Genomic DNA, 52,134 nt, shown 5'->3' on the forward strand with positions numbered 1-52,134 from the left:
CTCGAACAGGTCGCGGTCCGTCACACGCAGGGATGAGCGAAGGCCCCCGGCATCACGCTGGGGGCCTTCGTTGTGTCCTACTTGGACTGCGGAACCTGGGTGGGGTGGTTCTGCTGCCACTCCTCCACCACGGTCACCGCGGCGTCGATGCCGTCGAGGTGGCCGGCGGGGCTACCTGCCTCGACACACCGGCGCCGGTGGTCGGACGGTCAGTGTCCCGGCCGCCGTCGGCAGGTGTACCGGGGCGGCGGGATTTGGCATGGATTTGTCCACTGCCGGGCCTTTGTCATCGGACCTATCGGTGTCTGTATCCGGTGCGGATGCAGCGTTTCTCGCGCCCTAGAGGTGAGAAACGCTGCACGCTACGCGGGCGATGGTCGGATCACCCGCCTGCTTTGCCCGGCCGGACGACGGCGAGCTGGGCACGCTCCAGCACCACGCACCGATGGTCAGGGAACTGGGGTTTGATCAGGTCCAACATGAACTCGTGCTCTGCGTCGCTGAGGCTGTGGTCGACGGTGAACACCAGGATGTCCCCGGGTTCGATCTTGAGGACGGCGGCCTCGACGAGCGGGAGCACGACAGGGTGCAGCTCGGCGAACGCCTCGGCGATGGCGTCGGACAGCGGGCTTCGCTCGACGCCGTGGACCCGGAGGTACTTCCGGTACACGTCGACCGGCCGGTCCGGCATGGGCTCGTGTGTCGTCACGCGGTCACCGCCTCCCCGGCTCGGCGGTCGTCCCATCACGTCACGTCCCGACCGTAGGCGTCGAGGTAGGTGCGGATCCGGGCGAACTTCTCGTCGGTGCTGTGCCCGTCGAACGCGAGCGCGTGCGCGGGCATGTGCCACGACACCTGGCCGACGGGGAGTTCGATGTAGACGACCGGCCACTCCGGCTCGGCCGGGTCAATCCGGATCCCGACGGCGTAGCCGCATTGGGCGGCGAGCGGGAGCGCCTGGAGGACGAGGACGTAGCGGGTGGCGTAGTCCCTGTCGTGCCGGACGATCTCGTCGAGGACCTGGCGGAGCACGGCCTCCGGGGTGATGCGGACGGTGAACGCGGTCGGGCTCGGCGGGAGCGGCGACGCCGGGACGGTGAGTTCGGCGATGGCCTTCGCGATCAGCGCGTCACCTGCCTTGTCGTCGCATTCGTCGAGGTAGCCGTCTCCACCGAAGGTGGCCTCGATGAAACCCGCCTTCGCGAGCGGCCTGTACAGGTCGTACTCCCAGCCGGAGTTGCCGAAGGGGCGTTTCCCGTTGAAGCCTTCGCCGTGGCGCCAGACGTCGGCGAGCAGTGCGATGAGGTAGGTCCGGACGGTGTCGGCGCCGGCGTCGTTGCTGGGTTCGAGGGGCAGCGCGAGGATCTGCTCGGCGGTGGGATCGGTCGTGGTCACTTGGCGCGCTCCAGGGTGATGAAGTTGCAGTCGTAGCCGTGGCTGCCGGTCCACTGCCAGATCCGGACGCAGGTGATGGTGAGCCGGTCGCCGGGTTTGAGGCCGGCGGCGCGGGTGTCGAGCACCCCGTATTGCTGGTCGTTCCCGGTGAACTTGACGACGAACTTGTCCTCCATCGTGTTCTCTCCGGCCGCGACGAGGCGGGAGTCCACGGTGTCCACCACCCCGGCGACCGGGATCCAGTGGTGGTATTCGTGCTTCCACGGGTACATGCCCCACCAGGTGAGCGCGACCACGACGGCGACGGCGACCGGGACGGCGTAGGACCAGCGTCTCGCGAGGGTGGCGTCTTCGCGTGCGTATCCATTGAAGACGGGCCGCGCGCCTTCACGATCGACGCCGGCGGCGAACAGACGCAGCAGCACGAACACGGCCGCGAGCAAGAGCAGCGCCAGCGGGATGAGGATCATCGTGGCGATGGTGCCGCCGGTGAGCGTGGGTTCTTCCATGGTCATGTCTCCTTGGGGGCGGTGAGTTCGATGTGGACTGTGGCGCCGAGTGCTTCGGTGTAGCGGGCGAGGGTGGAGATGCGGAAGTCGGCCCGTCCGGCTTCGATCTGCCACACGGCACCGGGGTCGATGCCCATGCGGCGCGCAACCTCGGCCTGTGACAGCTTCGCCTCGACGCGAAGTTCTGCGAGCCATGCCCCGACGCCGGAGTCCTTGCGACGCCGAGGCTTCTTCTCCGGCTGGCCGGTCGCCGGGAGCGTGCCGCGCGGCGGGCCGGTCGACTGCCCGGTTGATCTTGGTGCGGGCATCAGCGACCCCACCGGCGGAGGCGCTGCCAGATCCGGCCGCCGATCGACTGCCGCGGCTCGGCGGTGGCTTCGGCGATGACGACCGCGCGGTGCAGGTCGGGGATCGGCTGGGTGATGCCCATTCGTGGTGCGGCGAACTCGACGAACTTGCCGGGCGTCTTCATCATCTCGACGAGGTCGTCCAGCGTGGACTCCGTCAGCTCACGGTCGAACCTGAGCGGGCCGGGTGTGGCGTGCCGCCACTGATAGAACGTGGATTCCTCGACGGTCTCAACGATCTCGATGGGTATGCCCCAGATTGTCCGTTCCGGTTCCCACGTTTCCCGCGGCGCCGCGTGTGACCGCACGGCGAGCATCTGCTCGACGGTCAGTTTGACCGTCTCCGGCGGCGTGCGTTGGAGGGTGTCGACGAAGTCGTCGAGCGTGAACTTCGGCGGTGTGCCGGTGACCTTGAACGCGACACGGTTCGAAACGAACGGGTTGCCTTCCTGCTCGCAGCTGACCGCGATGCCGTACCCGGGCGGGATCGCGGCGGCGGCCTTCGCGATCTCCGTGTCGAGCGCCCGATAGAACGCGGCCGGATCAGTCGCTGCGAGGTCGTTGAGGTTCACCACCGTGCTGCCGATCAAGTCCTCGTCGGCGGCGGCCTGGATCGCGTCGGCGAGTTCGGGTCGGACACTGTCGTGTGCCGCGGTGAAGTCGGCGTCGTCGAGCTGGGCGCCGAGCCGGACGAAGTCGAGCGGGTCGGGCTCGTCCTCGTACGGCCGCGCGCGGATCGGCGCCGGCGGTTCCTCGGTCGGGCCGGGCATCCAGCCGCCGGCCGGGGTGAGGTAGCGGCCGTGGTAGTCGTTGCTCACTGGTCCTCCTGGTGGCGTTTGCGGGGGCAGATGCAGTCGACGCGGCCGCATTGGCCGCATGCTCTGGTGGGTTTCGGGTCGGTGTTCACGAGGCCTCCAGCGCGGTCGTGATGGCGCGGCGGATGTCGGTGGCCATGCTCTCGGTCCACGTGCGGTCGTGGATCTCGTCGTAGTGGTCGGCGAGGTCGAGGACTTCGCGGAGCGCGGCGAACGTCTTCGGTGCCTGCTCAAGTCGGTTGATGGGGATGGCACCAACCTTCATCGCTACCTCACCGGCGTAGACGTCGAGCAGTTCGCGGGCGTTCATGCTGCCTCGCTTTCGGTGTCCCAGGCGACGCCGCCGAGCGCCGCCGTGTGGTGGGCGCGGGCGGGGACGCCGGGGATCCCGAGGCGTTGCCCGGCCATGGTCGCCATCGTGAGCGCGTCCCATTCGTTGTCGTTGGCGCACTGGCATTCCTCGCCCCACAGCCGGGCCATGCCGACCGAGACGAGGCCCTTCCCTGCGTTGCCCTTGCCAGCGGCGAACTTCTTCACCACGGTCGGCGGCGCGACCGCGACATCGTGGTGGTCGAGGAGCAGGGTGTCCACGATGGACCACCACAGCCCCGCGCGGTCCCACACGCTGCCGGTGCTCGATGCGTACGCCGGGCCTTCGATGACGATCAGGTCGGCGTTCAGGGCGAGCTGGGTGACGCGGTCGACGATGCGGCGGATCCGGTCGTTGCGGGCACGGAGGCTGTCGCCCTTGTGCCCGACGGACTTGATGGTCTGCACCTTGTAGAGCGGGCCGCCGTTGTCGAGGTAGGTGGTGTCGAGGGCGGCGACGCCGGTGCCGGTGAGTGAGGGGTCGATGCCGAGCGCGCGCATCAGCCCTCCACATCCCAGATCACGACCGGGAAGTAGCCGTGACGCCCGCGGTTGCCTTTCGGGTTACCGTCCGATGTGGACCAGGTCAGCCAGAAGCCGTCTGGCTGTTCGAGGAACCGCACCATCTGGCAGTCGCCGCACTCCTCGACGTCCTCGGTGTGGGCCAGGCACTTGGTCATGTACCGCGCGTAGGTGTAGTTCAGCTCTTCTCGGTCGACCGGTTCGCCCCGGTCGATGTCGTACGCGCGGACGATGTGCTCAAGCGCGGCGATCACGTCGCGGTGGTACGGGTGGCCAAGGAACACGTACTGCTCGGCGTCCTCGCCGAGGGTGATGAAGCGCATGCCGCCAGCCATTTTGGTGGCGGCGACGAGATCGGCGGGGTACTCGGCGGACGGGCCGAGCCCGGCGAACGGGATGGTCATCGTGGCTCCAGGTCTTTCCGGCAGGCGAGGATGAGGGCGGACATGGCGAGCGCGAGCGCGCTGGTCCAGCCGACGGTGATGAGGGTGAGGGCGAGGACGAGGAGCGCGGCGCCGCCGAAGAAGAAGACATCGACGTGTTCGAGGTCGACGGCTTTGGTGGGCTGGCCGGGGTCAAGGGTCATGCGGCACCTGCCACGCGTTCGAGCGCCGCGGCGAGGTCCCGCGCTTCGGCCGGTGTCATCCACCTGTTGCGTGGCTGGCTGACGCGGCCGACGACGCACACCTGCCCTTTGGCGAGGACGACGAGGTGCTGGGTGGTGACGTCGATCGCGGCGGGTTGGTCGTCGCCGGGGATCGTGGTGGTGACGTGGATGTGGTCGGTCACGAGCCGCCTGACTTTCCGCCGGCGGTCCCGGCTTTCGCGCCGGTGCCGCCGGATGTTCCAGCCTTGACCCCGAACCCGCCGCGCTGCACCGCGGACACCTGCCCGCCGGTCTTCGGGACACCCTTCGCGATCGGGGTTCCGGCCGGGACCGTGCGCACCGCAGGGCTGCCGGGCGGCATGCGCTGCCCGACGGGCGGGATGTAGGCGTTGCCGGAGGACATGGGCATCCACAGGAAGTAGCTGCCGACACCGGAGCCGTGGCCTTCGTCGTCGTAGTCGCCGCACGCGTCGTCGTCGAGCCGCTGCTGTGTCTGCTCGTTGACGCAGACGGCGGCGTATTGGGCGTCGGGGTCGGCGAAGGCGTCGCATCCGGAGGCGAGGAACAGGGCACCGGCGATGCCCGCGTAGCCGAGGACGCTTCCCCTGCCCTGCTTGCGGTCAGCCACGACCGCCCTCCAATTCGGACGGTGCGGTGGCCTCGACGTAGACGCGGACCAGCTGGGAGTCGCCGCGGTTCGGTCGAGGGCTGGACACTTCGAGGATGTTGAAGGCGAGGCGCAGGACCTTGACGGCGTCGTCGCATTCGCGCGGTGTGCCCATGATGCGGATCTTCACGGCTGCTCCTCGGGGAAGGCGTCGGCGGCGGGCACGAACGGCGCGGGCGGGCGGGACTCGTCGATGGCGCCGTCCTCGGTAGCGCAGTAGCTGCACCGTCCGACGGGGTGGCCGTGCTCCTCGCACCAGGACTCCGACTTCGCCATGTCTTCGTCACTGTCCACAGCGGACGGCGATGTCGGCGCGGGCACGTACCTGTCGTTGGTCTCGTCGTAGGCGACGCGCTCGCCGTTCGGGCCGAAGTAGATGCTCACGGCGCCGAGGTTGTCCCGCCTTAGTCGCGGCTCGGGCTCGGTGGGCTGGTCGCCTTGCAGCGCCTCCCGGATCGGCCACTGCGTGTCCCAATGCCGGAGCGCGTGCGGCTCGGTGAGCGCGAGCGCCTTGTCGATACGGGCCTGCAACTCGCCGTTGATCCGCGCCAGATGCACCGTGAGCGTTTCGAACCCGGCCACGCGCCAGGCGGCTTCCGCGTGCAGCCACAGCAACAGGTCCCGCTCGGCGGCGGGAACCATCGGCCCCTTGTACGCCGGGGCGGGCGGCCACTGCTCAGGCGGCAGGGTCGCGCAGGTCTGGAGCCATTCGGTGGAGCGCTGCTTCCCGGCCTGCGCGGTGAGTTCGGCGAGGCGCCGCAGGATCGCGGCACGGTCGGCGAGCTGGCCTTGCCGGGCGAGGGCGCGCGCCGCGGCGAACTCTACGACCGCGGGTTCGCCGCCGGGCGTGTGCCCGAACTCGATCGAGATGGCGTCGTGGATGGTGCGGGCGGCGAGGTCGATCACGGCTTCGGCGCCGGCGGTTTCGGTCATGGTTTGTCGCCCTTCACGGAGGCGTCGAGAGCTGGCAGGTAGGCGTGCTTTTTGGCGTCCTTGGGCAGGAAGTTCCATGCGATGCGGCGGAGGCCCCGATCGTTCTGGTTGCAGGCGCTCCAGCCGCCGCGCAGGGGCCGGTACTGCTCGTAGCGGCCTGTCGGTGTGCGGCGGTAGGGCGGGGCACCGGAGTGGTGGCGGTAGAACGTGTAGGCGGTTTCGGTTTGGTCGGTCATGTCATTCCTCCCCGCACACGCACTGGTCGAGGTCGACGCGGCAGTCGCGGCAGATCCCGGCGGTGACGTGGTAGGGCTCGCGCTCGGTCCAGTTCCCCAGCGGGCACGGGATCGCGATGGACGCCTTGCAGCCGCCGTCGGGATCGGTGTCGACGCAGCCACGCGGGCACGTCCTCTGGTCAGCCACGGCGCACCGCCTTGCGCTGCCATTGGCGGCGCCACTGCGCGCGGGTGCATCGGAGGCACGCCCGGCGGCCGTCGCGGTATCGGTACACGTTCGCGCGCTCGTTCGGCCCGGGGGTGGTGGCGCAGTCGCCGATGCGGTGTCCGCGGCCGCAAGCTGTCTCAGCCACGGCTCTTCTCCCGTCCGGCGGCGTCCGGTGTGGACTGTTCGCGTTCGGCGCGGGCCCGGTCGACGACGGCCTGCCACTCGGCGTCGGTCAGCACCGGGATCTCGACCGCTGGCCCGTCCCAACCGGCCGCCTCGTCCAGGGGCCAGCTGGTGGTGGTCGAGCGATACACGTCTCCCGCGTCCCCTTGGACGGCCATACCGCCGGGCACGGTGTCGCCGGGGAAGAACACCCGCCGCGCGGACTGTGGCGCGCGTTCGCGGCCGTGGCCGAGCAGCTCGACGCCGATCATGCGTCCGTCAGCGGTCCAGTCGATCAGGGACGGGGCTTCCTCGGTGGTGCGATGTACCGGCTCGTTCAGGATCTGGACGTACCACGGGTCGTTGTCGCTCCCGACTCCGACCTTCCCGGTCAGGTGGCGTCGACCAACGAGGTCGGTGTCCGGCACCGGCGGCCGCCAGCCGTCCGCGATGAGCGCCTGCTCGACCTGCTCGGCGACGTACGCCGCGAACTCGGTGGATCGCGTCGGTGCGACGTCGTCCGGCCCGACCGGATTGAGCGCTTCGAGGACGGCGAGAGTGGCCGTCCGGAACCCCGGTTCACCTCCTGACGAAACCCGTGACGAAACGAGTGGTTGATCACCTGACACCGGAGAGGCAGTCCCAGGCGCCACAGCAGCCACATGCGCCCCGGGAACGACGCCTTGAGAATGATCGTCCCAGCCCGAAGTCGCCCCACCGTGGTCATGATCATGGTCGAGGTCGAGTTCCGCCGACAGCTTCCGAGCAGCCGCGAGGATCGCCTCACCGGCGCCGGGCTCAGGCAGGGCGAGGGCGTCGAGGTGGGCGAGGACGGCGTGACCGGTGCCAAGGCTGGCAGCGACGATGGCGAGGTTCGTGGCGGTCAAATGTGCTGACGCGACAAGGGATTCGGCATGTGCGATCCAGGTCAAAGCCTTCTCGCGGTGGGTGGGCTGGTTCACGGTTTCTCCTGGTCGGTGGTGCGGGCTGGGTGGTAGCCGCGGAGCGGGACACGACCGCCTCGACCTGCGCGGGTGCAGCGTTGGCGTGGTGCGGCGTGGCATGCGGGGCAGTCGCGGAGGAGGGGGCTGGTGGCGAGTTCGGCGGGGAGGTCTTGGGCGGGGACGTACGGGGCGTCGGGGGTGTCTTGCCAGAGCCCGGTGCGGAGGTTCGCTCTGCCGCGTCGGCGGGTCATGGGATGCCTCGTCGGGTTCGGCGGCCGCCTCGGCAGACGAAGCACGAGCCGTCGGGGTCGAGGTAGGCCTGGCAGGCGTCGCAGATGGGCGGGTCGGCTGCTCGCAACTCGGCGATGAATTTCGGTGGTTCGCCGGTCTGGTCGCGCGCTGTGGATGGTTGCGTTGGGTCGGAACCAAGTTGTTGGTCGTCTTTAGGTGGTTGGTCACTTGGTAGTTGCTCGCCTGGGAGAGCGCTCAATCGCTCAAATCGAGCGCTCATTCCGTCCGTAACGGTGTTTTCCGAGCGGTCATTAGGTTCGGGCGCCTCGGTTTGACCGCTCTTCTGAGCGAGCGGAGTTTCTTCTTTATCCACAGGGGAATCCGAGTTATCCACAGAGGACAGTCCAGTTTGATCGCTCCCCTGGGAGAGCGGAGTTTCCGTTTCCTCATCGGAATGAGCGCTCCCCTGAGGGAGCGGTGAAACCGGGGCGATCGACAGCACCCGCTCGCTCGGAGGCAGCATCGGGATCCGCGTGAACAAGTCCTTCGGCGCCGTCAGCCGGTACTCCGACGACTTCCCCCGACCACCCCGGCCGCCCCCGCGAGTCACCAGCGCGATCAGCCCGTACTCGATCAGCGCGGCCAGATGCTTCCGGACCGTGCTCTCCCCCTGCTTCATCACCACCGCCAGCACAGGCGGTCCTGGCCGCACACGCGAACCGTCCGCGTCCGCGTACGTGGCCAAGGTGAACGCGGTGTACTTCAACCGCATCGGCAGATCCGCGCGCCGGATGATCCGCTCCCAATCGAAGCGGCCACACGGCTGCACCCAGTCGTCGTCTCGCACGGCGGTCATGCCACCCGCCCGTCACGGATCGGGGTGACCTGCGCGGCGAGCTCGGAGGCCTCGGCCGCGGGGACACCGAGCGCCCGGAGGCGGCGGTACTCGTGCGGGTTGCGGTGCCAGCGGAGAAGGTCTTCGGCCGTGCGGTCGTCGGGGACCATGGCGGCGAGGAGGACGGCGAGGGCGCGGGCGCCGGCGAGCGGGTCGCCGTAGAGCTGCTCGGCGTCGGCGAGCATCGCGTCCACGTGCATGGGGTCGTCGCGGCGGACGGCGTGCACGAGCTTCTCCGCTGAGGACACAAGGGTTTCGAGGTACCGGTCGCCGGTGAGTGCGGTACTGGACACGAGGGGCCTCCTCTCGATGTTGTTGGGGTGGCGCTGGCCGGACCGCGGTGAGCAGGCCCGACCAGCGCCGGTTCATGGGTGGACGTCAAGCCCGGCGTTCGACGTCTCTGGCGAGCAGGCCGAGGTCGCCGGGGTCGGGCCACATCGCGTCCTCCCCCGCTTCCTCGATGAGTTCGTCGAGGGTGTTGAGGACGCTCACGACGACGGCTCGGCGGGACGCCTCGTTCATGCCGGGTGCGGCGTCGCGGGCGCCGTTGAGGAGGCGGGTGATGTCGTCGCTCATTCGTCGTCCTCGACGGCGTCCTGCTCGTCGTCGAGCTCCTCGGTCTTCAGTTCCGAGATGACCTTCAGGACGTCGTCGAGCGCTTCCGGTCCGACGAGGACCTCGCGGGCGCGGCCGCCGAAGAACGGGCCCACGATGCCCAGCCGGAACAGGTCCTCGAGGAGCCCGTCCGCGCGCTTGGCGGTGGTGCGAAGGCCTCGGGTCAGCAGCGACGGGAGCGCGTACTGGGAGGTGATGACGAGGTCTGCGGCCTTGCCGAGTTCGCGGGTGTCGCGCGGGAGCGCGGGGAATCCGGTGATGACGCCGGACGACTCCCGCACGCCAGACGGGGTGAACGTCTTCGGCGGCGGCGGGGTGTCCCGCTTCGGGATGGGCGGCAGGTCCGGGGTGTGGATGTCGCCGCCCGGTTCGTGCCCGTTGGACGGGGATTCCTCGAGGTCCCAGCGGATCGGGGCGAGCGCGCCGCGGTAGTGCTCGCCGATCTGGACGAGGAGGTAGCGGTTCTGGTGGGTGCGGAACAGCTGGATGGGTTCGCCGAGTTTGGACGCGACCTTGGTGAAGGGGGCGAGGCGTCCGGCGCCGATGTCGGTGCGGTTGGCGACGGGGACAGTGCCGCCTTCGCTGGAGACGTAGGCGTCGACGTCGACGTGTTCGAGGACGTGCCAGAGGCGGCGCGGGAAGTCGTCGACGCCCTGTTCGTGGAAGGACAGTTGGACGCCGTCCTCGAACAGGTTGGGGTCTTCGGACACGGTGACGTGGCCGAGGTCGACGGAGATGTGGAGCTGGTGGCCTTCGCCGTCTTTGTCCTTGCTGGCCTTGGATTTGAAGGTCGCGATGACCGCTTTGACGTCCTCGATGCCCCACAGGGAGGGGCGGGCGAGCTGGCCGTAGGCGACGACGTTGGTGTGCCCGACGGCGAACCGGTCCGTGCTCGTGCCGACGAGGAGGTCCTGCTTGCCCGGCTCGGCGCCGCGTTCACCGCGGGTGGTGTGGAGCAGGACGCCGGCGGTGACGCCGTCGTTCCGGTCGCTGCTGGCGGTGTGCTGGAGGAGTTTCAGGAGGTCGATCAGGTCGGCTGTTTCGACTTTGATGCTGCTCAACGGCGGTGTCCTTTCTGGACTGTGGGGAGGGGCGGGAACCCGGTGAGGGGTTCGTCTTCGGGGAGTCGCCGTCGGCGTGCGGGTCGGCGGGGCTTGGGGCTGATGTGGGTGTCGCCTTCGTAGATCGCGTTGCACTTCGGGCCGCGCCGTCGCCGCACGCTTTCCGGGTCGGTGAGCGGGCGGTGACAGCGACGGCACTCGGTGCTCATGACGCGGGCACCTCCGCGGGGTACTGGTCCCAGATCTGGCGGTCGAGTTCGCGACCAGAGGCCTTGGTGCCGACGCGGTAGACGCCCATCCAGGCCCCGACTTCTGCTTCGGCGGTGGCTTCGTCAACGACGCGGCCGGTGCGCTCGCAGACGTAGGCGTCGGGTTCGCGGTCGGCCCACCGGTCGGTGTGGCCGGTGCCGTCCGCGTTCGCGAGCCGGACGGTGGATGCCCAATCGCCCCACTGCTTGAAGTGGAACGGGATTGCGGCGTCCTGGCACTGGTTCCGCAGGGTGCGTGCCCACCCGACGGGCATCGGGCGGGCGTCCTTTCCGGACTCGCCGCCGACGACCACCCAGTCCAGACCCGGTTTCGTGATGAGGTCCCGAACTGGGATACCGGCCGGGCTGGTCGGTTCCGGATACTCCGGGCCCCACGTGGGTTCGCCGTACAGCCAGTAGGGCGTAAGGCGGACCGGGCCGAGGAGCGGTTCGGCCGAGATCCAGCGCACGGCGGCCGGAGTGTCAAGCAGGGCAGGGATGCGGATGTTCGCCCACCGCTGGTTTTCGACGGACACGCCGAGCCACAGGTTCGGCAGCGGCCAGACGAGCGGCGTCGGGCAGTCGACGAGCGCGAGGTCCCGCTCCATCTCCCGGAGCCGCGCCTCGATCTCCGACATGACCGCCCGCATCCGGGCGTGCCGCTTCGTCAGCAGCTGGAACTGGTGGCGCGGGTTCCACCAGATCCGGGCGAACACCTCGACGATGAAGTCCAGCGACACCGCGTCGTGGAACAGATCCGACATCGAGTTGACGAACACGCGCCGCGGCTTGCGCCACCGCATCGGGTCGTCGAGCCGCTCGGGAACGGTCTTGACCTTGCCGTTGAACTGGCCGCCGTCGGTGAGGTCGGCGTACAACGGCAGGTGCTTGAGTCGGGTCGCCGCAAGGGTTCCGGCGTAGCAGTGGTCGCACCCGGCGGAGACCGGGGTGCAGCCGACGACGGGGTTCCACGTCTCGTCGGTCCAGGAGATGCCGGTGCTCATGAGTCCTCCTTCGCGCGCCAGCTGTCGACGGCGTCGCAGACGAGCGCGAGACGGCGCGGCCCCATGCCCGGCAGCTGCGCGAGCACCGACGTCTCGCCGTCCGTGCGGTGTTCGTCGACGAGCTGCGCGACCGCCTCGGCGGTGTCGTGGCCCGCGCTCCGGAGCGGACCGGTCTGGTGGTGCGACAGGCCGTGCTCGTGCAGCACCTTGAGGTCGGTCACTTCGGGGACCTCCGTCCCCGCGCGGACGCATACCGTGGCGGCCGTACCGGCGGCAGTGGGCGAACGAACCCGCATGCCCACACGGCGGTGTTCTCGTACACGTCCATCGCCTCACGGGAATGCCCGTCCGGGCACGGCACCGCACTCGATTCGATGCGGTTCATGTGTTTGCCGTACGCCTGCCTGTAGGCCGTCACGCGGACCACCGCCCATCCAGCTCGGTCCGGATCTGGCCGAACAGCGCGCCCCACGGCTCGACGTCCGGCACGACCTCCTCGGTCGCGAGATCGGCGCCACGCGGCCACGGCCGACCGCATTCGCACGGCCCCGGCTCGGAGCCGGGCTCGGCGACCGGCCACCGGCAGGCGTGCACCGCGGCCGGGCGGTTCTGTGCCTCGTCGGCGATCTCGTCGAGCGTCTGGTTCGCCGCGTCCCGGTCCCGTTGCGCGGCGGCGAGTTCGTTGGCGAGCCGGGCGTTGTCGGCCTGGAGAAGTTCGACGCCGCCGGACGGCAGGCCCTCGGCCTCGCGGAGCTGTGCGCGGGCGGTGTCCCGCTCGGCGCGCGCCTCGTCCCGCTCGGTTTTCACCTGGACGACGTCGATTTTGAGCGCTTCGACCGCGGACTTCAGCTTGTCGAGCGAGCCGTCTCGGGTGGCGACCATGCTTCGCAGCTCGGTCACCCGCGCTTCGAGCCGCCGCTTGTCCGCCTGGAGCTTCCGCACCTCTTCGTCGTCGACGACCGGCACCGCGGGCGCGGGCACGCCGTTGGCGACGAGCGGCCGGACGGCGTCGGCGAGCGTCTTGAGGTACTCGGGTGTGGCGGGGTCGTCGCCGGAGCGTTTGGTGAACTGGCCGTCGGTGCGCTTGAGCACAGCGAGCACGTCGATGTTGGTCACGACTCCTCCAGCTTCTGGAGGAGGTTCGGTCCGCCGTGCTGGGCGAGGAGCTTCAGCGCGGCGCGGCCGCCGTTGTGCCGAGCGACCTGCGCGGCAACAGCACGGCCGAGCGCGAGCTGTTCGATCACCGGCTGGCCGCCGTTGAGGAGGTGCACGAGCCGGGACACGTCGTGGATGCCGGTGACGACGAGCACGACGACCGGGTCCGGGCCGAAGCCGTCGCAGGTGTCCTTGTCGTAGGCGCGGGACTCGTACATCACGCACCGCCCCGGAGGATGCCGCGCCGGAACCCGGCCATGACCGCCAACTCGCGGCCATTGACACCGAGCCGCTTGAACATGTTGGCCGTGTGCGCCTTGGTGGTCAGGTGCGACAAGCCGAGCCGGGTGCCGATCTCCTTCTGCGTCAGACCCTCGGCGATCAGCTCCAGCACCTGGGCCTGCCGCTCGGTCAACCCGGCCACTTTCGCCGCCTCCAACGACACGGTCGTGGACCCGAGCTCGTAGGGCGCGGTGAAGAACTTCAGGCGCTGGACGCTCCCGGGGTGTTCGTTCAGGACGATCCCAACGGCGGCCAGTTCGGTGACTGCGGTGTCGATGGCATTCGGGTTGGCGGCGATGACGGCCGCGTATCGCATGGGGCGTCTTACAGCCATGGTGTTCTCCTTCGGGCCGCTTCCCCAGTGGCGGCGATGTCGGCGAGGCGCCACATGGGGGCCTCAACGGTCGTTTGTGGACGGTGTCGGGCGACCGCGATGTTCGTGCGGGTGACGAGACGGCGCAGCGACTCCCGCCACTGCCGGCGGGTCACAGCTCGATCCCTTTGCCAGTGCGATGAACGGGGCAGTCCTCAATGTTGGCGCCGTCCTCGCCGCAGGTTCCGCAGGCATTCATGCGGCCACGCCTTTCCGGGCGGCCTGCTCGACTTCGCCGAGCGTCAGCGCGCCGATCAGCCCGAACCGAGTCATCTCGTTCCCGTCGAGGAGGACAGAGACCTCGATCGTGTGGCCGGACATGATCTGGCCCCGGACGTTCAGGTGTCCCATCGCGCCGGACGCGAAGCCGCGGATGCGGCAGTTGTCGAGGTGCTCAGCCCATTTGATGAAGTCGTCGGTGTCGCGGTCCGGCAGCAGGAACGCGAGCCGGAACGGGCTGAGGGAGAACTGTTTGATGGCCTGGTTCCCGATCCGCCAGCGTTCGGCGTGCTCGACGACGTGCAGCAGGGTGCGGATGGTGGTCATCGGATCCACCGCCCCAACAGGTCGATGACGCCGAGCAGGAAGACCGGGCCGAGGGCGGCGATCGCCAAAGTCAGTCCGACGACCACGGCCCACTGCCCAGCCACCTCAAGCAGGTCCCCCGCCCGGGTGCGCTTCGAGTGCGCGCTCATGACCGCACTGCCTCGGCCTGTCGGATCGGCCAGCCGTAGCTGACCTCCCGGTCGATCCGCTCACGCCGGAAGTAGTCCGCCAGCGACGACTGCTGCTCGCGGTGCCACCCGACCTGCAAGTCGAACAGCTCCTCCAGCGACCGCTCGGCCAGCAGCGGGTACCGGCGCGCCATCTTCCAGAGAATCCGGGCTGACGCCAATGCGTCCGCCGTAGCGTTGTGCGCCTCGTCCTCGGCGAGCGGCACCCCGTAGAACTCGGCCGTCTGCACGAGCTGCCGCTTCCCCTTGCGGTGCGAGAAGTGCTTGTCGAGCACGTAGGTGTCGAGAACGGCCTTCCGCATGCTGACGCCAGCAGGTTGGGCGCGCGGCCAGTGGCGGCGCAGCTCAGCGTCGAGAACGGTGAAGTCGTAGCCGACGTTGTGGCCGATCACCGGGATGCCGTAGTCCCACGCCTGTTCGATCGTCTCGGCGACCTCGGCCACGACATCCTTCGCCGCCTGGCCGTGCTCGTGGGCGTGTTCGGTAGTGATGCCGTGGATCGCGGTCGTCTCGGCCGGGATCTCCTCGCCATCCACGTTGGACAGCCACGTCGCGACGTCCTTGGTCTTGGCGACGGGGTCGATCAGGATCGTCGTCGCAGTGACCACGCGCGCCTCTTCCGGGAACCGGGACGTGGTCTCCAGGTCGAATGCGAGGTACTTGCCCTCCATCCAGCCAGTCATTGCTCCGCGCCTTCCTGCTCGTGCGCGGTCAGGTCCGGGTCGTCGTCGCGGTAGCCGTTCTCCTCGGCGACCTCGTCGTCGACGTCCTCGGCCTCAAACTGCTCCGGATCCCCTTCCTCCTCGACCGCCGGCGTCTCCGGCCGTGGCTCCTCGGCGACAGGCGTGGCCGACTGCGTGCCGGGGTTCATCAAGGCGGCGACCTCGCCCTCGATGACCTTGCGCCGCTCAGGCGTAGCGGACTTCCACTCGCGCTTGAACTCGGCCACGCGGTCCTCGGTCGACTCGACGAGCGGCCGAGCCACGAAGATCGCGGACTTGCCTCGCGTCACGAGCAGCGGGATCTGCTTCGGCTTGTCGATGTGGCTGAGGTGGCTGATGCGGGTGCCGCCGACCGCTTGCCCGCCGAACCGGACTTCGGGGTCGCAGTAGAGGGTGACGCGACGCCCGGTGTACTTGGACGCGTCGGGCCCCCAGCACGCCACGAGCACGCGGCGCATGCTTTTCCCTGGACGCCAGACGCGCGGGAACTCGGCGAGCTTGATGTTGACGGGCTGCTCGGCGTTGCCCGCGCTGACCTTCTCGATGGTGAACGTTCTCGGTCCACTGAGGAGGTCGACCGCGTCGAGCTGGTCGCTGGTGGGTGCGATGGTGTCGGTGAGGTCCATCAGATCGTCAGCTCCATAAAGGTGGTCCGCTCAGTGGCGGGAAGGCCTTCGGTCTTGGCCAGGTAGTCCGCGGTCATCTCCGCGGCGGTGATCTCGAATTGCTCGGCGGCGGCGATGATCGCTTCGTGCCACACGGGATCGGGGTAGACGCGCTTGTGCCACATCGGCATGCCGCCGGAGAACGAGATGAAGTCCAGCCAGGCGCGACCGGACACCAGCAGCCCGGCCTGGCACTGCGCCACGTACTCGGCGGGCACCTCGCCAGCGAGGATCGTGGACAGCTGCAGCTTCGAGCGGCGCGACTTCACCTCGATCAACCCGTCGTCGCCGACGAGCCCATCGGGCGAGTAGCCCAACTGCCAGGTGGATTCCTTACGGAGCAGGAAACCGACCTCGCGCACGGGCCGCTGATACACCTCGGCGTACAGCTCGCGTGCCCGCAGCTCGTCCTCGATCCCGCGCAGCATGTCGTCGCCCACGTAGGTGGGATCGGTGTAGCCGGTGATGCGTTCGGCCACGAGCTGCGCGACGATGCTGCGGCTCTTGTCGTTGGCGGCGATCTTCAAGGTCTTCGCCGTGACCAGCTGCCCGACGACCGACGCGGTGACAATCCCGCGGCGCTGGTCGTGCCACTCGTCGGACCCCTGGATCACGTCCGGGAATTCGATGAGACCGGTCCGGTCCTGAATGGCGGTCACCGTGTCACCGCCAGCTCCAGGTTCCGCTCGAACTGGTGCAGCGCGAACTCATGCTGTTGGATCTCGCGGTGGTGCTTCGCCGGTGGTGTCCGGTCGTCGCAACGGCACGCGATCCCCAATGCGCCCACGAACGCCTGGCGGCCACAGATTCCACACGGGATGGTCGAGAAGCTCACGACGTCACCGCCGGGGTGTTCCCTGGGGCGTGCTCGTCGGCGTGCTCGACGGTCCCGGCCGCGACGTACCCGGCCAGCTGCTCCAGAGTGATCGGCGTCTGATCGCGTGGGCCGCCGGTCCGCCACCGGTGCAGGTCGCCCTTGTCGGTGTCCCACACCTCGACCGTTTGCCCGCCGATCCTGGTCGTGATCTCGATCATCGTGACCAGGTTTTCCTTGTCGTGCCAGCTGATCTCGATCTTCGGGCAGTCAAGGGTTTTCGCCCACGCCAGCAACGCTTCGGCACCATTCGGCTCACCGGCGTAGAGGTACGCCGAGATCTGCAAGCTGCTGCGTCTACGACTGTCGGACACGTTCACCGGCTGCAAGTGCGGGTGGGCACGGAGGTGCGTGGCGAGCGCGGACAACAGATCGGCCTGCTTCAGGGCGCGCGTCATCGCTGCCCGCCTTTCCCGCCGGTGTCCGGCTTCTGGTCCAGCTCGTCGGCGAGGATCTGATCGACCGTCCGCGATGCGGCCTTCACGTTCACGTGCTTCGCCACCGTCTTCGCCACGTCCTTCACCGTGTCCGTCACGGACTTGGGGGCAGGCTTTTCCTTGCGGGACATCAACTCCACCGCCCATCCGGCTGACGCAGCTCGACGACGACTCGGCCGGACGTGCGGGCCTCGTACCGCATCTCCTCGTACAGGCCGCCCGGCCACACCGGCTTGAACGCGCAGCACGGGCACACCTCGTGCACACCCTCGTGCGGATCCGACAGGGCGCTATCCGGGTCCGCGGTGAGCCGGACCGTCGCGAAGTGACCGAGCTCGCCGCACCGCAGGCACGGGTCCGGCCGTGTCGGCAGCTGCTCCGGGACCACGGCAGGGCGCACGGACTCCGCGGCCTTCTCGCAGGTTCCGGCGGCCACCTCGACACGATGGACACCACGGTGGTGACCCATGCCGAAGTCCATCGGCAGGTCCGACGAGACACCGCGCTGCGCGAGGTACAGGCCCCACCGCGTCGCGCGGATCACGGGGACGGCCAGCGGCACCGGCGGCATGGTGATCGCGATGCGGTCGTTCACGACAGCCACCACCCGACACCGGCCCCGGCCAGCACCAGCGCCGAGATCGTCGCGACGACGAGGCGGGCGATGGTGCGCGAGTGCTCCAGCTCCCAGCGCGCCGACAGCCGGACCGTGGTCGCGACGGCATCCACGACCGCGCCGAAGAACGCCACCACCCGGAACCAGACGAACGCGAAGAACGCCGTGACCCGCGTACCCTTCTCCGCCGCCAGCGCCTCCAAGTCCGCGGTGTGCTCGACCGCGGACTCCTCGAACCCGTCGAGGAAAGCACCGTCCACCTGCAACAGGGCCTGCGTGTCCCGGTTGTCCGGGTCCACCCGGTACCGGCGGCCGCCGTCCGTCGCCACCACGACGACGCCGGGCGGCAACGTGGGAGCGTTCATGGCCGCGTGACGCCCCGTGGCGTCCTCGGCCTTAGACTTCTGTTCGATCATCAGAGGTGTCCTCTCTGTTGGTTAGCCCGCTCCGGAGCCCTGCATGGCGCTGGGGCGGGCGTCTTACTTCCGGGGTTCAGGCGACCTCGCGCCGCTTCTTGGCCTTCTTCGAGCGGGCGGCAGCCATGCGCAGGTAGTGCGCCTGCTGCAAGTTGTCGGCCCGCCGAGCGCGTTCCTCCGGGCTGAGGTCTCCGTTGGGGTCGGCTTCCGCCTCGAACTTGGCGCGCATCGCCCGACGAGCGGGCTCAGTCGCCGCGGTTCGGTCGCCGGTCTTGCCCCACCGGGTGTGAGCGGCGATCCGCGCACGGCGGGACCGCTCTTCGGGCGTCACGATGCCGCCGCAAGCGAGTCGTCTCCCGCGATCTGCTTCGTGACCTTCGTCGGCAGCTCGATCAGGTCACCGACAGGGCATTCGAGGATCTTCGCGATGGCGTTGGCGCGCTCGATCGAAAGGCCGCCGTGGCCGCTCTCGCAGTTGGCGAGGTGCTTGACGCTGAGGCCGGGCACCTGGGCCGCAAGCTGAGAGACCTTCAGGCCTTTGGCGACCCGAGTGGCTCGTAACGCTGGCTTCACTTGTGGCATGGGGGAAACGATATGACCAAAGAGGAAGCGAAGTCAACGTAAGGGAAGGTCACGGAATGGAGTATTGCGCCTAGCTGCACATGCGTGCACCCTTGGTTACGGCGAGGGGAAACAAAGTGACGAGATGGGAAGCAAGATTCGGACCGGCAGGGCGCGTGCGGGGGGTTCCTCTTTCGTCCCCTTCGTTCCTCCGGCACTCTGTACGCATGGAAGACCGCGTTCGCCTAGGCGACTACGTCATGGCCAAGCGCAAGAGGATGGGCTACCCGGAACGCATCGACTGGGCGCCGGCGATCGGCATCAGCGCGAAGACGCTCGGGAAGCTCGAACGCGGCGAGCACGTCGGACCCGGCACCCTGGCCGACGTCGAGAACTTCTTCGGCTGGACCCCTGGCGACTGCCGGGTCATCGCGCGTGGCGGTGAGCCAACGTCGGCTGATGCGCCGGCCAGCAAGCCCGATACGCCAGCAGCTCGCCCACCCGCGGTCGATGGTGAGCGTAAGCTGATAGCCGACTGGACCCCCGAGGAGATCACACGCGTCGAGGGAATGTCACTCGACGAGATCGAGGCGGAGGCTCGCGCGATCGGCCGGTTCAGCGGTGACGATGCGCGGCTGCGCTACCAGCACGACGCCGCGATCATCAAGCTCCGCAAGTCCACATGGGTCACCGAGAAGCTGACACCGTAGGTGGCTGACCTGCATGATCGGAAGTCCACAATCGACTCTCGACCCTTCTGCAACCTTCGCGTGACCGCTCTTTCGTCCACTTGGGTGGAAGTCGAGAAAGTGCCTAACTTCTTGTGACGTTTGGCCGACATGTGTCGATAGTCCTCCTGCAATCGGGTTATCACCCGTTACTACGTTGGAGGGAGTCGCAGTTGACCACCCCAAAGATCAACCTGCCGACGACCGCGACGATCCGCACCACCACAACCCACGGTGTGCTCTACGCCGTGACCGCGGTCGTCGTCTTCTTCGGCATCGTCCTAGCCGTGGCTGGGGCCATTAACGGCTGGCCTCCGCAGCTGGCCACCATCCATGTCGGTTGCGCTATTGGGATCGGCCTTCTGGGGAGGCGTGCTGAGATCGAACAGCGACGCCGCGAGAATATGCAGGCACTACAGGAAATCGACGAAACGGACCAGGCCCTCAGCGAAGTCGACCGTTTGGAACGCTGGGCCAACAATCCCGACAGCAAGTGACAGAAACGCCGGACGTACGGGGTGGTATCGCCCGGCAATGATCACCCCGGGTGCGGCCGCTTCCCCCGGCCACACCCACGAAACTGCAACACTGCGTGAGCCCTGGACCTCGGCTCCCCAAGCAACTTTTTCGTTCTCGTAAAAGTGCGGGGGGGGGCTTCTCTAAAGCCCTCTTTTCCCTTCCTCACCACTATCACACACGGTCACCGCGTGACATTCTCTTCGCCGCGGCTTTCGCGCGTTTATCCGCGCCGGACCGACCGTAGACCTCCAGCATCGCGTCAGACGACCAGCCCGCGAGACGCTTCAGGTCCCGTTCGTTGCCGCCGTTGAACAGAAAGTCGTCTGCCCACGTGTGGCGGAACTTGTGCGGGTTCGCCGGATCCTTCAGGCCAGCCTTCTCTGCGCGGACCTCCATTCGGTAGCGGATCCCATCAGTCGACATCGCGCCGCGCTGACTCAGGAACAGCTGCGGCAGGTGCGACCACCGGTGCCGGCCCCGCATCCGCAGGTACCGGTCCACCGCCCGCGCCGTGCGCACCCCGAAATACACCATGCGCTGCTTACCGCCCTTGCCCGTCACGAGGACCGCCCCGTCGTCGAGGTCGAGCTGCTCGACGAGCAGCCCGCACATCTCGGCGACCCGGACACCGGCGTCGAGCAGCAGCCGGATGATTGCCTCATCTCGCCGCTCGTTGAACCCTTTGCCCTTGCAAGCGTCCAGTAGCCCGCTCAGCTCTTCGTCGGTCAGGGTCTGGATTGGCGACATCTTCGGTACCGGCCGGGCGATATGGGTCATCGGGTTGACGTCGAGTTCGTCCTCGGCAATCAGCCACTTGCAGAACCGGTTCATGCCGAGCCACCGCAGCAGCACCGTGCCCGGCGCCTTCGTCTTGTTGAGCTCGATGAACCAGTCGACCATGTTGTCCTTGGTCAGGTCGTCGATCGTGGCCACGCGGTCGGGGACGGTGAACTCGCTGAAGAACTTGATCGCCTGGAGGTACAGCTTGGCGGTGCGCTCGGCCTTTCCCTCGGCGAGCAGGTGCCGTTTGAACGACGCGGCGAGGCCGGGTAACGGTGAGGGCATTTCGCTAGGTTATCCGGCGAGCCATCCTTATGCTAGGGCTCATGACGACCACGCGAACCAGAAACTACCTGTTCAGGCGGATATCTCGGCTGGGCTGGACCCGCTTCGGCTCACCCGGCATCTTCGGGTAGTCCGGCGGATACGGCATCTCGCCGAGGCCGTGGTCGCGCTCGTCCCGCGCGTACCACTCCAGCAGGGTCTCGATGCCGAAAGCCCGCTCGTCCATCGGCGCGTGCAGGTCGCCGCGCTCGGCGTAGAAGGCACCCGCGGTGAGGACGTCGAAGTCGTCCGGGTCGACCTCGGTCAGCAGATCCCAGGTCAGCGGGGTCGACACGGTGGCACGCGCGGTGCCGCGCACCGACCAGGCCGACGCCACCGTGCGGTCGCGCGCGGCCTGGTTGTAGTCGATGAAGACCCGCCCGCCGCGCTCTTCCTTCCACCACGCGATGGTCGCCTTCTCCGGGATCCGGCGCTCGACCTCGCGGCCCAGCGCGATCACCGCGTGCCGGACGTCGATGAAGTCCCACTCCGGCCGGATCCGCACGAGGACGTGCACGCCGCGGCCGCCCGAGGTCTTCGGGTAGCCGACGAGCCCTGCCGAGTCGAGGACCTCGCGCACCACACCGGCGACCTCGACGGCGTCCGAGAACCCCGCTTCGTCCGGCGGGTCGACGTCGATGCGGAGTTCGTCCGGGTGGTCGACGTCGGGCCGCCGCACCGGCCACGGGTGGAAGTCGAAGGTGCCCAGGTTCGCCGCCCAGGCGAACACGGCGGGTTCGGTCGGGCAGACCTCTTCCGCGGTCCGGCCCGACGGGAAGGTGATCTTCGCGGTCTCCACCCACTCCGGGGCGCCCTTCGGCACGCGCTTGGCGTAGAACCACTCGCCCTCGACACCGTCGACGTAGCGCTTCAGCGTCGTCGGCCGCTCCCCGATCGCACGCAGCAGCGGCACGCCGACCGCGACGTAGTGCTCCACGACCTGGCGCTTCGTGATCCCCCGGGCCGGGAAGTACACCTTGTCCGGGCTGGACACCCGGACCTTGCGCTCGCCTGCCTCGACCTCGATCGGCTCACCGTTCTTGGGCATGCGCCCACCGTAGCCAGTCCGGCACCGGTCAGGGCCGCGGATCGTTCTTCAAAATTGCCATGGTGATGACGTCGTGCCACTCGCCCTCCCACCGCAGCGCTTGCCGCTGGAGCCCCTCCCGGAGGAACCCGGCCTTCTCGTAGGCGCGCTGGGCCCGAGGGTTGTAGTCGAAGACCTCCAGCGAGACGCGGTGCAGGCCGACGACGTCGAACGCGTAGCCCAGCAGCAGCTTGGTCGCCTCCGTGCCGTAGCCCTTGCCGAAGAACGCCGGACCGTTCAGCGCGATGCGGAACGCCCCGGAGCGGTTGTCCGCGTCGATTTCGTAGAGCACCACATCGCCGAGGTGTGCGCGGTCTTCCTTGCCGAGGATCGCGTAGTCCGCCCTGTCGTCGAGACCCGGGCGCGCGGCAAGGTACCGGCGGACCTGTTCCTCGGTGAACTTGGTGTGCGTACCGGTCAGCCGGGTGGTTTCCGGCTCCTGCAGGGCCTTCCACGAGGTCTCGAAGTACGACTCGTCGAGCTGCGTGAGCACGACGGTCTCGCCGGTGAGTTCGGGCTGCGTCCGCAGCGCCTCGGTATCGATCACGTCGAATACCGTACGGTGGACGCAGTGTCCGGCCGTACCAAATTAATTCTCGCGCTCACCGTGCTCGCCCTCTTCGTGACGGCCGCGGTCCTGCTGCCGATCCCGAGCCCGGCCGGGATGCGGGCCTGGGCGGCCGAAACCGGCCCGGCCACGCCGTTGGTCTTCTTCCTGATCTATGCGGTACTGACCGTGGCGCCGATCCCACGCACCGTGTTCAACCTGGCTGGCGGGCTGCTGCTCGGCGCGACGACGGGCATCGTCGTCGGCATCCTGGCGACCACGGTCGCCTCGGGGCTGTCGTTCGCCCTTTCGAGAGCACTCGGCCGCGATCTGGTCACCCGGCACCTGCACCGGGCCAAGGTCCGCGCGGTGAACGACCGGCTTTCGGACGGCGGGGTACTGGCGATCACCTCCTTACGGCTGATCCCGATGGTGCCCTTCGCTCCGTTCAGTTACCTGTGCGGAGTGTCATCGGTCCGTTTCGCCCCGTATCTGATCGGGACCGCGCTCGGCAGCCTCCCCGGTACGGTCGCGGTCGTCGTCCTCGGGGACGCGCTGACCGGGGAAACCCCTCCCGCCCTGCTGATCTGTTACGCCGTGTTCGCCGTGGCGGGGGCCGTCGGGCTGCTCAAGGTCTTCCGGCGGAAGGCCCGTCCGGAGCCCGAACCGAGCGGCGAGGAAGAACTGCCCGCCTCCGCACCGGCGAGCTGACGGGGAGCCGAAACCGCCGCCCGCTACACTCGATCGGGTGCGCGGGACCTTTCAGGCCGCGTAACACCACCATCACCCGGGATGTGTTCGTCAAAGAATGTGTCAGGAGCAGTCGCCATCGACACCGGTCAGCTGATCGCTGGGCACTACCGCCTGGTCGAGCAAATTGGTAGCGGTGCCATGGGGGTGGTCTGGCGTGCCATCGATGTCCGCCTCGAGCGCTCGGTGGCGGTCAAGCAGATCCTCCCGCAGCCCGGTGTCTCCGAAGCGGAGCGCGACAACATGCGCCAGCGCGCCATGCGCGAGGCGAAGAACGCGGCCCGTTTCCAGCATCCGAACGCGATCGTCGTGTTCGACATCGCCGAGCACGGCGGCGACCCCTGCCTGGTGATGGAGTACCTGAACGGCCCGAGCCTCTCGGCGATCATCTCCGACGAGGGCACGCTGCCGCTGGGCCGCGTCGCGAAGATCGGCGAGCAGGTCGCGTCGGCGCTGGTCGCCGCGCACCGCGCCGGGATCGTGCACCGCGACGTCAAGCCGGGGAACATCCTGATCGACGAGGCCGGCACCGCGAAGATCACCGACTTCGGGATCTCGCGAGCGGCCGGCGACATGACGCTCACCCAGACCGGCCTGATCGGCGGCACCCCGGCCTATCTCGCGCCCGAGCTGGCGCGCGGCTCGGATCCGGTGCCCAGCTCCGACGTCTTCGCGCTCGGCGCGACGCTCTACCAGGCCATCGAGGGCCAGACGCCGTACGGGAACAGCTCCAACCAGCTCGCGCTGCTCTACGCGGCCGCGAACGGGCAGATCAACCCGCCGCAGCAGGCAGGCGGCGCGACGGCGCTGCTGATGAGCCTCCTGCGTACCGAACCGACCGAGCGCCCGACCATGGCCGAAGCGCGGGAGCGCCTCGCCGCGCTGGCGGCGAACGAATCCGGCTCGGGCATGGCGGCGTCGCCGCGGCTCTTCGGAGCGGGCGGCGGTAGACAGCCCGCCGTGCCCGACACCCCGGGGCACGGCGTTCCCGGCGGGGACCGGCCGCCGTGGCAACGGACCGACAAACCGGCCCAGTCCGCCGCGGCATCTCCCCCGCCCCCCGCCAAACAGCACACGCCGACGGCCGCGTTCATCCCGATGCGCTCGCAGGCCGCTCCGCCGAACACGCCACCGCGTCCGGTCGCCGCGATGACCCCACCGCCGTCCGCGGCCGCCCCGATGCGGCCGTCCTCGGGAAAGCCTTCCGACGGCAAGCGCAAGGCCGTCCTGTTCGCGGGTGCCGGCGCCGCGGTCGTGGTGATCGCCGTGATCGTGTTCCTGGTGCTGAATTCGGGCAACGGGGCGGGCAACAACCAGGGCGGCGACAACGCCGGGACGAACCCGCAGCCCAGCACCTCGGCGTCCAAGCCGAGCGCCCCGTCGTCCTCGAAGGCGCCCCCGGCTGACCTGGGCAAGACCCCGAGTGAGAAGGTCACGAGCTTCACCAACGTCGGTCAGTTCGTCCTCGGCTTCTTCGACACCGGCAAGATCGGGACGACCGAAAGCTGGAACAAGCTCACCGACGCCGCGAAAGCCGTGTACGGCTCGGAGCAGGCTTTCGCCGACTACTGGACCGCGCACAAGGTCACCGGCGCCCGATCCGCGCACGCGGACAGCGGTGGCGGGAACCCCGACGGTTCGATCGACATGAACGTGACGGTCAACGAAGGCCCACGCCCGGCACTGCGCGTCGTCCAGGTGGGCGGGCAGTACTACATCGACGCCGACACGCGAGTACTCGGCAACTGACGCAGCGTGGCGGTGGTGAGACCCGCCTCGCTGGTGGTAGGCCAATCGCCACGCGTGGCTTACTGTTGCCGGTATGGCCGATAGCGGACCTTTCGGACCTGGCCAGAATCCTCGTTTCGACGAGGACCTGGTAGGCCTCGACCCGTACGACCCCGAAGCCCGTGCCTTCGCCGAGCATCTGGACCGCATCGAACGCTGCGGCCCGAACTTCACCGTGGAAGCCTGCATCGACGGTGTCTCCGATTTCGCCGACTCCAGCAACCGTCTCGGCGGTCTGCGCTGGTGGATTTCGGCGCTGGTCGTGGTCCTCATCGTGCTCGGCGTGATGGTCACCGCATGGGACATCATCGGCCGGGCCATCGCGTGGCTCGCGGGGTAACGTGGAACCAGTGAAAGGTATGAAACCCGTTGTCGGAGCCACGCCGCGCGTGGTCAAGTCCGAGCAGGAATGGCGGGAGCAGCTCAGCTCCGACGAGTACGCCGTGCTCCGCCAGGCGGGCACCGAGCGCCCCTTCACCGGGGAGTACACCGACGAGAAGACCACCGGTGTCTACCAGTGCCGCGCCTGTGGCGCCGAGCTGTTCCGCAGCGACACGAAATTCGAGAGCCATTGCGGCTGGCCGTCGTTCTACGACCCCGCCGAAACCGACGCCGTCCTCCTCCGCGAGGACACCGCGATGGGGATGCGCCGGATCGAGGTGCTGTGCAAGTCGTGCCACAGCCACCTCGGGCACGTCTTCGAAGGCGAGGGTTACGCCACGCCGACGGATCAGCGGTACTGCATCAACTCGATCTCGCTGAAGCTGGTTCCCGAGTCCGAGTCGTAACCGAACCCAGCGAACCACCGCCCTCTCCGACGCGTTCTCGTAGCACTGGAACAGCGTCGGGGAGGGCGGTGTTTTGTGAACGAACCCTGGGGAATCTCCGGACCGGCTTTCGCCTGGCTTTACGGTGTCTGCGCCGTACTGCCACTGGCACTCGCCGTGGCGAACGAGCTGTGGCTGCGCCGCGACACCGGCGCCAGGAAGGTGCCCGGTCTCTACCACCTGGCCGCACTGGCGGACGGCACGGAACGGGTCACCGACACCGCCGGTCTGCTCGAACGGCACTCCCTCCGGCCCGACAGCCGAGGGCTCCTGCACCCGATCAGGCCGGCTCCGGCCGATCCGTTCGAGCGCGCGGTCGTCTCGCTCGTGCACGGCAGCGGAATCGGCCTGCGCGAGCTGCGCTCCAGGATGGCGCGGCACGAGGTCGTCCTGGAACTGCGCGCCGACCTGCGGCGGAGGGGCCTGCAAGTCGCCGAAAACCGGCGACGGGCGGGTTGGCAGTGCGCGCTGGCCGTTTACGTCGCCGTCTTCGCGCTGGGCATCGCGCGCCTGGCTCAAGCGGTACCGCTTGAGCGTCCGGCAGACATCCTCGTCTTTTCCATCGTCTGCGTGGCCGGTGCCCTCGGACTGACCGGGTGGCGGCAATGGCCGGACAAGTCCGGCCTGGCGGTCACGCTGCTCAAGACCGGCGGCACGAAGGCCAGGTTGTTCTCCGGTACGGCGAGCGCGTGCGGCGGGAGCGCGTCCTCTTTCGCCGCTTCTTCGTGCGGCGGCGGCTCTTCCTGCGGCGGTGGCGGCTCGTCCTGCGGCGGCGGAGGCGGAGGGTGTGGAGGATGACCATGGACCGGCTCGAAACGATCTACCAGGTCGCGTACCTCACCGGCGGCCCCGACCGGGTCACGGACACCGCCGTCGCGGGAGCGCTCGAACGGAAGGCGGCCCGGCTGGACGGTTCCGGTGTCCTGCGCCGGACCTCCGCCAAGCCCGCCGATCCGTTCGTGCGAGCGGTGGTGAAGACCCTGCCCAAAGTGCGGGTAGCGCGAGTGCGCGAACCCCTGCGCGAGTCGGAACCGATGCGCTCGCTGCGGGCGGAACTCCTGGCAGGCGGCCTGATCGTCCCGGCGAATCACTGGCGACGGGCCTGGCACGCCGTCACGCGGCGCGGGGTGTGGGCGACCAAGGCGGGAGAACGGATGCTTTCCCGGGCGAGGGAGGATCCGAGTCTCTTCACCGGCGCGGCGGGCGCGGTGGCGCTGGGCGGCCTCGGCGCTCACCCGGATCGGCGGTTGGCGCGGCTCCTGACCCTGACGACCCCTTCCGCCCGTGACAAAGCCCAGGTCGCCGTCGGCGGAGCCCCACCCCCTGACGGTCTAACGGCCGTCGTGGACGGTTCGCCCGGCTGATCGACTGGGGTTCGAGGGAACCACGACCGGACGAACAAGCGTCCGACTACGGTAAGTGCACCTGCTCGTGAAAGGCCCGTGCGATGGAAGACACCTGGGGCATCCCCGGACCCACTTTCCTGGCGATCTACGCCGTCCTTCTGGTGTTTCCGCTGGCCGTCGGTCTCCTGTGGACGATCGCGGTCAAGCTGGGACGCAAGGCGCCGCGCGCCGCCGTGAGCGGACCGCAGCCGACGGTGTACGAACTCGCCTATCTCGCCGGCGGCCCGGACAGGGTGGTCGACACGGCCATCGCGGCCCTGGTCGATCGCGGGACGTTGCGGGTCAGCAGCTCGAAGCAGCTCCAGCTGACGGGCCCCGAGCCCGCGGACCCGATCGAAAGGGCCGTCGCCAAGGGCGCCAAACCGGGCCACAACGCCACCACTCGCGGCATCCGCGACAGGCTGCGGATGTCCGGGCCGATGCAGGCGCTCGCCAAGGATCTGGAGGCGCGGGGGCTCGTGGTCGTCAACCAAGCGCCGCGGATCCGCCGGGTCGTGTTCTTCCTGTACCTCGCCGTGTTCGTCCTCGGCGTGGTGCGCCTGTTCTCCGGGATCTCCGCCGACCACGCCGTCGGTTTCCTGATCCCGCTGCTGATCGCGGCCGGGTTCGCGACGCTGGTCTCCCGTGCCGTCAAGAACAAGGCCGTCGGACCGCGCCCGACCGGCGAAGGCAACCGGATTCTCGGCAGTGCCAACAGCGCGCTGGCGCGGGAGCGCAAGCGCGGGATCCCCAACACGCCCGCGATGGGCGGCGTGGCCGGTGGCGCCCTGCTGGGCGGCGCCGCGGCGGCGGTCGCGCTCGGCGGGCTCGCCTTCTACCCGGACGAAGAGCTCAGCGCGGCGCTGATCCCGCCACCGATGCCCAGTGCTTTCGGCGGCGGTTCGTCCGGCGGTGGCAGCACCTGCAGCACGGGTTCCTCGTGCAGCAGTGGAAGTTCCTCCTCCTGCGGCGGTGGCAGTTCCTGCGGTGGTGGCGGCTGCGGTGGCTGACGGGCCGGGCCACCTCGGGATCGGGATCGGCTGGCGGCACGAGCTGGACCTGTCGATCGCGCGGCTGCCCGGTGTCGACTGGGTCGAGGTCGTGGCCGAGAACCTGCACGCCGGGCATCTTCCGGAGACCTTGATCGCCTTGCGCGACAAGGGAATGCCGGTCCTGCCGCACGCGGTCTCGCTGTCGCTGGGCGGGGCCGACCCACTGGACACCGCGCGCGTCGAGCATCTCGCGGAGGTCACCCGCGAGCTCGGTGCGCCGATGGCCAGCGACCACGTGTGCTTCGTGCGCGCGGGTGGCCTCGACTCCGGGCATCTGATGCCGCTCCCCCGTACCCGGGAAGCGCTCGACGTCCTGGTGGACAACGTCAAACTGGCCCAGTCCATCGTGGAAGTCCCGTTCGCGCTGGAGAACATCGCGGCGGTGCTGGAGTGGCCGGACGCGGAGTTCACCGAGTCGGAGTTCCTGCGGGAACTGACCGATCGGACCGGTTGCCTGCTGATCATCGACGTCGCCAACCTGTACGCCAACGCCCGCAACCTGGGCACCGATCCCGAACGGTTCCTCGACGAGATCCCGTGGGAGCGGCTGGCGTACACGCATATGGCGGGCGGTGTCGAACGCGACGGCGTCTACCACGACACGCACGCCCATCCGGTGGTCCCGGAGGTGCTGGACCTGCTGAGGGAGCTCCGGAAGCGCTTCGAGCCGCCTGGTGTCCTGCTGGAACGCGACGACGACTACCCGCCCGACGCGGAACTGGCGGCCGAACTGGCCGCGCTCCGGGAAGCGGTCTCGCCGTGACCTCGCCCCGGGAGCGGCTCGCCGGGCAGCAGGCCGAACTGCTCAAGGCGCTCCTCGCCGGCGGCGACGCCCCGGCGGGGTTCGACGCGGACAGGCTCCGCATCGAGGCGAACGTGTTGCGGAACAAGCAAAGCAGGCTGGCCGCGTACCTGCGCCCGGACCTCGCCGAAGCCCTCGGCGGCCGGTTCGCCGCGCTGTTCCGCGAGTACGCGACAACGCGTCCGAAGACCGAAGCGATCCGCGCGCTGGCCTACGCGGACGCTTTCGGCACGTGGCTCGTCGAGCGCGGCGAAGTCCCGAAACCGAGGCGCGGGCTCAGCACTTGGGCACCTTGGCGGGCCGGACTTCGCCGTCGTCGCTCATGATCGAGGTCGAGTCGTCGATGTAGCCCGAACCGCCCGAGTACGAGATCTTGTAGAACCCGAACCCGTTGACCTTCTCGTAGCAGGAAACGGTCACCTTGGACAAGGTGGTCAGCGTGCCCACCGGGTCGTTGCTCACCCCGCCGTTCGAGTTGGGTTTCGGCTCCGAGTAGACGGTCGTGTCGCCGTAGTCGCCGATCTTCCCGTCGACCCCGCACGCGCACAGGACCAGCGCGGACGCCGCGATCAAGGTCAGCTTCACAGTCTTTCGTTTCATCCCACCGAAGTTAGGTCGGGGAGATGAAAATCCGATGAAGCGGCTACCAGACCGCGCGGTCGCTCCCGGGTACGCGCGTCCCCTCCACCCAGAAGGGATCCGAGCCCGGCAGTGTGCCCGCCATCTTGACCCGGGTCAGCCGTCCGAGCGGACTGTCGGCGTCCTCCAAGAAGTCGGCGCCGTCGAAGCCGTCGGGACCGGATTCCTTGCGCCCCAAGGAGTTCAGCCACTCCCCTGTCCCGGCGAGCGACGTGCGGACATGCTGACTGCCGCCTTCGGTGGCCGCCCGGCGGAGGGCCGTCATGATCGCCGCCGCGGTGAGCCAGCCGGTCGCGTGGTCGAGCGCCTGCACCGGAAGCGGTCCCGGACCGTCGAGCCCGGCGGTCTTGCCACCTTCGTCGGCGATCCCGGACGCCATCTGCACCAGGCTGTCGAACCCGCGCCTGCGCGCCCACGGGCCTTCCCAGCCGTAGGCGGACAGGTCCGCGATCACGATCCCCGGCCGGAGCTCGGCGATCGCCTCGGGCGAGAATCCCTTGGCCGTCAGCGATCCCGGCCGGAAGCCCTGCAGTACGACATCGGCGCGGGCGATCAGCTTGCGCAGCCGCGAACGCCCGGCCTCGGACTCCAGGTCGACGTACGCCGAGAGCTTGCCCATTCCGGTGTCGACGGCCAGCGGCGGCACCGTCGGCAACCGCTCCGCCCCGATGTGCATGACGGTGGCACCGTGCGCGGCGAGCACACGGCCCGCGACCGGCCCGGCGATGACGTGGGTCAGGTCCAGGATCCGCACCCCGCCCAGCGGCCGGTCGGATTCGAACAGCCGCACGGGCTCCGACGGCCCGAGCGAGCGGATCTCGGCGACCGGCAGCGCGCCGGAGGCCTGTCCTTGCTTGTGTACCAGCCATTCCTCGCGGCTGCGCAGCACCGCGGCCGCGCCGCCGGCGCCGATCACCGCCGACTCGACCTCGAACTTCGACTTGGCCGCGACGACCTTCTCGAACGCCGCACGGGTCGCGGGCACGCCCAAGCCCCAGCACACGGCGGAGACGTGGCGCGGGTAGTTGCAGTGCAGCCGCACCCAGCCGTCGTTCGCGCGGTAGTCGCCGGACAACGGCGCGCTGAACGGCACCGGCTCCCCGTCGACGCGGATGTACCGCTCGCTGTGGAACGACGCCGCGGCGTGCCGAGTGTCGACCGAGACCTTGCCGGGCTCGATCCCCCGCAGCCGCAGCAGTTCCCCGGCGGCCAGCGTCGCCGCGGCGATACTCGTCGTCGCGGCCTCTTCGACCCGGAAGGTCCCGGGCAGCACGGACTCGGGCCCGGTGACCTCGACGGCGTCTTCGGCGAGCTTGTCACCGGTGAGCGTGGTCCAGACGCGGGTGTCCACTGAGGCTTTCACTAGGGCAGCAGGGCGATCAACTCGGCGGGTTCCACCTTGGTCCCGGTGTAGAACGGGATCTCCTCGCGCACGTGGAGGCGGGCCTCAGTTCCGCGCAGGTGGCGCATCAGGTCGACGATGCGGTGCAGTTCGTCGGCCTCGAAGGCCAGGATCCACTCGTAGTCGCCCAGCGCGAACGACGCGACCGTGTTGGCGCGGACGTCCGGGTAGTCGCGGGCCTCCTTGCCGTGGTCGGCGAGCATCTTGCGGCGCTCGTCGTCCGGCAGCAGGTACCACTCGTAGGAGCGCACGAACGGATAGACGCAGATGAACTTGCGGGCCTCTTCACCGGCGAGGAACGCCGGGATGTGGCTCTTGTTGAACTCCGCCGGGCGGTGCAGCGCGACCTGGCTCCACACCGGAACCGAGGCGCGGCCGAGCGGGGTGTGCCGGAAACCGCTGTAGGCCGCCTGGACCTGCTCGATCTCCTCGGCGTGCCACCAGACCATGTAGTCGGCGTCGGCCCGCAGTCCCGAAAGGTCGTAGAGACCGCGGACGACGACGCCCTTGGCCTCCAGCGCGTCGAGGTATTCGGTGGTCTCCGCGGTCACCTTCTCGCGGTCCTCGCCGAGCTTGCCCTGCTCGACCCGGAAGACCGACCAGGCGGTGTAACGGATGCTGTCATTGAGCTCGTTGTAGTTCAGCCGCGCCATACCGCCATCTTGGCACTGCCGGTGCTCAGGAGCCCTCGTGGGTCGGTGTGATCCCGGCGATGCGGCGGGCGGCCGCGCCGGCGGTGGCGATGCAGGCGGGAAGCCCGACGCCGTGCAGCGTCGCGCCCGCCACGGCGAGCCCTCCGACGTCCGCGACAGCGCGCTCGATGCGCTCGACGAGTTCGAGGTGACCGGTGCCGTACTGCGGGAGCCCGCCGCCCCACCGGGTCACCAGCGTCTCGATCGGGGCGGTGGTGACGCCGGTCAGCCGGGCGAGATCGTCGCGGACCACGCGCACGAGTTCGTCGTCGTCCGCGTGCAGCGCGCCCGGTTCGCCGAAGCGGCCGACAGAGCCGCGCACCAGCACCGGGCCTTCGCCGTACTGGGCCCACTTGCGGGAGGAGAAGGTGAACGCCTTGGCGGCGAACGGCTTCCCGGCCGCGTCCTGTTCGCCCGCGCCGATCAGCACGCCGGACGACTCCGGCAGTGCGGTCCCCGGCGGGAGCGCGAGCGCGACCACCGCCATCGACGCGAGTTCGACCTCCGCGAACGCCGACGACGCCACGCCCGCGACGCCGTCCAGCAGCCGTCGTGCGGAAGGCGCCGGGACGGCGAGCAGGACGGAGTCGGCGTCGAGGTCCTCGACCTTCCAGCCGGTGGCGGTGCGCTCGAGCGCCGTCACCGTGGTCCCGGTCCGGATCTCGGCGCGTGACAGCTCCGCGAGCCGGTGGATCAGCGTGCCGAGGCCGCCCAGCAGGGTGCCGAAGACCGGCGCCGTGCTCGGGGAGGCGGGCATGAGCGAAGCGGCGCCTTCGGTGAGCGAACGCGCGCCGCGGTCCACCGCGGACGCGAGACCGGGCATCGTCGCGCGCAGCCCGAGCCCGTCCGCTCCCCCGGCGTAGACCCCGCCCAGCAGCGGGTCGACGAGCCTGTCCACGAGTTCGTCGCCGAAGCGCTCGCGCAGCAGCGGGCCGAGCGGCACGTCACCGGCGGGCAGATCCACCGGCGGCAGCGACGACTCGGCCTCGACCAGGGCGCGGCCCTTCTCCGACAGCACCCCGGCGATCGCGTCGGCCGAGGCGGGAACACCCATGACCGTGCCCGGCGGCAGGCCGAGCACGGAGCCGCCGGCGTGGATCTTCGCGCGGGCCTTGGTGGGGTGGACGAGGCTTTCGCCCAGCCCGACCTCGCGGACCAGGGCGAGCGCCTCGGGACGGCGGGCGAGGAAGGCCTCGGCGCCGACGTCGTAGCGCTCACCGGCGAGTTCGATCGTGCGGAGTTTCCCGCCGAGGGAGTCCGTCGCCTCGAAGACGACGATCCGCGCGTCCTCGCCGAGCAGCGTCCGCAGACGGTAGGCGGCGGTCAGTCCGGAGATACCGCCGCCGACGACGGCGACCGTCTTCACGGCTGGATCTCGTGCACCAGCCCGACCACGCGCGTCAGGACGTCCGGGTCGACGCCGGGCAGCACCCCGTGGCCGAGGTTGAAGATGTGGCCGTCGGCCGCGCGGCCCTCCGCGAGGATCCGCCGGACCTCCGCTTCGAGCACCGGCCAGGACGCGTGCAGCAGCGCCGGGTCGAGGTTGCCCTGGACGACCCCGCCGCCGAGCCGACGGACGGCCTCGTCGAGCGGGATGCGCCAGTCGACGCCGACCACGTCCGCGCCCGCGTCGCGCATGGCCACCAGCAGCTCGCCGGTGCCGACGCCGAAGTGGATCCGCGGCACGCCGTAGCCCGCGACCGCGTCCAGCACCTTCGCCGAATGCGGCAGGACGAACTCGCGGTAGTCCCGCTCCGAGAGCGCGCCCGCCCACGAGTCGAACAGCTGGATCGCGTCGGCTCCGGCGTCCAGCTGCGCGGACAGGAAGGTGATCGCCATATCCGCCAGGCGCCCCGCCAGCTCGTGCCACAGCGCCGGCTCGGAGTGCATGAGCGCCTTGGTGTGCTCGTGGTTGCGGCTCGGCCCGCCCTCGATGAGATAGGAGGCCAGGGTGAACGGCGCGCCCGCGAAGCCGATCAGCGGCGTCTCGCCCAGCGACCCGACCAGCAGCCGGACCCCGTCGGCGACCTGTTCCACCTGCTCCGGGTCCAGCACCGGCAGCGCGCGCACGCCCGCGGCGTCGCGGATCGGCTCGGCGACCACCGGGCCGGTGCCCGCGACGATGTCGATGTCGAGGCCCGCCGCCTTGAGCGGGACGACGATGTCACTGAAGAGGATGGCCGCGTCGACGCCGTGGCGACGGATCGGCTGGAGCGTGATCTCGGCGAGCATCTCGGGGTCGAAGCACGCTTCGAACATCGAGGTGCCCTCGCGCAGCGCTCGGTACTCGGGCAGCGACCGCCCGGCCTGGCGCATGAACCACACGGGAGTGCGGGCCGGGCGTTCGCCGCGCGCGGCGGCCAGGAACGGCGCGCCGGGCAGGACACGACGGGCCGCGGGGACGGTCTGCGCGGGAGAAGCAGGTGAAGGAGACATCACGGTTCATGGTGCCATGGGCGCTCCAAGCCCTTACTCTCGGCGCGTCTGCGCCCCGAACCGGACTATCGCGTCTTACAGTCGGTTGGTGACCGCGATGACGTCAGTACCCGATCTCTTCCGTGAAGCCGTCGCGGCGTTGCAATCGGTCCGGCCCCGTCCCGAAGTGCAGCTGGAGACGATGCGCCCGCCGCAGCGCCTGGCGCCGTGGTCCTACGCGGTGAGCTGCGAAGTGGAAGGGCCGGCGGACGTACTGGCGTCGGGGCGGCTGGTGCTGCTGCACGATCCGGACGGCCAGGAAGGCTGGGACGGGGTCCTGCGGCTGGTCATGTACGTCCGCGCGGAACTCGACAGGGAACTGGCGACCGACCCCTTCCTTCCCGCGGTGGGCTGGTCTTGGCTGACCGACGCGCTGGAAAGCTCCGGCGCGGAGTGGACGGCGCTGGGCGGCACGGTCACCGAGACGTCGTCGGCCCGCTTCGGCGACATCTCCGGCCCCTCCCGCACCGATGATCTGGAGCTGCGGGCGTCCTGGACGCCGACGGACGCCGCGCTGCGGGCGCACGGGCAGGCCTTCTGTCAGGTGATGGCGAGCGTCGTGGGGCTGCCGCCGGTCGGCGTGACCCTCTTCGAGCAGCGCCAGTCCTCCTGAAGCGCCGCTGATCCGTCCCGACACGCCGGAATCCCACCAATCGAGACATAGCATTCGGGTTATTCTGCGATTTCCGGCCATCTAGCGCCGCTAGGGATCCTGCCGATACTAAAGGTCCCTTGCTCCCGCGCCGGATCGACGGCCGAAGTACATGAAGGCCCCCTTCATTGCGCCTAGCGCAAGCAAGGGGGCCTTCATGTACTTGCGAAGGATCCGCGAAGCGGTCGAGAGCGCCTTCGCTTACCCCATTCGCGAGGCTCTCAGGGCGTCCGTACGCCACCGAAGGGCGCTTCAGGGCCAGATGGACTAGACCGGCGCCGACCAGCGCGGAGCCGAGCGCTCAGAGGTCTGGACCACCCCGTTCGTGCTACGCGCACTGTCACTGTCCGCAACAAGATCAAGTCGACCGGGAACACCCTCGCGAACCCCTCGCGACGCCTCCGGAGCGTTACCGCGACGATCACCCAGCGAAGCGATCATGACCCTCCGCGAAGTTGATCAAGCCCCATGCCGGAGGCAGATTCCGGCCTCCGGCGTAGCCTTTTCCCAGGCTCCCGAGCAGAGGCACCGGCAGGTGCACGACCCATCTGCACAGTCGGATGGACCCCGGTAACCCCAGTGCATCGTGTTCTTTCGGCGATCTGTTAGCCACCGGCTGTGTACTAGCCCGATCGTGTTACAACGAACTCCCTGAGTAACTACTCGTTTGAGATAGATACCCATTCGATCCCCCCGTGAAGGCCCCAGGACGGCTACAGTGCCATCGACGACACCACTTTCGGTCTAAAGCTGGCGCGGCTAAACGGCCGAAAGTCCCGGTGCCGGTCGGGGGGCACGACCGACTCCAGGGAGGTAGTGACGTGGCTACCGTCGGCATTTCTCAGGCCGTCCGATCCACGCCAGCCGGTTCATTGCCGGCGAGCATGGTTCCGCACCCGCGGGAAGAGCTTTTTTCCGTGTTGGTGGTCGATGACCACCCACTGTTGAGGGAGGCAATCTCAGCAAGACTCGCACAGATGGGTGCGGGCACCGTCCACGAGGCCGCCACGGTGGCCGAGGCGAGGGCGCGAGCACAGGCCACTGGGCCTTGTGATCTGGCGATCCTCGATCTCGGACTGCCGGATGGCAGCGGCATCGAGCTGGTTACGGAACTCCGTAGCCATGGCTGGCCTCGTGTCGTGGTGCTCGCTTCATCAGACGACCCGTACGCGGTCAGGTCGGCGTTCCAGGCCGGCGCCCAGGCATACCTGCTCAAGTCGGCATCGCCGGTCGTAGTGACCGACGGCGTCCGCAGGGTGCTCGAGGGCGGCGTCTACGCGGACCCGAGCGTCGCACCGGTCCTGGCCACCGGCACCCGAGTCGCCGGCACCGACAACACCCCGCGCGAGCTTTCCGCGCGCGAGGTCGAGGTGCTGCAACTCGTCGCCGACGGCCAGAGCAACAAGGAGATCGGCGAGGAACTCAGCCTCTCCGCTCTCACCGTGAAATCCCACCTCTCCCGCATCGGGCGCAAGCTCGGCACGGGTGACCGGGCTCAGATGGTTGCGCTGGCCATGCGTGCCGGCGTGATCCGCTGACAAAGGCGAACTGCCCTGCGGGGCGGGCGGACCAGGCGCGGCCCGCTCGTCCCGTAGGGTCTTCACCTATGGAAGGCGACCGACCCGGAGATTCACAGGCAGACCCCGACACCGGCACTGATGACACCGGTGGAGCGGTTTTGCTGCGCGAGCCCGCAGAGGGCACTCCGCCGGTGATCGCCGACGCGACAGCCCTCGCCGAAGCCTGTGTGAAGATCGCAGGCGGCAGCGGGGCCATCGCCGTGGACACCGAACGGGCCTCCGGCTACCGATACTGGCCGAAGGCCTACTTGGTGCAGTTGCGCCGCGAAGGCGCCGGCTCCTTCCTTATCGACCCCATTCCGCTCGAAGGGCAGCTCGCGCCCCTCGCGGAAGTTCTCAACGACGCCGAATGGGTGTTGCACGCGGCCTCTCAGGACCTGCCGTGCCTCGCCGAACTCGACCTGCACCCGAAGAGCCTGTTCGACACCGAACTCGCCGGACGGCTCGCCGGGTACGAACGCGTCGCCCTCGGCACCCTCGTCGAACTCCTCCTCGGCTACCAGCTGGAGAAGGGGCACAGCGCCGCCGACTGGTCGAAGCGCCCGCTTCCCGTCGACTGGCTGAACTACGCCGCCCTCGACGTCGAGCTGCTCATCGAACTGCGCGAGAAGCTCGAAGCCGACTTGGCCGCCCAGGGCAAGCTCGAATGGGCCCAGCAGGAATTCGAGGCCGTCCGCACCGCGCCGCCGCCCGCCCCGCGGGCCGAGCCGTGGCGCCGGACGTCCGGGGTGCACAAGATCCGGAGTGCCCGCGGCCTCGCCGCCGTACGCGAACTGTGGCAGGCGCGGGACGAACTCGCCCGCAAACGCGACCGCGCGCCGAGCCGGATCCTGCCCGACAGCGCGATCATCAACGCCGTCACCGTGGACCCGAAGACCGTCGAGCAGCTGCAGGCGCTGCCGGTGTTCAGCGGCCGGGTCCAGCGCAAGTACACCGCGAGCTGGCTGCGGCATCTGCAGGCCGCCCGCGCGCTCCCCGCCGAGGAACTGCCCACCCCCGCGCAGCAGACCGACGGCCCGCCGCCGGTGAACCGCTGGTCGGACAAGGACCCCGACGCCGCCGCCCGGCTCGCGGCCGCCCGCGCGGCGCTGGCCGCCATCGCGGAGGACCGTCGGCTGCCGGTGGAGAACCTGCTGCTGCCGGAACTGGTGCGCCGCACCTGCTGGCGTCCGCCCACAGACCTGAGCGAAGACGCCGTCGCCACTGTTCTCGGCGACGCCGGGGCCCGGCCGTGGCAGGTCGAACTGACCGTGGCGGCGCTGAGCAAAGCGCTCCACGCCACCGCGGCCACCTGAGCCGGTTTCAGTCGTCCAGTAACGCCCGCGCCGAGTCGCGCAGCGCGGCGTCCGGTTCCCCGAGCCCGGCGAGCCTCAGCACGCTGTCGGCACCTTCGACGGCGTGCGCCTCGACGTCCAGCTCCGGCTGGTCACGCCGGACGATCGCGATGCTCTCGACGAGCCCGAACACGAGGTCGGTCCGGATGCCGATGAGGTCGCCCGGGACGCCCGCCGCCGCGACGAGGGAGCCATAGACGCGTTTGAGCTCCGCCCGCTCGGCCCGGAACCGCGCCAGCCTCGGCGAGGAGATCTCCGGCAGCAGGTACAGCGCGCCGAGGTTGTGCCGCGCGCTGCCGAGCAGGTGGATGTCCGCGTAGGCCAGCGCCCACAGCCGCGCGCCGACCGGCGCCAGCTGGGCCGACAGCCCGCCCGCGACATCCAGCGACGGCCGGACGGTGTCCTCCAGCAGCGCCGCGAGAATGTCCTCTTTGGACGGAAAGTGGTAGTAGAGCGACGCCTGGCGCAGCCCGGCGCGTTCGGCGATGGCTCGGGTGGTCGTCGCCGCGTATCCGGCGCCGGTGAACAGCTCCCCCGCGGCGTCCAATACGGCGAGCCGCGCTTCCCGCTTGCTCGCCGCGGCGCCGCTGGCTCTCGGCCTGCCCACCCCGGTCGTTTTTGTCATCTATCCGATCCTGCCATTTCTCCGCGAAGATCTTTGTTACGTCCGGTGGTCGGCCCAGGTTACCGAATCCGGTATCTCTTAACACCGCGCTTACCGGGCGGAGATCGGAAGGATCCCGCACGCGCTTAATTTCGGTCAACCGATCGAAATTCGGCCCTTCAGACAGGAGCCCCAGCAAATGCCCTCCGAAGACCTTTCCGCCTTCGGGTACCGCCAAGAACTACGCCGGACGCTGGGCGGTTTCTCCGCCTTCGCCGCCGGTTTCTCCTTCGTTTCCATCCTGACCACGGTCTTTCAGCTGTTCGCCTTCGGCTATTCCTTCGGCGACACCCTCTTCTTCTGGACATGGCCGCTGGTGATCGCCGGGCAATTGCTCGTCGCGCTCAACTTCGCCGAACTCGCCGCCCGATTCCCGCTGGCAGGATCGGTTTACCAGTGGGCGAAACACCTCTCCCCCGGATTCGCGGGGTGGCTCGCCGGCTGGATGATGCTGGTGGGTTGCGTCGTCGCACTCGCGGGGGCGGCGATCGCGTTGCAGGTCGTCCTCCCCTCGGTCTGGAGCGGCTTCCAGCTCGTCGGCGGGGATCCGGCGATCACGTCGCCGACCGGCGCCAGCAACGCCGTCCTGCTCGGCACCCTGCTGATCGTCGTCACCACCGCGATCAACGCGGGCGGGGTACGGCTCATGGCACGGATCAACGACATCGGGGTCGCCGCCGAACTCGTCGGCGTCCTCGTGCTGGTCATCGGTCTCGCGCTGTTCGCGGTCCGCGGTCCGCAGGTCGTGCTCCAGCCCGCGGCAGAAAGCCCCGGAGTCGGTGGCGTCCTCGCTTCGGCGCTGATGGCCGCGTACGTCCTGTACGGCTTCGACACGGCCGCTTCCGTCGCCGAAGAGACCAAGAACGCGCGCCGCACCGCACCGCGTGCCGTGCTCCGCGCGCTGCTGGTCTCCGGGGTCGGAGGGCTCGCCGTCGTCATCACCGCCCTGATGGCCGCCCCGAGCCTGACCGACGGGCAGCTGGCCGGGAAAGGCCTGCCGTATGTGATCACGGCCGTCTTCGGTGACACACTCGGCCGGGTGTTCCTCGCCGACGTGGCGATCGCGGTCGTCGTCTGCACGCTGACCATCCAGACCGGCACGGTCCGGCTGATCTACGCGATGGCCCGCGACGGCGCGCTTCCCGGCGCCAAACGCCTTTCCGCGGTCAACGCCCGCACCGGAACGCCGATCGCGCCCGCGGTGTTGTCCGGTCTGCTCGCGATCGGGCTGCTCCTGCTCAATCTCGGCAATCCGACCATTTTCAGCACCATCACCGGCACTTCGGTGGTCGTGGTCTACCTCGCCTACCTCCTGGTGACCGGACCGCTGCTGATCCGGCGGCGTCAAGGCCGTTTCACCGCCGAACCGGGCCATTTCTCCCTGGGTCGATGGGCTATTCCGGTCAACGTGGCGGCAGTAGGGTACGGCGCGATGATGATCGTCAACATCGCCTGGCCACGAGCCGACATCTACGACCTGGCGGGCACCGGCTCCGTCTGGGTCCTGTTGTTCCCGATCGAGTTCGTCGGCGCCGCGCTGCTCACCGGCTATCTCTGCTGGCGCCGCCGCTCCGCGCTCACCACGGTTCCCGTCCCCGCGACCTGAAGGAAGGTTCCATGAGCACGACATCGACCACGTACGGCGCACGCGACCACGCCCGCGCCCAAGCGGGCACGGTGACCGAAGCGATGCCCGCCATCCCCGCGTCCACCTGGCCGGATCCGCCGTCCGGGATCGACCCGGCGAAGCTGGTGTGGGCCGAGACCGTCGCCGGCGGCGGCTATACCCACAAGGTCCTCGCCCGCGGCACCGAACTGCGGCTGACCGACGTCGAGGGCGACGCCTGCGCGCATCTGCTGCTGTTCAACGCCGACCAGCCGTGGGAGCGGCTGAACGTCGCGGACACGGTGAAAGTCCAGTGGAACGCCTATCTCGGCGAATCGATCGCACTGCTTTCCGACCAGGCCCGGGTTCTCGCCACCGTCGTCACCGACGAGAGCGGCAAGCACGACGCCCTCTGCGGAACGTCCACTGTGGACGCGAACGTCGAGCGCTACGGCGACGGCAGCCCGCAGGGCGGCTCGCCTTCCGGGAACGCGCTGTTCACCCTCGCCGCGGCGAAACACGGCCTCACCCCGCGTGACCTGCCCCCGAGCCTGTCCTTCTTCCAGGGTGTCCACGTGGAGGCCGACGGCGGGCTGACGTTCACCGGTTCGGCGGGCCCCGGCAAGTCCGTGGTCCTGCGCACCGAACTCCCGGTCGTCGTACTGATCGCCAACGTGGCGCATCCGCTCGACCCGCGTCCGGACTACACGGCGACCCCGCTGCGCGTCTTCGCCCAGCGGAGCACACCGTCCACCCCGGACAGTCCTGAGTGGACAGCGTCACCGGAGGCGCAGCGCGCGTTCGAGAACACCGCCGACTACCTCACCGCTAGGGGCCTGGCATGACCATCATCTCCGATACCGAAGTGGCCGCGCGGGCGCCGTACTCCACCGTGCTGCGCGAGGGTGAGACTCTGGCGATCATCGACCTCGGCGGCAACCAGGCCGTCGACTTCCTCTGCTACGACGCCGCCGACACGGCGAAGAGATACAGCGCGGCCGCCACGATCTCCGCGCAGCGCAACATCTTCCTCACCACCGGCAGCGTGCTGCGCACTGGCGAGGGCGCCCCGCTGCTGACCGTCGTCGCGGACACCTGCGGGCGGCACGACACGATCGGCGGCGCCTGCAGCAAGGAATCGAACAGCCTCCGCTACGGCCAGCACACGCGGTACCAGCACGCCTGCGTCGAGAACTTCCTGACCGAGGGCGCGAAATGGGGGCTCGGCAAACAGGACCTGGTCAGCAACGTCAACTGGTACATGAACGTGCCGGTCGAACAGGACGGCACGCTCGGCATCGTCGACGGCATCTCCGCGCCCGGCATGGAGGTCAAGCTGCGCGCCGAGACCGACGTCCTGGTGCTGGTGTCGAACTGCCCGCAGATCAACAACCCGTGCAACGGTTTCGACCCGACAGCCGTCCGCATGGTCGTCACCGGCGGTGACGTGTGAAACTGCTCGTCGCCAACCGGGGGGAAATCGCGGTCCGGATCATCCGGACCGCACAGGAGATGGGCATTCCGACGGTCGCCGTCTATTCCGACGCCGACCGCACGGCCGCGCACGTACGGCTTGCCGACGAAGCCGTCCGGCTCGGTCCCGCGCCGGCGAGGGAGAGCTACCTCCTCGCCGACGCGATCATCGAAGCGGCGCTGAAGACCGGGGCGGACACGATCCATCCCGGCTACGGGTTCCTGTCCGAGGACGCCGCTTTCGCCAGGGCGGCGGAAACGGCCGGGATCCGGTTCGCCGGTCCCGCCGCGGACCACCTCGACGTCTTCGGCAGCAAGCACACCGCACGGGAGAAGGCCGTCGAGGCCGGTGTCCCGCTGCTGCCGGGTACCGGGCTCCTGGACACCCTCGCGGACGCCGAAGTCGCGGCCGCCGGGATCGGCTACCCGGTGATGCTCAAGGCCACCGGCGGTGGCGGCGGGATCGGCATGCGCGCCTGCGCGTCCGCCGAAGAACTCCGCGACGCCTGGGACGCGGTGCAGAGCATCGCCGCCAAGAGCTTCTCGACCTCGGGCGTGTTCCTCGAACGGCTCGTGACCCACGCGCGGCACGTCGAGGTCCAGGTGTTCGGCGACGGCGCGGGTGAGGTGCTGGCGCTGGGCACGCGGGACTGCACGCTGCAGCGGCGCAACCAGAAGGTGCTCGAAGAATGCCCCGCCCCGGGACTTCCCGACGTGGTGCGCGAGAAACTGGTCTCGGCGGCGGTCGACCTCTGCGCCTCGGTGCGCTATCGGTCGGCCGGGACGGTCGAGTTCATCTACGACCCGGTTCGCGAAGAGGCCGCGTTCCTCGAAGTGAACACCCGGCTCCAGGTCGAGCATCCGGTCACCGAGGCGGTCTACCGCATCGACCTCGTGGCGTGGATGCTCCGGCTCGCCGATGGCGACACCGGGATGTTCGCCACCACGCCGGAGCCGCAAGGGCACGCCGTCGAGGCCCGGGTCTACGCCGAGGATCCGGCCGCCGGGCACCGGCCGAGCGCGGGGCTGCTGACCCGCGCCGACTTCCCCGAAGGTGTCAGGGTCGACACCTGGGTCGAAGCCGGTGCGAAGGTGACCACGCATTACGACCCCTTGCTCGCCAAGGTGATCACCGTCGGCGCCGACCGCGCCGAAGCACTGGCCACGCTGGGCGCCGCGCTCGGCAAAAGCCGGGTGGACGGGGTGCGCACGAACCTCGGGCAGCTGCGCGCTGTCACCGCGGATCGGCGGCTGCACGACGTCACGCACGACACCGCGACGCTCGACACGATCACCGATCCCGAACCGCGGATCGAGGTCCTGCGGGGCGGCACGATGACCACCGTCCAGGACTGGCCGGGGCGGCTGGGATTCTGGCACGTGGGTGTCCCGCCGAACGGGCCGATGGACGATCTGTCGCTGCGCCTGGGCAACCGCGCGCTGGGCAATCCCGAAGGCGCTCCCGGCCTGGAGTGCACTGTGGACGGTGTCTCGCTGCGGTTCACCGAAGACGCAATCGTTTGCGTCACGGGATCGCCGTCTCCGGTAACCGTCGACGGCCACGACGTTCCACAGTGGACGCCGGTCGAAGTCCCCGCCGGCGGTGTGCTCGACGTGGGCACCGGCACCGCCGGACTCCGCGCGTACGTCCTCGTCCGCGGCGGGATCGACGTGCCGGACTTCCTGGGCAGCGCGGCGACGTTCACGCTCGGCGGCTTCGGCGGGCACGGCGGTCGCGCGCTGGCGACCGGTGACGTCCTCTCCCCCGGGCCGGAACCCGAGGACGAGATCGTCGGACAGGTCGCCGAAGCCGAGCGGCCGGTGTTCACGACGCACTGGGAGATCGGCGCGTCCGAGGGACCGCACGCCGCGCCGGAGTTCTTCACCCCGGACGACGTCGAAACGTTCTACGCCACCGACTGGGAGGTGCACTTCAACTCCGCGCGGACCGGCGTCCGGCTCGTCGGGCCCCGGCCGCGATGGGCGCGGGAAGACGGTGGCGAGGCGGGCCTGCACCCGTCGAACATCCACGACACGCCGTACGCGATCGGCGCCGTGGACTACACCGGCGACCTGCCGATCCTGCTGGGCCCGGACGGGCCGAGCCTCGGCGGCTTCGTCTGCCCGGCGACCGTGGTGACCGGGCAGCGGTGGAAGCTCGGCCAGTTGCGGCCGGGTGACACCGTGCGGTTCGTGCCGATCACCACCGAGCACGCCGGGTCCCTGCGTGTCTCGCCGAGCGCGGCCGTCAAGGCGACGCGGAAGCCGATCGACGACGGCGGTATCCTCGGCCGTCTGTCCACATCGGACGAGAACCCCGAGGTCACCTACCGGCGCAGCGGCGACGACAACCTGCTGATCGAGTACGGGCCGATGAAACTCGACCTGGCCCTGCGGATGCGGGTCCACGCCCTGGCCGACAGGCTGGGCGCGGAAGGCCTCGACGGCGTCGTCGACCTGACGCCGGGCATCCGCTCGCTGCAGGTCCATGTCGACCCGGACGTGCTGCCGGTCCCGAAACTGCTCGGCCTCGTCCAGGAGGTGGAGCACGATCTGCCGCGCACCGGCGATCTCGTGGTGCCGAGCCGGACCGTGCGGATGCCGTTGTCGTGGGACGACCCGGCGACGCGCGAGGCGATCGAGCGGTACATGGCGGGCGTGCGCGACGACGCGCCGTGGTGCCCGTGGAACATCGAGTTCATCCGGCGCGTGAATGGTCTGTCCAGTGTGGACGACGTCTATCGCACGGTGTTCGACGCGGAGTACCTGGTGCTCGGCCTCGGCGACGTCTACCTCGGCGCGCCGGTGGCCACGCCCCTGGACCCGCGGCACCGGCTGGTCACCACGAAGTACAACCCGGCGCGCACGTGGACCGCGGAGAACTCGGTCGGCATCGGCGGTTCGTACCTGTGCGTCTACGGGATGGAAGGCCCCGGCGGCTACCAGTTCGTCGGGCGGACCGTGCAGGTGTGGAGCGGCTGGCGGCAACGCGGATCCTTCGAACCGGGTTCGCCGTGGCTGCTGCGGTTCTTCGACCGGATCTCGTGGTACCCGGTGACCGCCGAGGAACTGCTGGACCTGCGGGCACAGAGTTCCGCGGGGGAACTGGAACTCGACATCACCGACGGCGAGTTCGCGCTGGCCGACCACGAGCGGTTCCTGGCCGACAACGCCGCCGACATCGCCACGTTCCGGGCGAAGCAGAGCTCGGCGTTCGAAGCGGAACGCCAGGCCTGGGCGGCCGCGGGCGAATTCGACCCGCGCCCGGAACCGGCCGGGGCGAAGGTCCCGACCACGAAGGTCGAGGCCCCGCCCGGCGGGCACGTCGTCGAGGCGCCGTTCGCCGCGACCGTGTGGCGGGTGGACGTCGAACCCGGCAAGCAGGTCGATCCGGCGGAGACGCTGGTGATCCTCGAAGCGATGAAGACCGAGGCGCGGATCCCCGCGCCCGCGAGCGGGGAGGTCGTCGAAGTGCTCGTCTCCCCCGGTGACCAGGTCGCCCCCGGCACGCCGCTGGTGGTACTGGGAAGGAGCGCGGGATGAGCGTGCTGGAACGGGTGCGCGCCGCGTACCACCGGATCGCGCGGGTCGACCGGCCCGAGATCTGGATCGACCTGCGTCCCGAGGCGGAGGTGCTCGCCGACGCGGAGAAACTGGAGGCCCGCCGCGCGGCCGGGGAAGCCCTGCCGCTGTACGGGAAGCTCGCCGCGATCAAGGGCAACATCGACGTCGCCGGGCTGCCGACGACGGCGGCCTGCCCCGGGTACGGCTCCCTGCCGGATGAGGACGCGCCCGTGGTGGCGCGGCTGCGCGCGGCCGGGGCGCTGATCCTGGGCACGACCAATCTGGACCAGTTCGCGACCGGGCTGGTCGGCACGCGCAGTCCGCACGGCGCGGTCCGGAACGCGATCGATCCGGCGTACGTTTCGGGCGGGTCGAGTTCGGGGTCGGCGGTCGCGGTGGCGCTCGGGATCGCGGATCTCGCGCTGGGCACCGACACCGCGGGCTCCGGCCGGGTGCCTGCCGCGTTCAACGGGATCGTCGGGCTGAAGCCGACGCGGGGGCTGCTGCCGACGACCGGTGTCGTGCCCGCGTGCGCGAGCATCGACTGCGTGACCGTGTTCGCGCGGACGGTCGACGAGGCGACGGCGGCGTTCGCCTGCCTGAGCGAGCCCCGGGACCTTCCGGTGGTGCACCGTCCCTTCCGGATCGGTGTGCCTTCCGAGGTGGGCCCTCTTCAGGACGGGTGGGCCGAAGCGTTCTCCGCCGCGGCTGAGTCGTTCCGCGAGGCGGGTGCCGAGCTGGTCACTGTCGACATATCGGCGTTCTCGGCCGCGGCGCGTCTGCTGTACGAAGGCGCCTTCGTGGCCGAACGGTATTCGGCGGTCGGCGAGTTCATCGACGCGCATCCGGACGCCGTCGATCCGGCGGTGCGGCAGATCATCAGCGGCGCCAAGGGCATCCCGGCGCATCGGGTGTTCAGCGACCTCGCGACGCTCGACGGTCTTTCGCTGGAAGCGTCGAACGTTCTGTCCACTGTGGACTGCCTGCTGCTGCCCACGACGACGGAACACCCGACGATCGCCGAAGTCGAGGCCGACCCGCTGGGCGTGAACGCCCGGCTGGGGCGGTTCACGAACTCGACGAACCTGCTGGGCCTGTCGTCGCTGGCCGTGCCCGCCGGAACCGTCGGCGGGCTGCCGTTCGGGGTGATGCTGGTCGGGGCCGCGAACGCCGACCGGATCCTCGCCGACGTCGCCCGCCTGGTGCCGAAGCGGACACGGATCGCCGTCGTCGGCGCGCATCTGCGCGGGCAGCCGCTGAACCACGAACTGACGTCGCGGGGCGGCCGGTTCGTTTCCGCGGGGCCGACGGCGGCCGAGTACCGGTTCTACGCGCTGGACACCGTGCCGCCCAAACCCGGCCTCGTCCGGGTCGCCTCGGGTGGCGCGGCGATCGCGGCCGAGGTGTGGGACCTGCCTTTGGACGGGTTCGGCGCGTTCGTGGCGGGCATTCCCGCGCCGCTGGCGATCGGGAAGGTGCGGCTGGCCGACGGGAGCGAGGTGTCCGGGTTCGTCTGTGAACCCTTCGCGGTGGAGGGGGCGGAGGACATCACGGGGTACGGAGGGTGGCTCGGGTACTTGAGCCGTTGAGTTGTGTCTCGTGAGTGGTAAGGATGGTTAGAACCGTCCTTACCACTCACGAGGCCCCGCGCTCACCAGGCCTTTTCCGGTTTGGTTGGCCTCTCGCGGCATTCTGGGAAGAAGGTCACAAACCCTGGCGGCCCGCCGGGCGCGAGGTAGCTTCGGAGTGGTGCCCACCACAGTGACTCCCAACCGCCGGACCGCGATCAGCGTGCTCGTGGCGCTGGGACTCGTCGGGATCGCGATGGTGGCGATGGGAGCCACCGGCGTGGCCGTCAAGCAGGTGAACGGGCAGCCGCTCGCGATCCTCGAAGAGGTCCCTGGCCCCGACACCGGACCGACGTGCGCCGTCGACAAGCGTTATGTCGACGAGGAGACCTTCAGCATGCGCCCGGACGTGATCGAGGCCTGGAAAGCCCTACGCGCGAAGGCCAAAGCGCAGAACGTCGAGCTGTGCGTGAACGACGGCAAGCGCAGCCGCGGCCAGCAGCAGCAGGAGTTCGACAAGGCCGTCAAGCGGTTCGGCTCGGTGGAGCAGGCCAAGAAGTGGGCGTTACAGCCGGAGACATCCATGCACGTCAAGGGAATCGCCGTCGACATCCAGCCGCTGAACTCGGCCTCCTGGGTGGACAAGAACGGCGGCGCGCTCGGCTGGTGCCGCCGCTACGACAACGAGAAGTGGCACTTCGAGTACGACCCGGCCTACGTCACCGGTGGCTGTCCCGCCCTGCTCCCCAGCGCCACCGGGAACTAGAGCGCAACTCGCGTGATCGGACACGGATCTCGCGTGTTTGAAGACCGATCTCGCGTGATTGGAGGCGGAACTCGTCCAAGCACGTGAGATCCGGCTCCAATCACGCGAGATCCGGGTTCCATCACGCGAGTTCCGGCTCCAATCACGCGAGTTCGGCACGCGATACAGCGAGCCTGGCGTCGAACTCACTTTCTAGGCCAGCAACCGGTCGTGGAACTGCCGGGTGGGCGAAGGCGGCGGTGGCGGTGGCACGGGGACAGACGGCGGTGGCGAAGCCCCGCGAGTGCAGGCGGACAGCGGCACGAGAACCGCCATCCCCAGAAGCACACGACGGGTGACGGCCCTCCCCGGCGTAGTCATCGTGATCCCTCCCCCTGATCACTTCGAACATAGCAACTTCTCCACGCCCCCCGGATCGGCCAAGCGGCCGACCCGCGCTTTACCCGGGAGTGTGCCTTCCCCCACTCGACCGGGCCACCATCCTGGTTACCGACGGGTAACCGGGGCTAGGGTGCGGTCAGGACTACCTCTACTTCAGGAGCATTCGTGGCCGCAGGAGCAACACCGCTCGCGCCGAACGCGCGGTCGGTACGCAATGTCGCCTTCGTCGAAGGGGTGCGAACGCCCTTCGGCAAGGCAGGCGAAAAGGGTATGTACGCCGGCACCCGTGCCGACGACCTCGTCGTCAACGCCATCCGTGAACTGCTGCGGCGGCATCCCGAGCTGCCGCCGGAACGCGTCGACGAGGTGGCGATCGCCGCCACCACCCAGATCGGGGACCAGGGCCTGACCATCGGCCGCACCGCCGCACTGCTGGCGGGCCTGCCGAAGTCGGTGCCCGGGTTCGCGCTGGACCGCATGTGCGCGGGCGCGATGACCGCGGTCACCACGACCGCGAGCGGCATCGGTTTCGGCGCCTACGACATCGCCATCGCCGGCGGCGTCGAACACATGGGCCGCCACCCGATGGGCGAGGGCGTCGACCCGAACCCGCGCATCATCGCCGACAAGCTCGTCGACCCGACGGCGCTCGTGATGGGCCAGACCGCGGAGAACCTGCACGACCGGTTCCCGGCGATCACCAGGCAGCGCACCGATGCCTTCGCCGCGCGCAGCCAGGAGAAGTACGCCGAGGCGGTGAAGACCGGCAAGATCGGGCCCGAGCTGGTCCCGGTCGCCACGCGGTCCAAGGAACTGGGCTGGGGGCTCGCGACCGAAGACGAGCCGCCGCGCCCGGGCACCACGCTCGAAACGCTCGCCGGGCTGAAGACGCCGTTCCGCCCGCACGGCCGGATCACCGCGGGCAACGCGGCCGGTCTCAACGACGGCGCCACCGCCGCGCTGCTCGCCGACGAGGACACCGCCCGCGAACTCGGCCTGCCGATCGGCATGCGCCTGGTGGGCTACTCGTTCGCCGGGGTCGAGCCGGAGGTCATGGGCATCGGCCCGGTCCCCGCCACCGAGAAGCTGTTCAAGCGCACCGGCCTGTCGATCGACGACATCGGCCTGTTCGAGATCAACGAGGCGTTCGCCGTCCAGGTGCTCGCGTTCCTCGACCACTTCGGCATCGCCGACGACGACCCGCGCGTCAACCAGTGGGGTGGCGCGATCGCCTGCGGTCACCCGCTCGCGTCGTCCGGCGTCCGGCTGATGACGCAGCTTTCGCGTCAGTTCGCCGAGCGCCCCGACGTGCGCTACGGCCTGACCACCATGTGCATCGGCATCGGCATGGGCGGCACCGTCATCTGGGAGAACCCGGCTTTCGAGGGGGCCAAGTAACCATGACTTTCACCGCTGAGCAGGCGAAAGCCGCCTTCCCCGACGAAGTCGTCACGAACGCGGTCACGCGTCTGGTGAAGGTGCCCGGCCTCGACAAGCCCGTCGCCCTGATCACCCTCGACAACGGCCACGACCACACCCGGCCGAGCACTTTCGGCCCGCAGGGCCTGGTGAGCCTCAACGCCGCGATCGACACCGCCTTCGCCGCGGAGCCCGCCGCGATCGCGGTCACCGGCAAGCCGTTCATCTTCGCCGTCGGCGCCGACCTTTCCGGTGTCGAAGCCGTCGCGGATCCGGCGCTGGCGCGGGAAATCGCGCAGACCGGGCACGACGTCTTCCGGCGTCTCACCGAAACCGAGATCCCGACGTTCGGGTTCATCAACGGTGCGGTGATGGGCGGCGGGCTCGAACTCGCGCTCTCCTGCCACTACCGCACGCTTTCGGAGAACACCCCCGCGATCGCGTTCCCCGAGGTCTTCCTCGGCCTGTTCCCGGGCTGGGGCGGCACGCAGCTGCTGCCGAACCTGATCGGGCCGGACGCCGCGGTCACCGTGATCATCGAGAACGCGCTGGCGCAGAACAAGATGCTGAAGGTCGCGCAGGCGGCGGAGCTCGGCATCGTCGACGAGGTCTTCGGTTCGGCCGACTACCTCGAACAGTCCCTGCTGTGGCTGGCGAAGGTCGTCAACGGCGAGATCACCCCTCCTCGCCGCGAGATCGACCGCGGCGCGGGCTGGGACGCCGCGATCGGCCGCGCCAAGGCCATTGTGGACGGACGGACCAAGGGCGCGTCCCCCGGCGCGACCAAGGCCGTCGAGCTGCTGGAGCTGGCCCGCGAGAACGATCTTGACCGCGGCTACGCGGCCGAGACCGACGGGCTCGCCGAACTGCTCATGGACGACACGCTGCGCGCCGGGCTGTACTCGTTCAACCTGGTCAACAAGCGGGCCAAGCGCCCGGCAGGCGCGCCGGACAAGTCGTTGGCGCGCAAGGTGAACAAGATCGGCGTCGTCGGCGCGGGTCTGATGGCCAGCCAGATGGCGCTGCTGTTCGCGCGCCGGCTCAAGGTGCCCGTGGTGCTCACCGACGTCGACCAGGAACGGGTCGACAAGGGTGTGTCCTATGTGCACGGTGAGATCGACAAGCTGCTGGCCAAGAAGCGGGTTTCGCCGGACGGCGCGAACCGGCTGAAGGCGCTCGTCACCGGCTCGCTCGACAAGTCCGCTTTCGCCGACGCCGACTTCGTGATCGAGGCGGTGTTCGAGGAGCTGGGCGTCAAGCAGAAGGTCTTCGCCGATCTGGAGCAGTACGTCTCCCCCGAGGCGATCCTGGCGACGAACACCTCGTCGCTGTCGATCACCGCGATGGCGTCGCAGCTGAAGCACCCGGAGCGCGTGGTCGGGTTCCACTTCTTCAACCCGGTCGCGGTGATGCCGCTGCTGGAGATCGTCCGCGCGGAGAAGACCGACGACGCCACGCTGGCCACCGCGTTCGCGCTCGGCAAGCAGCTCAAGAAGTCGAGCGTGCTGGTCAAGGACGCTTCCGCGTTCGTGGTCAACCGCCTGCTGCTGCGGTTCCTCGGCGAGGTGCTGGTGACCGTCGACGAGGGCACGCCGTTCGAGGTCGCGGACAAGGCGCTGGAACCGCTGGGCCTGCCGATGACCCCGCTGACGCTGATGCAGCTGGTCGGCCCGGCGATCGCCCTGCACGTCGGGGAAACCCTGCACGGGGCGTTCCCCGACCGGTTCACCGTAAGCGAGAACCTCGGCCGCTTCGTCAAGGCGGGCAAGAAGGGCGTCTGGCAGTGGGACGACAAGGGCAACGCCACCGTCGATCCCGAGGTCGACGAGCTCTGGCAGCGCGGCGACTCGCCGTCGACGTCGGAGCAGGTGCGTGATCGCGCGCTGGCGGCGATCGCCGAGGAGATCCGGATCATGCTCGACGAGGGTGTGGTCGCCGAGGCTCAGGACATCGACCTGTGCCTGATCCTCGGCGCGGGCTGGCCGTTCTGGCTGGGCGGCATCACGCCGTACCTGGACCGGGCCGGAGTGTCCGAGAAGGTCAACGGAAAGCCGTTCCTGGCCCCGGGTGTGGCGAGCGTGCCGCTCTCCTGAGGTTCGACGAAAGGCCACCGTCGGCGATCTCGTGATCGCCGACGGTGGCCTTTTGCGTTTTTCGCCAGTTTTGTGGCGCCGTGCTGCGATTTCCGGAACACTCTGCCTACGCCTGGTTTTCCGGGCACTGGGGAACAACTGAAGAGAACTGGGAGGCAACCCGATGAAGAAGAACCGGGACTTCTAGCAGGGAGGTCAGGCTCCTCTGCCATCCTCGGAGGAGCCTGGCTTTCAGCGCTCGCCTTCGGGCGGGCAGGGTGGGAGCGTGGTCTTCATCCTGGCCGCGACCCCCGCGGGGTCGAGGACGTCGACCTTCTTCGCCTCGGGGAATCGCTGCCGCAGCTCGTTCGCCCACGCTTCAGGATCGGTTCCGGCGACGGGCACCAGATGCACCGTCGCGGGGAGCGCGTCCGGCGTCGTCAGCTTCACCAGTTCCGGCTGATCCGCGAAGATCTTCTTGAAGCGCTCGTAGGACTCCGCCTTGGTTTCGGTCAGTACCCGGCGGGCCTTCCTGTCGTCCCGGAGCGCCTGAGCGGCGCGGGTCATCCCCTCGTCGGTCTCGATGTAGACGACCAACTGGATCCCGCAGAGTTCCCGCTTCCCCAGCGGTACGGGCACCGCGTCGCGCGGCGAC

The 52,134-nt window shown here is 69.3% G+C and carries 73 protein-coding genes (1 of these 73 only partly in view); 24 read left to right on the top strand and 49 right to left on the bottom strand.

Features of this window, described 5'->3' with window-relative positions; genetic code table 11:
* Window positions 1-36, top strand: partial view of a hypothetical protein gene (locus tag ACZ6YV_RS36645; protein WP_465513977.1) — the end only. The gene continues 216 nt to the left of window position 1, outside the view; only the last 36 of its 252 coding nucleotides appear in the window; the start codon falls outside the window, past its left edge; it ends in the stop codon at window positions 34-36.
* A 346-nt stretch (window positions 37-382) separates the two neighbouring features.
* On the opposite strand, the gene ACZ6YV_RS36650 is transcribed toward ACZ6YV_RS36645, so the two are convergent.
* From ACZ6YV_RS36650 to ACZ6YV_RS36730, 17 genes are all read right to left on the bottom strand, one after another.
* Window positions 383-709 carry a hypothetical protein gene (locus ACZ6YV_RS36650; protein ID WP_465513978.1) on the bottom strand — a complete coding sequence of 109 codons (327 nt, stop codon included), beginning with the start codon at window positions 707-709 and terminating at the stop codon, window positions 383-385.
* A 35-nt stretch (window positions 710-744) separates the two neighbouring features.
* The gene (locus ACZ6YV_RS36655; protein WP_465513979.1) at window positions 745-1,395 is read right to left on the bottom strand and encodes a hypothetical protein; all 651 of its coding nucleotides are present in this window, start codon (window positions 1,393-1,395) and stop codon (window positions 745-747) included.
* The gene (locus ACZ6YV_RS36660; RefSeq protein WP_465513980.1) at window positions 1,392-1,904 is read right to left on the bottom strand and encodes a hypothetical protein; all 513 of its coding nucleotides are present in this window, start codon (window positions 1,902-1,904) and stop codon (window positions 1,392-1,394) included. The genes ACZ6YV_RS36655 and ACZ6YV_RS36660 overlap by 4 nt, the downstream gene beginning before the upstream one ends.
* A 2-nt stretch (window positions 1,905-1,906) precedes the next feature.
* Window positions 1,907-2,212, bottom strand: coding sequence for a helix-turn-helix domain-containing protein (locus ACZ6YV_RS36665; RefSeq protein ID WP_465513981.1), 306 nt, complete (start codon window positions 2,210-2,212; stop codon window positions 1,907-1,909).
* The gene (locus ACZ6YV_RS36670) at window positions 2,212-3,069 is read right to left on the bottom strand and encodes a hypothetical protein (RefSeq protein WP_465513982.1); all 858 of its coding nucleotides are present in this window, start codon (window positions 3,067-3,069) and stop codon (window positions 2,212-2,214) included. The genes ACZ6YV_RS36665 and ACZ6YV_RS36670 overlap by 1 nt, the downstream gene beginning before the upstream one ends.
* An 85-nt stretch (window positions 3,070-3,154) precedes the next feature.
* Entirely contained in the window at window positions 3,155-3,376 is a 222-nt protein-coding gene (locus ACZ6YV_RS36675; RefSeq protein WP_465513983.1) for a hypothetical protein, read from the bottom strand.
* Window positions 3,373-3,936 carry a hypothetical protein gene (locus tag ACZ6YV_RS36680; RefSeq protein ID WP_465513984.1) on the bottom strand — a complete coding sequence of 188 codons (564 nt, stop codon included), beginning with the start codon at window positions 3,934-3,936 and terminating at the stop codon, window positions 3,373-3,375. The genes ACZ6YV_RS36675 and ACZ6YV_RS36680 overlap by 4 nt, the downstream gene beginning before the upstream one ends.
* Window positions 3,936-4,361: a hypothetical protein gene (locus tag ACZ6YV_RS36685; RefSeq protein ID WP_465513985.1), complete on the bottom strand. Its 426-nt coding sequence runs from the start codon at window positions 4,359-4,361 to the stop codon at window positions 3,936-3,938. The genes ACZ6YV_RS36680 and ACZ6YV_RS36685 overlap by 1 nt, the downstream gene beginning before the upstream one ends.
* Window positions 4,358-4,543 carry a hypothetical protein gene (locus tag ACZ6YV_RS36690; protein ID WP_465513986.1) on the bottom strand — a complete coding sequence of 62 codons (186 nt, stop codon included), beginning with the start codon at window positions 4,541-4,543 and terminating at the stop codon, window positions 4,358-4,360. The genes ACZ6YV_RS36685 and ACZ6YV_RS36690 overlap by 4 nt, the downstream gene beginning before the upstream one ends.
* Window positions 4,540-4,746 (bottom strand): hypothetical protein, encoded by a 207-nt coding sequence (locus ACZ6YV_RS36695; protein ID WP_465513987.1) that lies wholly within the window; start codon window positions 4,744-4,746, stop codon window positions 4,540-4,542. Before ACZ6YV_RS36695 ends, ACZ6YV_RS36690 begins: the two co-directional genes overlap by 4 nt.
* On the bottom strand, window positions 4,743-5,192 hold the full coding sequence (locus ACZ6YV_RS36700) for a hypothetical protein (RefSeq protein WP_465513988.1): 450 nt from the start codon (window positions 5,190-5,192) through the stop codon (window positions 4,743-4,745). Before ACZ6YV_RS36700 ends, ACZ6YV_RS36695 begins: the two co-directional genes overlap by 4 nt.
* A complete protein-coding gene (locus ACZ6YV_RS36705; RefSeq protein ID WP_465513989.1) occupies window positions 5,185-5,361 on the bottom strand; it encodes a hypothetical protein in 177 nt (58 codons plus the stop codon). The genes ACZ6YV_RS36700 and ACZ6YV_RS36705 overlap by 8 nt, the downstream gene beginning before the upstream one ends.
* Window positions 5,358-6,164: a hypothetical protein gene (locus tag ACZ6YV_RS36710; RefSeq protein ID WP_465513990.1), complete on the bottom strand. Its 807-nt coding sequence runs from the start codon at window positions 6,162-6,164 to the stop codon at window positions 5,358-5,360. Before ACZ6YV_RS36710 ends, ACZ6YV_RS36705 begins: the two co-directional genes overlap by 4 nt.
* On the bottom strand, window positions 6,161-6,400 hold the full coding sequence (locus ACZ6YV_RS36715; protein WP_465513991.1) for a hypothetical protein: 240 nt from the start codon (window positions 6,398-6,400) through the stop codon (window positions 6,161-6,163). Before ACZ6YV_RS36715 ends, ACZ6YV_RS36710 begins: the two co-directional genes overlap by 4 nt.
* Before the next feature lies 1 nt (window position 6,401).
* A complete protein-coding gene (locus tag ACZ6YV_RS36720) occupies window positions 6,402-6,587 on the bottom strand; it encodes a hypothetical protein (protein WP_465513992.1) in 186 nt (61 codons plus the stop codon).
* A complete protein-coding gene (locus ACZ6YV_RS36725; RefSeq protein WP_465513993.1) occupies window positions 6,580-6,753 on the bottom strand; it encodes a hypothetical protein in 174 nt (57 codons plus the stop codon). The genes ACZ6YV_RS36720 and ACZ6YV_RS36725 overlap by 8 nt, the downstream gene beginning before the upstream one ends.
* Entirely contained in the window at window positions 6,746-7,399 is a 654-nt protein-coding gene (locus tag ACZ6YV_RS36730; protein ID WP_465513994.1) for a hypothetical protein, read from the bottom strand. The genes ACZ6YV_RS36725 and ACZ6YV_RS36730 overlap by 8 nt, the downstream gene beginning before the upstream one ends.
* Window positions 7,400-7,495: 96 nt before the next feature.
* Between ACZ6YV_RS36730 and ACZ6YV_RS36735 the strand changes: the two genes are divergently transcribed.
* Entirely contained in the window at window positions 7,496-7,666 is a 171-nt protein-coding gene (locus tag ACZ6YV_RS36735) for a hypothetical protein (protein ID WP_465513995.1), read from the top strand.
* A gap of 295 nt (window positions 7,667-7,961) precedes the next feature.
* Here the strand turns inward: ACZ6YV_RS36735 and ACZ6YV_RS36740 are convergent, their stop codons facing one another.
* From ACZ6YV_RS36740 to ACZ6YV_RS36845, 22 genes are all read right to left on the bottom strand, one after another.
* The gene (locus ACZ6YV_RS36740) at window positions 7,962-8,801 is read right to left on the bottom strand and encodes a hypothetical protein (RefSeq protein ID WP_465513996.1); all 840 of its coding nucleotides are present in this window, start codon (window positions 8,799-8,801) and stop codon (window positions 7,962-7,964) included.
* The gene (locus ACZ6YV_RS36745) at window positions 8,798-9,133 is read right to left on the bottom strand and encodes a hypothetical protein (RefSeq protein WP_465513997.1); all 336 of its coding nucleotides are present in this window, start codon (window positions 9,131-9,133) and stop codon (window positions 8,798-8,800) included. The genes ACZ6YV_RS36740 and ACZ6YV_RS36745 overlap by 4 nt, the downstream gene beginning before the upstream one ends.
* 85 nt (window positions 9,134-9,218) lie before the next feature.
* Window positions 9,219-9,416, bottom strand: a complete 198-nt coding sequence (locus ACZ6YV_RS36750; RefSeq protein WP_465513998.1) for a hypothetical protein — start codon at window positions 9,414-9,416, stop codon at window positions 9,219-9,221.
* Window positions 9,413-10,516 carry a hypothetical protein gene (locus ACZ6YV_RS36755; RefSeq protein ID WP_465513999.1) on the bottom strand — a complete coding sequence of 368 codons (1,104 nt, stop codon included), beginning with the start codon at window positions 10,514-10,516 and terminating at the stop codon, window positions 9,413-9,415. The genes ACZ6YV_RS36750 and ACZ6YV_RS36755 overlap by 4 nt, the downstream gene beginning before the upstream one ends.
* Window positions 10,513-10,725 carry a DUF6011 domain-containing protein gene (locus ACZ6YV_RS36760; protein WP_465514000.1) on the bottom strand — a complete coding sequence of 71 codons (213 nt, stop codon included), beginning with the start codon at window positions 10,723-10,725 and terminating at the stop codon, window positions 10,513-10,515. Before ACZ6YV_RS36760 ends, ACZ6YV_RS36755 begins: the two co-directional genes overlap by 4 nt.
* On the bottom strand, window positions 10,722-11,768 hold the full coding sequence (locus ACZ6YV_RS36765; protein WP_465514001.1) for a DUF5131 family protein: 1,047 nt from the start codon (window positions 11,766-11,768) through the stop codon (window positions 10,722-10,724). The genes ACZ6YV_RS36760 and ACZ6YV_RS36765 overlap by 4 nt, the downstream gene beginning before the upstream one ends.
* On the bottom strand, window positions 11,765-11,989 hold the full coding sequence (locus tag ACZ6YV_RS36770; RefSeq protein ID WP_465514002.1) for a hypothetical protein: 225 nt from the start codon (window positions 11,987-11,989) through the stop codon (window positions 11,765-11,767). Before ACZ6YV_RS36770 ends, ACZ6YV_RS36765 begins: the two co-directional genes overlap by 4 nt.
* A 193-nt stretch (window positions 11,990-12,182) precedes the next feature.
* The gene (locus ACZ6YV_RS36775; RefSeq protein ID WP_465514003.1) at window positions 12,183-12,884 is read right to left on the bottom strand and encodes a PspA/IM30 family protein; all 702 of its coding nucleotides are present in this window, start codon (window positions 12,882-12,884) and stop codon (window positions 12,183-12,185) included.
* Window positions 12,881-13,141: a hypothetical protein gene (locus ACZ6YV_RS36780; protein WP_465514004.1), complete on the bottom strand. Its 261-nt coding sequence runs from the start codon at window positions 13,139-13,141 to the stop codon at window positions 12,881-12,883. The genes ACZ6YV_RS36775 and ACZ6YV_RS36780 overlap by 4 nt, the downstream gene beginning before the upstream one ends.
* Window positions 13,141-13,539, bottom strand: coding sequence for a helix-turn-helix transcriptional regulator (locus ACZ6YV_RS36785; protein WP_465514005.1), 399 nt, complete (start codon window positions 13,537-13,539; stop codon window positions 13,141-13,143). Before ACZ6YV_RS36785 ends, ACZ6YV_RS36780 begins: the two co-directional genes overlap by 1 nt.
* A gap of 234 nt (window positions 13,540-13,773) precedes the next feature.
* Window positions 13,774-14,124 (bottom strand): hypothetical protein, encoded by a 351-nt coding sequence (locus ACZ6YV_RS36790; RefSeq protein ID WP_465514006.1) that lies wholly within the window; start codon window positions 14,122-14,124, stop codon window positions 13,774-13,776.
* Window positions 14,121-14,273: a hypothetical protein gene (locus ACZ6YV_RS36795; RefSeq protein ID WP_465514007.1), complete on the bottom strand. Its 153-nt coding sequence runs from the start codon at window positions 14,271-14,273 to the stop codon at window positions 14,121-14,123. The genes ACZ6YV_RS36790 and ACZ6YV_RS36795 overlap by 4 nt, the downstream gene beginning before the upstream one ends.
* On the bottom strand, window positions 14,270-14,995 hold the full coding sequence (locus tag ACZ6YV_RS36800; protein ID WP_465514008.1) for an exonuclease domain-containing protein: 726 nt from the start codon (window positions 14,993-14,995) through the stop codon (window positions 14,270-14,272). Before ACZ6YV_RS36800 ends, ACZ6YV_RS36795 begins: the two co-directional genes overlap by 4 nt.
* Entirely contained in the window at window positions 14,992-15,660 is a 669-nt protein-coding gene (locus tag ACZ6YV_RS36805; RefSeq protein ID WP_465514009.1) for a hypothetical protein, read from the bottom strand. The genes ACZ6YV_RS36800 and ACZ6YV_RS36805 overlap by 4 nt, the downstream gene beginning before the upstream one ends.
* Window positions 15,660-16,358, bottom strand: coding sequence for a lambda exonuclease family protein (locus ACZ6YV_RS36810; protein WP_465514010.1), 699 nt, complete (start codon window positions 16,356-16,358; stop codon window positions 15,660-15,662). Before ACZ6YV_RS36810 ends, ACZ6YV_RS36805 begins: the two co-directional genes overlap by 1 nt.
* A complete protein-coding gene (locus tag ACZ6YV_RS36815) occupies window positions 16,355-16,534 on the bottom strand; it encodes a hypothetical protein (RefSeq protein ID WP_465514011.1) in 180 nt (59 codons plus the stop codon). The genes ACZ6YV_RS36810 and ACZ6YV_RS36815 overlap by 4 nt, the downstream gene beginning before the upstream one ends.
* Entirely contained in the window at window positions 16,531-16,971 is a 441-nt protein-coding gene (locus tag ACZ6YV_RS36820) for a hypothetical protein (protein WP_465514012.1), read from the bottom strand. The genes ACZ6YV_RS36815 and ACZ6YV_RS36820 overlap by 4 nt, the downstream gene beginning before the upstream one ends.
* The gene (locus tag ACZ6YV_RS36825; RefSeq protein ID WP_465514013.1) at window positions 16,968-17,141 is read right to left on the bottom strand and encodes a hypothetical protein; all 174 of its coding nucleotides are present in this window, start codon (window positions 17,139-17,141) and stop codon (window positions 16,968-16,970) included. Before ACZ6YV_RS36825 ends, ACZ6YV_RS36820 begins: the two co-directional genes overlap by 4 nt.
* Window positions 17,141-17,605, bottom strand: coding sequence for a hypothetical protein (locus ACZ6YV_RS36830; protein ID WP_465514014.1), 465 nt, complete (start codon window positions 17,603-17,605; stop codon window positions 17,141-17,143). Before ACZ6YV_RS36830 ends, ACZ6YV_RS36825 begins: the two co-directional genes overlap by 1 nt.
* Window positions 17,602-18,042: a hypothetical protein gene (locus tag ACZ6YV_RS36835; RefSeq protein WP_465514015.1), complete on the bottom strand. Its 441-nt coding sequence runs from the start codon at window positions 18,040-18,042 to the stop codon at window positions 17,602-17,604. Before ACZ6YV_RS36835 ends, ACZ6YV_RS36830 begins: the two co-directional genes overlap by 4 nt.
* Before the next feature lie 76 nt (window positions 18,043-18,118).
* Window positions 18,119-18,373: a hypothetical protein gene (locus ACZ6YV_RS36840; protein ID WP_465514016.1), complete on the bottom strand. Its 255-nt coding sequence runs from the start codon at window positions 18,371-18,373 to the stop codon at window positions 18,119-18,121.
* On the bottom strand, window positions 18,370-18,624 hold the full coding sequence (locus tag ACZ6YV_RS36845; RefSeq protein ID WP_465514017.1) for a helix-turn-helix domain-containing protein: 255 nt from the start codon (window positions 18,622-18,624) through the stop codon (window positions 18,370-18,372). Before ACZ6YV_RS36845 ends, ACZ6YV_RS36840 begins: the two co-directional genes overlap by 4 nt.
* Before the next feature lie 206 nt (window positions 18,625-18,830).
* Here ACZ6YV_RS36845 and ACZ6YV_RS36850 point away from each other — a divergent pair, with 206 nt between their 5' ends.
* Together ACZ6YV_RS36850 and ACZ6YV_RS36855 are read left to right on the top strand one after the other, a co-directional pair.
* Entirely contained in the window at window positions 18,831-19,313 is a 483-nt protein-coding gene (locus ACZ6YV_RS36850) for a hypothetical protein (protein ID WP_465514018.1), read from the top strand.
* Window positions 19,314-19,504: 191 nt separating this feature from the next.
* On the top strand, window positions 19,505-19,828 hold the full coding sequence (locus ACZ6YV_RS36855) for a hypothetical protein (protein WP_465514019.1): 324 nt from the start codon (window positions 19,505-19,507) through the stop codon (window positions 19,826-19,828).
* A gap of 193 nt (window positions 19,829-20,021) precedes the next feature.
* On the opposite strand, the gene ACZ6YV_RS36860 is transcribed toward ACZ6YV_RS36855, so the two are convergent.
* From ACZ6YV_RS36860 to ACZ6YV_RS36870, 3 genes are all read right to left on the bottom strand, one after another.
* The gene (locus tag ACZ6YV_RS36860) at window positions 20,022-20,915 is read right to left on the bottom strand and encodes a tyrosine-type recombinase/integrase (protein WP_465514020.1); all 894 of its coding nucleotides are present in this window, start codon (window positions 20,913-20,915) and stop codon (window positions 20,022-20,024) included.
* Between the two features lie 64 nt (window positions 20,916-20,979).
* Complete coding sequence (locus ACZ6YV_RS36865; RefSeq protein WP_465514021.1) at window positions 20,980-22,002, bottom strand: DNA polymerase domain-containing protein; 1,023 nt, start codon at window positions 22,000-22,002, stop codon at window positions 20,980-20,982.
* 28 nt (window positions 22,003-22,030) lie between these two features.
* Complete coding sequence (locus tag ACZ6YV_RS36870; protein ID WP_465514022.1) at window positions 22,031-22,588, bottom strand: GNAT family N-acetyltransferase; 558 nt, start codon at window positions 22,586-22,588, stop codon at window positions 22,031-22,033.
* A 24-nt stretch (window positions 22,589-22,612) separates the two neighbouring features.
* Between ACZ6YV_RS36870 and ACZ6YV_RS36875 the strand changes: the two genes are divergently transcribed.
* The 9 genes from ACZ6YV_RS36875 to ACZ6YV_RS36915 all read left to right on the top strand — a co-directional run bounded on the left by ACZ6YV_RS36875 (window position 22,613) and on the right by ACZ6YV_RS36915 (window position 29,518).
* Window positions 22,613-23,299 (top strand): TVP38/TMEM64 family protein, encoded by a 687-nt coding sequence (locus tag ACZ6YV_RS36875; protein WP_465514023.1) that lies wholly within the window; start codon window positions 22,613-22,615, stop codon window positions 23,297-23,299.
* Window positions 23,300-23,479: 180 nt separating this feature from the next.
* Window positions 23,480-25,087 (top strand): serine/threonine-protein kinase, encoded by a 1,608-nt coding sequence (locus ACZ6YV_RS36880; protein ID WP_465514069.1) that lies wholly within the window; start codon window positions 23,480-23,482, stop codon window positions 25,085-25,087.
* A 73-nt stretch (window positions 25,088-25,160) separates the two neighbouring features.
* Window positions 25,161-25,466, top strand: coding sequence for a hypothetical protein (locus ACZ6YV_RS36885; protein WP_093934528.1), 306 nt, complete (start codon window positions 25,161-25,163; stop codon window positions 25,464-25,466).
* Window positions 25,467-25,485: 19 nt separating this feature from the next.
* Window positions 25,486-25,914, top strand: a complete 429-nt coding sequence (gene msrB / locus ACZ6YV_RS36890) for a peptide-methionine (R)-S-oxide reductase MsrB (RefSeq protein WP_378237701.1) — start codon at window positions 25,486-25,488, stop codon at window positions 25,912-25,914.
* 75 nt (window positions 25,915-25,989) lie between these two features.
* Window positions 25,990-26,751 carry a TIGR04222 domain-containing membrane protein gene (locus ACZ6YV_RS36895; RefSeq protein ID WP_465514024.1) on the top strand — a complete coding sequence of 254 codons (762 nt, stop codon included), beginning with the start codon at window positions 25,990-25,992 and terminating at the stop codon, window positions 26,749-26,751.
* Window positions 26,748-27,317, top strand: a complete 570-nt coding sequence (locus ACZ6YV_RS36900) for a TIGR04222 domain-containing membrane protein (RefSeq protein WP_465514025.1) — start codon at window positions 26,748-26,750, stop codon at window positions 27,315-27,317. Before ACZ6YV_RS36895 ends, ACZ6YV_RS36900 begins: the two co-directional genes overlap by 4 nt.
* 83 nt (window positions 27,318-27,400) lie before the next feature.
* Window positions 27,401-28,348 (top strand): TIGR04222 domain-containing membrane protein, encoded by a 948-nt coding sequence (locus ACZ6YV_RS36905; RefSeq protein WP_465514026.1) that lies wholly within the window; start codon window positions 27,401-27,403, stop codon window positions 28,346-28,348.
* Window positions 28,341-29,153 (top strand): MbnB/TglH/ChrH family RiPP precursor modification enzyme, encoded by an 813-nt coding sequence (locus ACZ6YV_RS36910; RefSeq protein WP_465514027.1) that lies wholly within the window; start codon window positions 28,341-28,343, stop codon window positions 29,151-29,153. The genes ACZ6YV_RS36905 and ACZ6YV_RS36910 overlap by 8 nt, the downstream gene beginning before the upstream one ends.
* Window positions 29,150-29,518 carry an SCO6045 C-terminal-like domain-containing protein gene (locus ACZ6YV_RS36915; RefSeq protein WP_465514028.1) on the top strand — a complete coding sequence of 123 codons (369 nt, stop codon included), beginning with the start codon at window positions 29,150-29,152 and terminating at the stop codon, window positions 29,516-29,518. Before ACZ6YV_RS36910 ends, ACZ6YV_RS36915 begins: the two co-directional genes overlap by 4 nt.
* Here the strand turns inward: ACZ6YV_RS36915 and ACZ6YV_RS36920 are convergent.
* The 5 genes from ACZ6YV_RS36920 to hemE are packed head-to-tail and all read right to left on the bottom strand — an operon-like array spanning window position 29,469 to window position 34,361.
* Complete coding sequence (locus ACZ6YV_RS36920; protein WP_378237693.1) at window positions 29,469-29,792, bottom strand: hypothetical protein; 324 nt, start codon at window positions 29,790-29,792, stop codon at window positions 29,469-29,471. The genes ACZ6YV_RS36915 and ACZ6YV_RS36920 overlap by 50 nt on opposite strands.
* A 43-nt stretch (window positions 29,793-29,835) precedes the next feature.
* Window positions 29,836-31,182, bottom strand: a complete 1,347-nt coding sequence (locus ACZ6YV_RS36925) for a CoA transferase (protein ID WP_465514029.1) — start codon at window positions 31,180-31,182, stop codon at window positions 29,836-29,838.
* An 11-nt stretch (window positions 31,183-31,193) separates the two neighbouring features.
* Window positions 31,194-31,886, bottom strand: a complete 693-nt coding sequence (gene hemQ / locus ACZ6YV_RS36930) for a hydrogen peroxide-dependent heme synthase (RefSeq protein WP_465514030.1) — start codon at window positions 31,884-31,886, stop codon at window positions 31,194-31,196.
* Between the two features lie 25 nt (window positions 31,887-31,911).
* Window positions 31,912-33,291: a protoporphyrinogen oxidase gene (hemG, locus tag ACZ6YV_RS36935; protein ID WP_465514031.1), complete on the bottom strand. Its 1,380-nt coding sequence runs from the start codon at window positions 33,289-33,291 to the stop codon at window positions 31,912-31,914.
* Window positions 33,288-34,361: a uroporphyrinogen decarboxylase gene (hemE, locus tag ACZ6YV_RS36940; RefSeq protein WP_465514032.1), complete on the bottom strand. Its 1,074-nt coding sequence runs from the start codon at window positions 34,359-34,361 to the stop codon at window positions 33,288-33,290. The genes hemG and hemE overlap by 4 nt, the downstream gene beginning before the upstream one ends.
* 88 nt (window positions 34,362-34,449) lie before the next feature.
* Between hemE and ACZ6YV_RS36945 the strand changes: the two genes are divergently transcribed.
* The 3 genes from ACZ6YV_RS36945 to ACZ6YV_RS36955 all read left to right on the top strand — a co-directional run bounded on the left by ACZ6YV_RS36945 (window position 34,450) and on the right by ACZ6YV_RS36955 (window position 37,927).
* Window positions 34,450-35,013 (top strand): DUF3000 domain-containing protein, encoded by a 564-nt coding sequence (locus ACZ6YV_RS36945; protein ID WP_465514033.1) that lies wholly within the window; start codon window positions 34,450-34,452, stop codon window positions 35,011-35,013.
* Between the two features lie 860 nt (window positions 35,014-35,873).
* Window positions 35,874-36,590, top strand: a complete 717-nt coding sequence (locus ACZ6YV_RS36950; protein ID WP_034318331.1) for a response regulator transcription factor — start codon at window positions 35,874-35,876, stop codon at window positions 36,588-36,590.
* 68 nt (window positions 36,591-36,658) lie between these two features.
* On the top strand, window positions 36,659-37,927 hold the full coding sequence (locus ACZ6YV_RS36955) for an HRDC domain-containing protein (protein ID WP_465514034.1): 1,269 nt from the start codon (window positions 36,659-36,661) through the stop codon (window positions 37,925-37,927).
* Window positions 37,928-37,934: 7 nt separating this feature from the next.
* Here the strand turns inward: ACZ6YV_RS36955 and ACZ6YV_RS36960 are convergent, their stop codons facing one another.
* Window positions 37,935-38,591, bottom strand: coding sequence for a TetR/AcrR family transcriptional regulator (locus ACZ6YV_RS36960; RefSeq protein WP_465514035.1), 657 nt, complete (start codon window positions 38,589-38,591; stop codon window positions 37,935-37,937).
* 178 nt (window positions 38,592-38,769) lie between these two features.
* On the opposite strand from ACZ6YV_RS36960, the gene ACZ6YV_RS36965 reads away from it, so the two are divergent.
* From ACZ6YV_RS36965 to ACZ6YV_RS37000, 8 genes are all read left to right on the top strand, one after another.
* Window positions 38,770-40,236 carry an amino acid permease gene (locus ACZ6YV_RS36965; protein WP_465514036.1) on the top strand — a complete coding sequence of 489 codons (1,467 nt, stop codon included), beginning with the start codon at window positions 38,770-38,772 and terminating at the stop codon, window positions 40,234-40,236.
* An 11-nt stretch (window positions 40,237-40,247) separates the two neighbouring features.
* Window positions 40,248-41,081 (top strand): urea amidolyase associated protein UAAP1, encoded by an 834-nt coding sequence (locus ACZ6YV_RS36970; RefSeq protein ID WP_465514037.1) that lies wholly within the window; start codon window positions 40,248-40,250, stop codon window positions 41,079-41,081.
* A complete protein-coding gene (locus ACZ6YV_RS36975; RefSeq protein WP_465514038.1) occupies window positions 41,078-41,689 on the top strand; it encodes an urea amidolyase associated protein UAAP2 in 612 nt (203 codons plus the stop codon). The genes ACZ6YV_RS36970 and ACZ6YV_RS36975 overlap by 4 nt, the downstream gene beginning before the upstream one ends.
* Entirely contained in the window at window positions 41,686-45,252 is a 3,567-nt protein-coding gene (gene uca / locus ACZ6YV_RS36980; RefSeq protein WP_465514039.1) for an urea carboxylase, read from the top strand. The genes ACZ6YV_RS36975 and uca overlap by 4 nt, the downstream gene beginning before the upstream one ends.
* A complete protein-coding gene (locus tag ACZ6YV_RS36985) occupies window positions 45,249-46,862 on the top strand; it encodes an allophanate hydrolase (protein ID WP_465514040.1) in 1,614 nt (537 codons plus the stop codon). The genes uca and ACZ6YV_RS36985 overlap by 4 nt, the downstream gene beginning before the upstream one ends.
* Before the next feature lie 157 nt (window positions 46,863-47,019).
* A complete protein-coding gene (locus ACZ6YV_RS36990; protein ID WP_465514041.1) occupies window positions 47,020-47,607 on the top strand; it encodes a D-alanyl-D-alanine carboxypeptidase family protein in 588 nt (195 codons plus the stop codon).
* 546 nt (window positions 47,608-48,153) lie between these two features.
* On the top strand, window positions 48,154-49,386 hold the full coding sequence (locus tag ACZ6YV_RS36995) for a thiolase family protein (RefSeq protein ID WP_465514042.1): 1,233 nt from the start codon (window positions 48,154-48,156) through the stop codon (window positions 49,384-49,386).
* A gap of 2 nt (window positions 49,387-49,388) precedes the next feature.
* A complete protein-coding gene (locus tag ACZ6YV_RS37000) occupies window positions 49,389-51,500 on the top strand; it encodes a 3-hydroxyacyl-CoA dehydrogenase NAD-binding domain-containing protein (protein WP_465514043.1) in 2,112 nt (703 codons plus the stop codon).
* 231 nt (window positions 51,501-51,731) lie between these two features.
* Here ACZ6YV_RS37000 and ACZ6YV_RS37005 read toward each other — a convergent pair whose 3' ends face one another.
* Entirely contained in the window at window positions 51,732-52,118 is a 387-nt protein-coding gene (locus ACZ6YV_RS37005; protein ID WP_465514044.1) for a permease-like cell division protein FtsX, read from the bottom strand.
* Window positions 52,119-52,134 lie beyond the last annotated feature (16 nt).

Source organism: Amycolatopsis sp. NPDC102522 (assembly GCF_055584485.1).

What these genes read in the sequence shown, in the direction of transcription:
- ACZ6YV_RS36735 (WP_465513995.1), top strand. Translation starts at nt 7,496, where the DNA reads ATGATCATGGTCGAGGTCGAGTTCCGCCGACAGCTTCCGAGCAGCCGC.
- ACZ6YV_RS36835 (WP_465514015.1), bottom strand. Translation starts at nt 18,042, where the DNA reads ATGATCGAACAGAAGTCTAAGGCCGAGGACGCCACGGGGCGTCACGCG.
- ACZ6YV_RS36960 (WP_465514035.1), bottom strand. Translation starts at nt 38,591, where the DNA reads ATGACAAAAACGACCGGGGTGGGCAGGCCGAGAGCCAGCGGCGCCGCG.
- ACZ6YV_RS36885 (WP_093934528.1), top strand. Translation starts at nt 25,161, where the DNA reads ATGGCCGATAGCGGACCTTTCGGACCTGGCCAGAATCCTCGTTTCGAC.
- ACZ6YV_RS36750 (WP_465513998.1), bottom strand. Translation starts at nt 9,416, where the DNA reads ATGAGCGACGACATCACCCGCCTCCTCAACGGCGCCCGCGACGCCGCA.
- ACZ6YV_RS36845 (WP_465514017.1), bottom strand. Translation starts at nt 18,624, where the DNA reads ATGCCACAAGTGAAGCCAGCGTTACGAGCCACTCGGGTCGCCAAAGGC.
- ACZ6YV_RS36955 (WP_465514034.1), top strand. Translation starts at nt 36,659, where the DNA reads ATGGAAGGCGACCGACCCGGAGATTCACAGGCAGACCCCGACACCGGC.
- ACZ6YV_RS36690 (WP_465513986.1), bottom strand. Translation starts at nt 4,543, where the DNA reads ATGACCCTTGACCCCGGCCAGCCCACCAAAGCCGTCGACCTCGAACAC.
- ACZ6YV_RS36820 (WP_465514012.1), bottom strand. Translation starts at nt 16,971, where the DNA reads ATGACGCGCGCCCTGAAGCAGGCCGATCTGTTGTCCGCGCTCGCCACG.
- ACZ6YV_RS36860 (WP_465514020.1), bottom strand. Translation starts at nt 20,915, where the DNA reads ATGCCCTCACCGTTACCCGGCCTCGCCGCGTCGTTCAAACGGCACCTG.
- ACZ6YV_RS36805 (WP_465514009.1), bottom strand. Translation starts at nt 15,660, where the DNA reads ATGGACCTCACCGACACCATCGCACCCACCAGCGACCAGCTCGACGCG.
- ACZ6YV_RS36985 (WP_465514040.1), top strand. Translation starts at nt 45,249, where the DNA reads ATGAGCGTGCTGGAACGGGTGCGCGCCGCGTACCACCGGATCGCGCGG.
- ACZ6YV_RS36760 (WP_465514000.1), bottom strand. Translation starts at nt 10,725, where the DNA reads ATGAGCACCGAGTGCCGTCGCTGTCACCGCCCGCTCACCGACCCGGAA.
- ACZ6YV_RS36680 (WP_465513984.1), bottom strand. Translation starts at nt 3,936, where the DNA reads ATGCGCGCGCTCGGCATCGACCCCTCACTCACCGGCACCGGCGTCGCC.
- ACZ6YV_RS36880 (WP_465514069.1), top strand. Translation starts at nt 23,480, where the DNA reads ATGGGGGTGGTCTGGCGTGCCATCGATGTCCGCCTCGAGCGCTCGGTG.
- ACZ6YV_RS36900 (WP_465514025.1), top strand. Translation starts at nt 26,748, where the DNA reads ATGACCATGGACCGGCTCGAAACGATCTACCAGGTCGCGTACCTCACC.
- ACZ6YV_RS36800 (WP_465514008.1), bottom strand. Translation starts at nt 14,995, where the DNA reads ATGACTGGCTGGATGGAGGGCAAGTACCTCGCATTCGACCTGGAGACC.
- ACZ6YV_RS36785 (WP_465514005.1), bottom strand. Translation starts at nt 13,539, where the DNA reads ATGGCTGTAAGACGCCCCATGCGATACGCGGCCGTCATCGCCGCCAAC.
- ACZ6YV_RS36665 (WP_465513981.1), bottom strand. Translation starts at nt 2,212, where the DNA reads ATGCCCGCACCAAGATCAACCGGGCAGTCGACCGGCCCGCCGCGCGGC.
- ACZ6YV_RS36660 (WP_465513980.1), bottom strand. Translation starts at nt 1,904, where the DNA reads ATGGAAGAACCCACGCTCACCGGCGGCACCATCGCCACGATGATCCTC.
- ACZ6YV_RS36795 (WP_465514007.1), bottom strand. Translation starts at nt 14,273, where the DNA reads ATGAGCGCGCACTCGAAGCGCACCCGGGCGGGGGACCTGCTTGAGGTG.
- ACZ6YV_RS36780 (WP_465514004.1), bottom strand. Translation starts at nt 13,141, where the DNA reads ATGTACGAGTCCCGCGCCTACGACAAGGACACCTGCGACGGCTTCGGC.
- ACZ6YV_RS36905 (WP_465514026.1), top strand. Translation starts at nt 27,401, where the DNA reads ATGGAAGACACCTGGGGCATCCCCGGACCCACTTTCCTGGCGATCTAC.
- hemE (WP_465514032.1), bottom strand. Translation starts at nt 34,361, where the DNA reads ATGTCTCCTTCACCTGCTTCTCCCGCGCAGACCGTCCCCGCGGCCCGT.
- ACZ6YV_RS36975 (WP_465514038.1), top strand. Translation starts at nt 41,078, where the DNA reads ATGACCATCATCTCCGATACCGAAGTGGCCGCGCGGGCGCCGTACTCC.
- msrB (WP_378237701.1), top strand. Translation starts at nt 25,486, where the DNA reads ATGAAACCCGTTGTCGGAGCCACGCCGCGCGTGGTCAAGTCCGAGCAG.
- ACZ6YV_RS36825 (WP_465514013.1), bottom strand. Translation starts at nt 17,141, where the DNA reads ATGTCCCGCAAGGAAAAGCCTGCCCCCAAGTCCGTGACGGACACGGTG.
- ACZ6YV_RS36715 (WP_465513991.1), bottom strand. Translation starts at nt 6,400, where the DNA reads ATGACCGACCAAACCGAAACCGCCTACACGTTCTACCGCCACCACTCC.
- ACZ6YV_RS36710 (WP_465513990.1), bottom strand. Translation starts at nt 6,164, where the DNA reads ATGACCGAAACCGCCGGCGCCGAAGCCGTGATCGACCTCGCCGCCCGC.
- ACZ6YV_RS36850 (WP_465514018.1), top strand. Translation starts at nt 18,831, where the DNA reads ATGGAAGACCGCGTTCGCCTAGGCGACTACGTCATGGCCAAGCGCAAG.
- ACZ6YV_RS36790 (WP_465514006.1), bottom strand. Translation starts at nt 14,124, where the DNA reads ATGACCACCATCCGCACCCTGCTGCACGTCGTCGAGCACGCCGAACGC.
- ACZ6YV_RS36685 (WP_465513985.1), bottom strand. Translation starts at nt 4,361, where the DNA reads ATGACCATCCCGTTCGCCGGGCTCGGCCCGTCCGCCGAGTACCCCGCC.
- ACZ6YV_RS36965 (WP_465514036.1), top strand. Translation starts at nt 38,770, where the DNA reads ATGCCCTCCGAAGACCTTTCCGCCTTCGGGTACCGCCAAGAACTACGC.
- ACZ6YV_RS37000 (WP_465514043.1), top strand. Translation starts at nt 49,389, where the DNA reads ATGACTTTCACCGCTGAGCAGGCGAAAGCCGCCTTCCCCGACGAAGTC.
- ACZ6YV_RS36865 (WP_465514021.1), bottom strand. Translation starts at nt 22,002, where the DNA reads ATGCCCAAGAACGGTGAGCCGATCGAGGTCGAGGCAGGCGAGCGCAAG.
- hemQ (WP_465514030.1), bottom strand. Translation starts at nt 31,886, where the DNA reads ATGGCGCGGCTGAACTACAACGAGCTCAATGACAGCATCCGTTACACC.
- ACZ6YV_RS36765 (WP_465514001.1), bottom strand. Translation starts at nt 11,768, where the DNA reads ATGAGCACCGGCATCTCCTGGACCGACGAGACGTGGAACCCCGTCGTC.
- ACZ6YV_RS36970 (WP_465514037.1), top strand. Translation starts at nt 40,248, where the DNA reads ATGAGCACGACATCGACCACGTACGGCGCACGCGACCACGCCCGCGCC.
- ACZ6YV_RS36740 (WP_465513996.1), bottom strand. Translation starts at nt 8,801, where the DNA reads ATGACCGCCGTGCGAGACGACGACTGGGTGCAGCCGTGTGGCCGCTTC.
- ACZ6YV_RS36675 (WP_465513983.1), bottom strand. Translation starts at nt 3,376, where the DNA reads ATGAACGCCCGCGAACTGCTCGACGTCTACGCCGGTGAGGTAGCGATG.
- ACZ6YV_RS36920 (WP_378237693.1), bottom strand. Translation starts at nt 29,792, where the DNA reads ATGAAACGAAAGACTGTGAAGCTGACCTTGATCGCGGCGTCCGCGCTG.